The organism is Gammaproteobacteria bacterium, assembly GCA_017999615.1.
Lineage (GTDB): Bacteria > Pseudomonadota > Gammaproteobacteria > JAABTG01 > JAABTG01 > JAGNLM01.
This window is the reverse complement of sequence record JAGNLM010000001.1, coordinates 57111-114781: the sequence shown is the minus strand read 5'-3', so window position 1 is coordinate 114781 and position 57671 is coordinate 57111. Positions and strand designations below refer to the sequence as shown.

General features: G+C 66.6%; 46 protein-coding genes (2 of these 46 cut by a window edge). 11 read left to right on the top strand and 35 right to left on the bottom strand.

What is annotated here, in order from left to right:
• A protein-coding gene (locus KA217_00480) for a hypothetical protein (protein ID MBP7710931.1) crosses the window boundary here: on the bottom strand, positions 1–840 show its 5' portion. 645 nt of this gene lie to the left of the window's left edge; the window shows 840 of its 1485 coding nt (coding positions 1–840); the start codon lies at positions 838–840; its stop codon lies off the left edge, out of view.
• A complete protein-coding gene (locus tag KA217_00475; GenBank protein MBP7710930.1) occupies positions 833–1534 on the bottom strand; it encodes an ABC transporter ATP-binding protein in 702 nt (233 codons plus the stop codon). Before KA217_00475 ends, KA217_00480 begins: the two co-directional genes overlap by 8 nt.
• 169 nt (positions 1535–1703) lie before the next feature.
• On the opposite strand from KA217_00475, the gene KA217_00470 reads away from it, so the two are divergent.
• Positions 1704–2516, top strand: a complete 813-nt coding sequence (locus KA217_00470; protein MBP7710929.1) for an outer membrane lipoprotein-sorting protein — start codon at positions 1704–1706, stop codon at positions 2514–2516.
• A gap of 16 nt (positions 2517–2532) precedes the next feature.
• Here the strand turns inward: KA217_00470 and KA217_00465 are convergent, their stop codons facing one another.
• Positions 2533–3744 (bottom strand): ABC transporter permease, encoded by a 1212-nt coding sequence (locus KA217_00465; GenBank protein ID MBP7710928.1) that lies wholly within the window; start codon positions 3742–3744, stop codon positions 2533–2535.
• 16 nt (positions 3745–3760) lie between these two features.
• Positions 3761–5197 (bottom strand): ABC transporter permease, encoded by a 1437-nt coding sequence (locus KA217_00460; GenBank protein MBP7710927.1) that lies wholly within the window; start codon positions 5195–5197, stop codon positions 3761–3763.
• A 202-nt stretch (positions 5198–5399) separates the two neighbouring features.
• Here KA217_00460 and KA217_00455 point away from each other — a divergent pair, with 202 nt between their 5' ends.
• Entirely contained in the window at positions 5400–6257 is an 858-nt protein-coding gene (locus KA217_00455; protein ID MBP7710926.1) for a ThiF family adenylyltransferase, read from the top strand.
• Between the two features lie 39 nt (positions 6258–6296).
• Here the strand turns inward: KA217_00455 and KA217_00450 are convergent, their stop codons facing one another.
• From KA217_00450 to prsT, 4 genes are all read right to left on the bottom strand, one after another.
• A complete protein-coding gene (locus KA217_00450; GenBank protein ID MBP7710925.1) occupies positions 6297–7178 on the bottom strand; it encodes a class I SAM-dependent methyltransferase in 882 nt (293 codons plus the stop codon).
• A gap of 285 nt (positions 7179–7463) precedes the next feature.
• A complete protein-coding gene (locus KA217_00445) occupies positions 7464–7781 on the bottom strand; it encodes a PEP-CTERM sorting domain-containing protein (protein MBP7710924.1) in 318 nt (105 codons plus the stop codon).
• A 1033-nt stretch (positions 7782–8814) separates the two neighbouring features.
• Complete coding sequence (locus KA217_00440) at positions 8815–9930, bottom strand: nitroreductase (GenBank protein ID MBP7710923.1); 1116 nt, start codon at positions 9928–9930, stop codon at positions 8815–8817.
• Positions 9931–9942: 12 nt separating this feature from the next.
• On the bottom strand, positions 9943–12801 hold the full coding sequence (gene prsT, locus KA217_00435) for a PEP-CTERM system TPR-repeat protein PrsT (protein MBP7710922.1): 2859 nt from the start codon (positions 12799–12801) through the stop codon (positions 9943–9945).
• A 106-nt stretch (positions 12802–12907) separates the two neighbouring features.
• Here prsT and KA217_00430 point away from each other — a divergent pair, with 106 nt between their 5' ends.
• Positions 12908–13867, top strand: coding sequence for a transposase (locus KA217_00430; protein ID MBP7710921.1), 960 nt, complete (start codon positions 12908–12910; stop codon positions 13865–13867).
• Between the two features lie 179 nt (positions 13868–14046).
• On the top strand, positions 14047–15300 hold the full coding sequence (locus tag KA217_00425; GenBank protein ID MBP7710920.1) for a strictosidine synthase family protein: 1254 nt from the start codon (positions 14047–14049) through the stop codon (positions 15298–15300).
• Positions 15301–15440: 140 nt separating this feature from the next.
• Here the strand turns inward: KA217_00425 and KA217_00420 are convergent, their stop codons facing one another.
• A complete protein-coding gene (locus KA217_00420) occupies positions 15441–16106 on the bottom strand; it encodes a transposase (GenBank protein ID MBP7710919.1) in 666 nt (221 codons plus the stop codon).
• 293 nt (positions 16107–16399) lie between these two features.
• On the opposite strand from KA217_00420, the gene KA217_00415 reads away from it, so the two are divergent.
• From KA217_00415 to KA217_00395, 5 genes are all read left to right on the top strand, one after another.
• The gene (locus tag KA217_00415; GenBank protein ID MBP7710918.1) at positions 16400–16990 is read left to right on the top strand and encodes a hypothetical protein; all 591 of its coding nucleotides are present in this window, start codon (positions 16400–16402) and stop codon (positions 16988–16990) included.
• A gap of 134 nt (positions 16991–17124) precedes the next feature.
• Positions 17125–20388, top strand: coding sequence for a hypothetical protein (locus tag KA217_00410; GenBank protein MBP7710917.1), 3264 nt, complete (start codon positions 17125–17127; stop codon positions 20386–20388).
• Positions 20389–21410: 1022 nt separating this feature from the next.
• Positions 21411–22724: a glycosyltransferase family 2 protein gene (locus tag KA217_00405; GenBank protein ID MBP7710916.1), complete on the top strand. Its 1314-nt coding sequence runs from the start codon at positions 21411–21413 to the stop codon at positions 22722–22724.
• A 3-nt stretch (positions 22725–22727) separates the two neighbouring features.
• On the top strand, positions 22728–23666 hold the full coding sequence (locus KA217_00400) for a WxcM-like domain-containing protein (protein MBP7710915.1): 939 nt from the start codon (positions 22728–22730) through the stop codon (positions 23664–23666).
• A gap of 10 nt (positions 23667–23676) precedes the next feature.
• A complete protein-coding gene (locus KA217_00395) occupies positions 23677–24096 on the top strand; it encodes a GtrA family protein (GenBank protein ID MBP7710914.1) in 420 nt (139 codons plus the stop codon).
• Positions 24097–24583: 487 nt separating this feature from the next.
• Here KA217_00395 and KA217_00390 read toward each other — a convergent pair whose 3' ends face one another.
• From KA217_00390 to KA217_00325, 14 genes are all read right to left on the bottom strand, one after another.
• Positions 24584–25624, bottom strand: coding sequence for an acyltransferase (locus KA217_00390; GenBank protein MBP7710913.1), 1041 nt, complete (start codon positions 25622–25624; stop codon positions 24584–24586).
• A gap of 297 nt (positions 25625–25921) precedes the next feature.
• Positions 25922–27490 carry a hypothetical protein gene (locus tag KA217_00385; protein MBP7710912.1) on the bottom strand — a complete coding sequence of 523 codons (1569 nt, stop codon included), beginning with the start codon at positions 27488–27490 and terminating at the stop codon, positions 25922–25924.
• Positions 27491–27517: 27 nt separating this feature from the next.
• The gene (locus KA217_00380; GenBank protein ID MBP7710911.1) at positions 27518–28462 is read right to left on the bottom strand and encodes a hydrolase 1, exosortase A system-associated; all 945 of its coding nucleotides are present in this window, start codon (positions 28460–28462) and stop codon (positions 27518–27520) included.
• A complete protein-coding gene (locus tag KA217_00375) occupies positions 28459–29277 on the bottom strand; it encodes a hydrolase 2, exosortase A system-associated (GenBank protein MBP7710910.1) in 819 nt (272 codons plus the stop codon). The genes KA217_00380 and KA217_00375 overlap by 4 nt, the downstream gene beginning before the upstream one ends.
• Positions 29278–29397: 120 nt before the next feature.
• A complete protein-coding gene (locus KA217_00370; protein MBP7710909.1) occupies positions 29398–29655 on the bottom strand; it encodes an acyl carrier protein in 258 nt (85 codons plus the stop codon).
• Positions 29656–29674: 19 nt separating this feature from the next.
• Complete coding sequence (locus tag KA217_00365) at positions 29675–30595, bottom strand: GNAT family N-acetyltransferase (protein MBP7710908.1); 921 nt, start codon at positions 30593–30595, stop codon at positions 29675–29677.
• Between the two features lie 229 nt (positions 30596–30824).
• Positions 30825–31907 (bottom strand): GNAT family N-acetyltransferase, encoded by a 1083-nt coding sequence (locus KA217_00360; protein MBP7710907.1) that lies wholly within the window; start codon positions 31905–31907, stop codon positions 30825–30827.
• A 22-nt stretch (positions 31908–31929) separates the two neighbouring features.
• A complete protein-coding gene (locus KA217_00355; protein ID MBP7710906.1) occupies positions 31930–33117 on the bottom strand; it encodes a DegT/DnrJ/EryC1/StrS family aminotransferase in 1188 nt (395 codons plus the stop codon).
• 49 nt (positions 33118–33166) lie between these two features.
• Entirely contained in the window at positions 33167–34630 is a 1464-nt protein-coding gene (locus KA217_00350) for a lipopolysaccharide biosynthesis protein (GenBank protein MBP7710905.1), read from the bottom strand.
• A 19-nt stretch (positions 34631–34649) separates the two neighbouring features.
• The gene (locus tag KA217_00345) at positions 34650–35591 is read right to left on the bottom strand and encodes a glycosyltransferase (GenBank protein MBP7710904.1); all 942 of its coding nucleotides are present in this window, start codon (positions 35589–35591) and stop codon (positions 34650–34652) included.
• An 89-nt stretch (positions 35592–35680) separates the two neighbouring features.
• Positions 35681–36706 carry a transglutaminase domain-containing protein gene (locus tag KA217_00340; protein MBP7710903.1) on the bottom strand — a complete coding sequence of 342 codons (1026 nt, stop codon included), beginning with the start codon at positions 36704–36706 and terminating at the stop codon, positions 35681–35683.
• Between the two features lie 57 nt (positions 36707–36763).
• Positions 36764–38122, bottom strand: a complete 1359-nt coding sequence (locus tag KA217_00335; protein MBP7710902.1) for an O-antigen ligase family protein — start codon at positions 38120–38122, stop codon at positions 36764–36766.
• Between the two features lie 90 nt (positions 38123–38212).
• A complete protein-coding gene (locus tag KA217_00330; GenBank protein ID MBP7710901.1) occupies positions 38213–38650 on the bottom strand; it encodes a tetratricopeptide repeat protein in 438 nt (145 codons plus the stop codon).
• 535 nt (positions 38651–39185) lie between these two features.
• The gene (locus tag KA217_00325) at positions 39186–40301 is read right to left on the bottom strand and encodes a glycosyltransferase (GenBank protein MBP7710900.1); all 1116 of its coding nucleotides are present in this window, start codon (positions 40299–40301) and stop codon (positions 39186–39188) included.
• Between the two features lie 299 nt (positions 40302–40600).
• Between KA217_00325 and KA217_00320 the strand changes: the two genes are divergently transcribed.
• Both KA217_00320 and asnB read left to right on the top strand, forming a co-directional pair.
• A complete protein-coding gene (locus KA217_00320; protein ID MBP7710899.1) occupies positions 40601–41779 on the top strand; it encodes a glycosyltransferase family 2 protein in 1179 nt (392 codons plus the stop codon).
• Positions 41780–41797: 18 nt separating this feature from the next.
• Positions 41798–43678, top strand: coding sequence for an asparagine synthase (glutamine-hydrolyzing) (gene asnB / locus KA217_00315; GenBank protein MBP7710898.1), 1881 nt, complete (start codon positions 41798–41800; stop codon positions 43676–43678).
• An 87-nt stretch (positions 43679–43765) separates the two neighbouring features.
• On the opposite strand, the gene KA217_00310 is transcribed toward asnB, so the two are convergent.
• From KA217_00310 to KA217_00255, 12 genes are all read right to left on the bottom strand, one after another.
• Positions 43766–44995 carry a glycosyltransferase, exosortase A system-associated gene (locus KA217_00310; protein ID MBP7710897.1) on the bottom strand — a complete coding sequence of 410 codons (1230 nt, stop codon included), beginning with the start codon at positions 44993–44995 and terminating at the stop codon, positions 43766–43768.
• Positions 44992–45954: a polysaccharide deacetylase family protein gene (locus tag KA217_00305; protein MBP7710896.1), complete on the bottom strand. Its 963-nt coding sequence runs from the start codon at positions 45952–45954 to the stop codon at positions 44992–44994. The genes KA217_00310 and KA217_00305 overlap by 4 nt, the downstream gene beginning before the upstream one ends.
• 86 nt (positions 45955–46040) lie before the next feature.
• Complete coding sequence (locus KA217_00300; protein MBP7710895.1) at positions 46041–47936, bottom strand: amidotransferase 1, exosortase A system-associated; 1896 nt, start codon at positions 47934–47936, stop codon at positions 46041–46043.
• A gap of 42 nt (positions 47937–47978) precedes the next feature.
• Positions 47979–48392, bottom strand: a complete 414-nt coding sequence (locus KA217_00295; protein MBP7710894.1) for a GxxExxY protein — start codon at positions 48390–48392, stop codon at positions 47979–47981.
• The gene (locus KA217_00290; protein ID MBP7710893.1) at positions 48340–49539 is read right to left on the bottom strand and encodes a TIGR03088 family PEP-CTERM/XrtA system glycosyltransferase; all 1200 of its coding nucleotides are present in this window, start codon (positions 49537–49539) and stop codon (positions 48340–48342) included. The genes KA217_00295 and KA217_00290 overlap by 53 nt, the downstream gene beginning before the upstream one ends.
• A gap of 120 nt (positions 49540–49659) precedes the next feature.
• A complete protein-coding gene (locus KA217_00285) occupies positions 49660–50727 on the bottom strand; it encodes a FemAB family PEP-CTERM system-associated protein (GenBank protein ID MBP7710892.1) in 1068 nt (355 codons plus the stop codon).
• A 96-nt stretch (positions 50728–50823) separates the two neighbouring features.
• Positions 50824–52584: an exosortase A gene (gene xrtA, locus KA217_00280; protein ID MBP7710891.1), complete on the bottom strand. Its 1761-nt coding sequence runs from the start codon at positions 52582–52584 to the stop codon at positions 50824–50826.
• Between the two features lie 62 nt (positions 52585–52646).
• A complete protein-coding gene (locus KA217_00275) occupies positions 52647–53513 on the bottom strand; it encodes a DUF3473 domain-containing protein (protein MBP7710890.1) in 867 nt (288 codons plus the stop codon).
• A gap of 87 nt (positions 53514–53600) precedes the next feature.
• Positions 53601–54692 carry an XrtA-associated ATPase gene (locus tag KA217_00270; protein MBP7710889.1) on the bottom strand — a complete coding sequence of 364 codons (1092 nt, stop codon included), beginning with the start codon at positions 54690–54692 and terminating at the stop codon, positions 53601–53603.
• A 30-nt stretch (positions 54693–54722) separates the two neighbouring features.
• Entirely contained in the window at positions 54723–56228 is a 1506-nt protein-coding gene (locus KA217_00265) for a TIGR03016 family PEP-CTERM system-associated outer membrane protein (GenBank protein ID MBP7710888.1), read from the bottom strand.
• A gap of 43 nt (positions 56229–56271) precedes the next feature.
• A complete protein-coding gene (locus KA217_00260; protein ID MBP7710887.1) occupies positions 56272–57288 on the bottom strand; it encodes an XrtA-associated tyrosine autokinase in 1017 nt (338 codons plus the stop codon).
• A gap of 132 nt (positions 57289–57420) precedes the next feature.
• Positions 57421–57671: the 3' end of a chain length-determining protein gene (locus KA217_00255; protein ID MBP7710886.1), read on the bottom strand. Its footprint extends 1321 nt past the window's final position; only the last 251 of its 1572 coding nucleotides appear in the window; its start codon lies off the right edge, out of view — the gene reads right to left on this strand; its stop codon occupies positions 57421–57423.

Sequence of the window (57671 nt, the reverse complement as noted above, 5' to 3'; positions counted from 1 at the left end):
GCCCAGGTCCTCGTCCGGAAAGCGCTCATCGCGGATCGTGGTGGTGAATCCAGGCGTTTCACCCGGCTGGAACGGGTAGAAATCCGCCCCCGGCTTGCCGATCTCGTCATAGGTCATCACCGGAACCCACACGGCCTCGGCGTGGAAATCCCCCTGGAACCACTCGGCGCGCGCGGCCCACTGCGGCAGCCGGCTCAGCTCGAAGTCGGGCAGGATGAACTGGCGCTGGTCGAAGGACGAGACCACGTCGGCGAAGTAGAAGGCGACGACCTCGCCCCACACGATGTGCTGGCGCCCCACCCTCCACTCGACGGGGCCGGTGGCGAAGTCCAGGTAGCTCTCCCAGACCCAGGCATCATGCTTCTGGTTGTCGCGGACCTCGCCGGGAAAGTAGTCGTTGCCCGCGTAGACCGGGTCGACCTGGGCCCGCGCCCCCACCTTCCAGCCTATCCCCCCATCGGTCCGACCGCTTGCGGAGACCTGAGCCATGTTCTGGAAGAGGGACCAGTGCCCCGTGCCGCCGTAGGTGTAGGCGAGCTGACTGTGGAGGAAACCGGAGACCTTCGGGCCACCGGACCCGCCAGGTCCGGCGAGTCCGCCAGGTTCAGCAGTCACGGGGCTCTCGTCTCCACCCGGCGGGGTGAGGGCGGGAGCACCGGCAACGGGCGCGGGTGCGGGCGCGGGCGCGGAAGCGGGTGCAGGTGCGGGTGCAGGCGCCGCCGTGCCGGCCGGCGGCAGGCCAAACAGGGCCTCGCGGGACAACGGGCCCTCGGCCCGGGCGGGGCCGGCGGCGAGGCACAGGAGCGCGAGCGGCAGCAGCGTGTGTTGCGTTCTACTCATGCCCCGAATCCTCCGTCCCAGTCCCCACCAACCGACCGTCGCTGATGTTCACCACACGGTCCGCCATTTCCATGACCCGGAAGTCATGCGTCGAAAAGATGAAGGTCGTCCCCTCGGACTCGTTGATCTTCTTCATCAGCCGGAGCACCCCTTCGCCGGTCTTCGAGTCCAGATTCGCCGTGGGCTCGTCGGCCAGCACGATGGCTGGGCTCCCCGCGAGCGCCCGGGCGATCGCGACCCGCTGGCGTTGGCCTCCGGAGAGCTCGTTCGGCCGGTGGTGAGCGTAGCGCGAGAGCCCCACCACCCCGAGATAGTGCTCGACCCGCTCCCGGCGCTCCTTGCGTGAGATCTCCTTGCGGTGCAGCAGCGGGTACTCGACGTTCTCCCGCGCGGAGAGCACGGGCAGGAGGTTGAAGGTCTGGAAGATGAACCCGAGGGCGCTGGCCCGCAGATCGGCGAGCTCGTCGGGGGTCTTACGGCTCACCTCTTCCTTGCCGATATAGACTTGGCCTTCCGTGGGCGTATCGATGCAACCGATCAGGTTGAGCAGGGTGGACTTCCCGCTCCCCGACGGGCCGGCGATCGCGAGGAACCGGCCCTTGGCGACGGCCAGGGAGACATCGTGCAGCGCACGGAACGTCTGCCGGCCGAGGCGGTAGTCCTTGGAGACGTGGTCGACACGGACGACGCTCATGGGGGCGTCAAAATGTCCCTCGAGTCGATCTCGCAAAACCTCGATAACTCCTTGTGCGCGTCGGGGAAGTATAGGTACATAGGCCTTCGAATGCCACGCAGCGCCAGCACGGACAGTCCCGAGCGGCACCCTGCCCCGGACGGCGGCACACATCCCCCAGGAGCACGCCATGCGAACCGGATTTAGCGCGTCACTCACATACCGACTCCCTCTCCGCCTGTGCCTCCTGGGGGCAGTCGCCGTTCTCACCGTGCCAGCGGCCACGGCGGCCACAGCGGGCGCGGCGGCCACGGCGGGCGCGGCGGACCCGGACCCCGGCCACATCGTCGAGATGGCCGACCGCATCCGTTTCCCGGCGGACGGCTTCCAGGTCGACGTGCACGTCTCGACGACGAGTCCGGGCGACAGCACGACCGACGTCCACGAGTACCGCGTCCTCTCCAAGGGGAAGGAGAGCACGGTCGTGCTCACCACCGCGCCGGCCTCGGAAAAGGGTCAGATGATGCTGATGCGCCAGCGCGACCTCTGGGTCTTCCTGCCCAGCGTCTCGCAGCCCGTGAGACTCCCCCTGTCACAGAAGTTGACCGGCCAGGTCGCGAACGGCGACCTCGCCCGCGCGAACTTCTCCGGCGACTACGACGCCACGCTGCTCCGCACCGAGACCCTGGAGCGCAAGGAACTCTTCGTCCTCGAGCTCAAGGCCTCGCAGCGCGGCGTGACCTACCCCAAGGTCACCTACTGGGTCGAAAAAGGCTCCTTCCGGCCCTTCAAGGCCGAGTTCTACACACTCTCGAACCGGCTCCTCAAGACCTGCCGCTACGAGGACTTCCGCGCCATGGAGGGCGAGTCCCGGCCGGCGCGCCTCGTGATGGAGGACGCCCTGCGCAAGGGCAGCCGCTCGGTGATGGAGTACCGGAACATGCAGCGCCGCAACCTGCCGGACGAGGTCTTCACCAAGGACTACCTGAAGAAGCTTCAGTAGCCCGCCGCCCGAACGCTCACACGTTCCAGCGCAGTCCGTCCACCACCGGCACACGGGCGGCCCGGAAGGCCGCCAGCAGGGCGGAGAGCACGGTCGCGCCGAAACCGATGGCGAGGGCGAGCAGCACGCTCTGGGGCTCGATGCGGATGAGTGCGGTGTAACCCAGGTCGGAGTTCGGTGGGGGGGGCATGGGGATGCCCACGAGCGAGATGGCCCAGGCGAGAAGGAGCCCCAGGGCCGCTCCGAGCAACGCCCCCGCCAGTCCGAGCATCACGTTCTCCGTCACGATCAGGCGCACGACGCCGCTCGAGCGCTCCCCGAGGGCCCGCAGGGTGCCGAACTCCCCCGTGCGCTCGTAGGCACTCATGTTCACGCTGTTTGCCACGCTCAGCAGGACCATGAGCAGGATGACCACCTGGAAGAACCCGAACTGCCGCCGGTACAGGGCGACCGTCTTGCGGTAGAAGTCGTCGAGCTCCTCCCACGACTTCACCTCGTAGGTCCCGGCGGGCAGCACCGCGGACAGGGCGGAGCGGACCGCTTCCGTGGCGAGGGTGTCGTCGAGCGAGACGACCAGGGCGTGCACGGCGTCGGTGTCCAGGAGCTCGCGCGCCGCATCGAGGGGGATGCGCACGGCGCGAGCGTCGTAGTCCTTCGAGACGGACGCGAAAGACCCGACGACCTCGAGCTCCAGGCTGTTCATGGAGCCGGCCGCGGTCGTCGCGACCAGCGTCACGTAGTCCCCGGGCTGCAGCTGCAGCGACGAGGCGACCCCCTGCCCGACCAGGACCCCCAGCCGGTCCGACGCCGCCAGCTGGCGGCCGCTCACGATCCGCAGGGCACTGCCGAGCCGGGCCTCCTTGTCGGGCTCCACCCCCTCCCCCATCACCGGAAGGTCCCCGCGCCCGTTGTTGACCAGGGCGTCGAAGTTGACGCGCCGGAGCACGTCGACCACGTGCGGCACCCCCGCGATGCCCTCTGCGACCCTGTCCGGCTCCGCGACCATGTACTGGTAGGGCTGCCGGCGGCCGTAGTGGAAGTGGCCCTCGGCATAGACCTGCAGGTGTCCGAGGCGGGAGTGGATGGTCCACTCCCGGAGCTGCACGTAGATGTCCTGCACGAAGCCGCCGCTCAGGATGAGCCCCACGACGCCGAGCAGGATGGCCCCCAGGGTCAGGGCGGTGCGCCCTTTGTGGCGGAGGAGGTTGCGGAAGGCGAGCTTCAGCATCGCGCGGCCCCGGCGCTCACCGGGCCTGGCGGAGCGCGTCGACGATGACCATGCGGGAGGCCCTCCAGGCGGGGTACAGGCTCGCGAGCGCGGTGCTGGCCACGGCCACGGCCAGGGTCCCGGCCATGAGGTCCGGCGTCAGCAGGATCTCCCCGGAGAAGCCCACGTCCATTCCGGGGGGAGGCGGCATGGGGATGCCGACCGCCGAAAGGAGCCTGGCAAGACCGGCGCCCACCGCAAGTCCCAACAGCCCCCCGACGATGCCGAGCAGCAGCCCCTCGAGCAGGAAGAGCTGCATCACGTACCGGCGGCTGTGGCCGATGGCCATCACCGTTCCGATCTCGGAGGTGCGCTCCAGCACGCTCATCACCTGGGTGTTGGAGATGCTGATCAGGACGATGAGCGCGATCACCACCCGCACGACGTTCACCTGCCGGGAGAAGAGCTCCACGGTCTTGTGGTAGAAGTCGGTCATGGCGTGCCAGGGCCGCAGCGTGAGGCCCGAGGCACCCGTCTCCTCGATGCGCCGCGCAAGGTCCGCCGCCACCCGGTCGGTGTGCTCCGTGCGGTCCAGGAGCAGCACCCAGGTGTGCGCCCCCGAGACCTGCAGGAGCCGGCGCGCGAGCTCGATGGGGGCGCGCAGCACGCTGTCGTCGAAGGCCTTGGTCGAGGTCCGGAAGAGGCCCCGGACGCGCGCCTCCACGCCGGAGACGCCACCGGTTCGGGTCGTGGCGAGCAACACCAGAGCGTCGCCGGGCTTCACCCCGAGGTTCTCCGCGAGGCCGGCCCCCAGGATGACTCCGTCGGCGGCGGATTCGGCGAGATTCTCGCCCTCCTCGATGGTGAGCTGGCGCGAGACCGCCTGTTCCCGGTCGGGCTCCACGCCCTCGCCGAGGAACGCGATGGTGGTCTCCCCGTGGCTCGCGAGCCCTCCGAAGGCGAGCCGCGAGGCGACGGCCTGCACGTGGGGAGCGCGGGACACGGCACCGAGCGCCGGCGAGTCCCCGGGGAGCAGGTAGGCGAAGGGCTCGGCGACGCCGCCCTCGAAGTACCCCTCGCGGGCGACCTGGATGTGGCCCAGACGGGACTGGATGTAGCTCTCCCGCATCGCCCAGAAGATCCACTCCATGAAGCCGCCCGCGAGCAGCAGGGCGACCACGCCGAAGGCGACCGCCGCGAGGCCGAGCGCGGTCCGCCCGCGGTTGCGCGAGAGGCTGCGCAGGGCGAGGGTGAGGATGCCGGGCAGGAACTGGCCAAGCCCCCCGGCGGCCCGCTGGGCGAGGGACGCCGGCTCCGCGGGGGCGCCGCCGACACGGGTCTCCCGCTGCCGCTCCGCCCGGGCGCGAGCCGGCGCGGGCCGCGGCGCAGACTGCGCCCCGCCCCCGGGCTCGTCGCACAGGGCCGAGAGGCCGTCGAACACGGTGTGGCACCGCCCGCAGCGGACCTTGCCCATCGCGAGTTGCAGGTCCGCGGCCCGGACCCGGTGGACGGCGTGGCAGTGAGGGCACTCAGCGTACATGGGCAAGGCAGCGGCCCGGGGCGGCCCGGGGGGCGCCGCCTCCGCGCGTGCTACAGTAACACGCCCCGGCGGCCGATTTCAGGGAACAGGGAAGAGCGCCGGCGGGGCGCACCGACAGGGAGCGGAGCGAGAAGCGATGGGCGACTTCGACTACGAGACGGCCTTCGACCGCAACATCGGCTGGGTCACGAGGGAGGAGCTGGCGCTCCTGCGCGGCAAGCGCATCGCCATCGCCGGCCTCGGCGGCGTCGGCGGCAGCCACCTCCTGACCCTGACACGCCTCGGCATCGGCGCGTTCAACCTGGCCGAGCTCGACACCTTCGAGCTCGTGAACTTCAACCGCCAGGCCGGCGCCACGCTGCGCAGCCTCGGCCGGCCGAAGCTCGACGTCCTCGCGGAGCTCGCCCTCGACGTCAACCCGGAGCTTCAGTTGCGCCGATTCCCCCAGGGGCTGACGACCGAGAACGTGCGGGAGTTCCTCGAGGGGGCCGACGTCTACCTGGACGCACTCGACTTCTTCGCCATCGACATGCGCCGGCGGGTCTTCTCCGCCGCGCTGGCGGAGGGCATCCCGGTCGTCACCGCCGCCCCCCTGGGGATGGGCGTCGCGCTCCTCACCTTCCTCCCGGGCCACATGACACCCGACGATTACTTCGGCTGGGCCGGCGTGCCCGAGCGCGAGCAGCTGCTGCGCTTCCTGCTGGGCCTCTCCCCCGCGATGCTCCAGGTGGGCTATCTCGCGGACCCCTCCGCGGTCGATCTGGCCCGGCACCGCGGGCCGTCCACCCCGATGGCCTGCGATCTGTGCGCCGGGGTGGCGGCGACCCACGTCCTGAAGCTCCTGCTGGGACGCGGTGAGCTCGTGGCCGCGCCGCGAGGGCTGCACTTCGACGCCTACCGCAACCGCATGGTGCAGACCTGGCGCCCGTGGGGCAGCCGGAACCCGCTGCAGCGCGTCGCCCTGGCCGTCGCCCGACGCAAGCTCGCCCGCTGAGCACCGCACGGGCACCCCGCCCCGGCCGCGGGGCTCGCCTCAGGCCAGCAGGGGACTTCCGAGCCCGCCCAGACGGAAGAAGGTCCGCAGGTCCTTCAGGTCCGTCCGGTGGTAGGAGGGTAACGCCTCGCGCAGCGCGGCCAGCCCGGCACGAACCCCCGGCGGCACCTCGCCGGCCCGCGGCGGGCTCTTCACCACGACCATGAACGGCATCAGGAAGGTGGAATACACCCGGGCCCGGCCCGCCAGGTAACGGTCTGCCAGACGCTGGAAGTCCGCGAGCGGGAACGCCGCCCGCAGGGAGTAGAGGTAGTCGAGCGTGAACAGCTCGGGCTGCCGGTCGCTGTACTGGTAAGCGAAGTACTCGATCGACTTCTCGGACTTCAGGTGCCCGAAGTCCACCAGGTACAGCCCACCGCCCGGCCGCAGGACTCGGGCGACCTCCGCGAAGGTCCGTTCCAGGTGGCCCACGTCGGGCAGGTGGTGCAGGGCGACCGTCGAGAAGACCGCGTCCACGCTGGCGTCGCCGAGGAACCCGAGATCGGTGACGTCGGCCTGCTGGAAGGCGACATTGCCGAGACCCTGCTCGGTCACATAGGCCCGGGCCCGCTCCAGCATCTCCTCCGAGAGGTCCACCCCGACGAAGCGCACGTCCGGGCTCAGGCGCGCGACCATCGCCAGCTGGGTCGCCGGCCCGCACCCCAGGTCCACGACCGTGTCCCCGGGCCGGATCACCTCACACACCTGGGCGCAGTGGAACAGGTAGACCGGGGCCATGACCCCGTCCTCCCGGCCGGCCCGGGTGTAGGCGGCCACCTTCTCGGGGTCGTCCATCACCAGGTCCGGCTCGGTGCGGCGAGGACTGCGCTCACGGCTCACGAGCTCACGAGCCAGGGTCTTCAGGACGGGCAGGCTGGGCATGGCACACCTCACTCGAGACTGGGAGAGACCGGGACGGACGCGGGGGCGGGGCCCGACGCGGTCAGGGCCGGGGAAAGGCACCGGTGTCCGGCTGGAGGTTGATCGGCACCTGAAGTCGTTTCCTTGACTCACCGCTCCCGGGGTGCCGCCCTCTCCGGGCGCTCGACGTGCCCCGGGGCGTCAGACCGCTCCTCGCGCCGCGGGGCACCGCGCACACGCAGGAAGGGGGCCAGTTGGCCCCCTTCCTTTGCACTGCTATCCGACTTCAGAGACTGCGGGTCGTCGTCAGGCCTTGCGGCTCCGGCGGGCGGCCCCGAGACCGATCAGGCCGACCCCCAGCAGACCGAGTATCGCAGGCTCCGGAACACGGGCTGCGTCTGCATTCGTCTGAATACGCGCAGAAAGCTGATAGAGCGTTCCCGCCGCCAGTACCGGGGTCGCTACGCTGGCAAACGACACGTTACCGGCAGTCTGCTCTATGCTCTGCACGTCGGCCGGCAGGGGGGCATTCAGGCTCAGCGTGTGAACACCGTTGCCGAACAGGTCTGGTGCATACGTCCACACGAGCGTGTTGGTCCCCAGATCGCGGATGCTGAAGTCCATCTGGTAACTGGCCGTCGCGAAGGCCGGATAGGTCTCGGTGGGAGCCGCGCTGATTGCCACCTGCAGGTACGCGTCAACGTCAAAGGTGAACGTCAGAGCCTGTGAGTTGTTGACGGCGAAAACAAAACTCGAGTTCAAATTGTTGTTCGAGTTGGCAGAGCCGGCAACCTCTAACCCGGTGTCGAGTCCGACATACGAGCCGCTCGCAACGGTCGCTCCCACCGGAAAATTGGGAAGGCTGTCGATCGGGGCCCCGAATTCCTGCTGATCAGCGGCCACATAGTTTCCGGTGGCGGGAGGCGCCAAGGGGTGCGGGAACGAGTTGTTCGGCAAAATGGGATTACACGCCGCCCCAAGGCAAATGGGGGCGAAATCGATCGGCGCGGAGATGCTGGAAATGCTGACGGGCTCGTAACCCGTCAGATCAACGGACTGGTCCGCTGAACTGGTAAAGGTCAGGAACGTGAAATCGGTCGCGTGATCCAGCACTGCACCAGCGCTGTCCTTGATCTGGAAGTTCGTCATCTCGACGACGGAACTGCCCATCACATAGGCCTGGGCGGGTGCGCTCATCACGCCGGCGACGAGGGCAGTCACGGCCACCGTCAGCGCCCTTTTCCGGAAAGTCTTCATTGGGTTGCCTCCGTTGAGGTGCTGTCGATCACGTAAGCGTAAGGGGTAACTGTTCGGCACCGGACATACAACTCTCGCTTTTCGTCTCTCGGTGCGGAGTGTTGCCCACGTTCCGTGCCCTAAGCGTTAGCACACCCCATGCCACGGAAGACATTTTCCTTTCAGAACAGCCGGTTCGAGATGACTTCTCGGCCCGAAGAACGCCGCCCGGACCCCGATTGTAAAGCTTCCCGACACCTTGCCCGACTCCCCCGCCCGCCTGCCGGTCCTCCCGGCCAGCCGAAGCACGGCCGAAGTCCAACGACCTCCACGACTTAGCGCGCAAGGTGCCCTGTGAACCGGCCCGACACCGCGCTGCCCCAGCACCCGCAGACACGGACAGGCCCGGCTCGCCGCTCTTCTAGGAAACGTCGACCACCCTCTCCAGAGGGAAGCGCGCCGAAAGCCGGCCCGGCTTTACGGGGGGACCGAGACGAAACGCCATCGCCGGGGTTCTGTTGCCCAGCCCGAAGGCCTCCGACACGGCCGGCCGAAGCTCCCGGAGGCGCTCCACGTGCCCCGCGGGTATCCCATCGAGCTCGCCGGCCGCCACCCGCTCCATCAGGCAGATGATCCCGGTGACGGGCTGGAAGGCCAGCCCGAGCCGGGTGGCCTCGAGCCACACACGCTCCATGGCCCGCCCGGCCACCACGAAATCGCGGTCCTCACCGCCGCCGGCCGACACTAGCCCCAGCGCGGACGAGGCACGCAGCTTCCGCAACGACTCGAGAGCCACCACCGCCGACAACCCGACGTGATTGAGCGCCCGAACCACACCCCAGCGCGATAGCGCGGGGAAACCGAGCCTCTGAGGGGGATTCAGGCCCAGCGTGTCGATCGGGATCCCGTCCCCGGTGCGCTCCTCCTCTTCCCGGGTCCAGCGCACGTGGTCAAAGAGAAAGCGATGAAGGTTCGGGTTCTCGAACACGACTCGTTCGTTCCAGCGCAGCAGATGGGCGAGCGCCGCCCTTTCCTCGGACCCGGTCACGAGGTGGAGCACGGCCCCCGGGACGGCAGCACCTGCGACCTTCAGGGATTCGGCTTGGGCAGGGGTCAGCGGCGTTCCGGTGTACGGCCCACGGTGGGTGATCCGGGCGGGAATGGCCGAGAAGAGAGGGTCCTCAACCGGTTTCGAAGGCGTGAAGGCGAAGCGGCAGACCCAGTCCGGCTGGCCGGTGTCGGGAAACAGCTCGACCGACACGCCGAGCCCGAGTGCCCTCCCAGCGATGGTGACATTCTCCACGAGCGCCCCATGACCGAGCAGCGAGGCGCGCTGGCGGTGGTTGTAGAGGGAGGTGTCCCGGCTCGGGACGTTGAAGAGGTCGACCTCCGCTCCCCGCATCACGAACCGCCAGGGCTGGCTGTTGTCCCCGGACGGGGCCAGTGTGCCGAGCCGGAGCACTTCACGGATCCTGCCTTGCATCTCGTCCATCTCGTGCACCTCCTGCGCCTCGTGCGTGTTGCGCATCTCGCGCATCAGCCTATCCCCTCAGGGCGAGGCCGCGGGAATCGACCCGAGGAGCGCCCTCGCCTCCGTCTCCACTCCCGCCTCCGGCACCTTCGCGAGCAATGCCTCCAGCACGGCGCGGGCTTCGGCGTGCTTCTTCTGCTGGACGAGGATGCGGCCCAGGTTCAGCTGGATCTGCGGGTGGTCCGGGGCCAGCTCCACCGCTCGGCGGACCAACTGCGCTCCGCCCGAGAGGTCGCCGCCCTTCGCCCGGAGCGTGCCGAGGGTGTCGAGGACAGCCGGGTTGTTTGGCTGCAGGCGATGGGCGCGCTCTGCCAGCGTCAGCGCCTGCTTGAGGTCCTGGTCCTGAAGCACCCAGGCAAGGTCGTTCAGGGCCGGCACGTGGTCCGGATACGATTCGAGCACTTTGCGGAAGGTAGAGATGCCCTCGGGCCGGCGGTCCATCGCCACATAGCTCGCCGCCAGCTGCATGAGCACCGGGAGGTCGGCTGCCTGGACCTGCAACCGAGCCCGCAGGACCTCCAGGGCCTTCTCCTGCTCCCGTTGCGCCCATAGCGACCTGGCCAGACCGAGCGTCAACTCCGAGTCCGACTTGCTGCCGGCGACGGCGGTGAAACGCTCCGTGGCGGTCGCGTAGTCTCCCGACCGGAAGGCGACCCAGCCTTCGACCTCCAGGAACTCGGGCCGCTCACCGAACTCCTGCCTCAGCCCCGCCAGCATCTCCCGGGCCTTGCCCGCCTGGCCACGATGGACCAGCAGGTTGACCTCGCCCACCCGGGCCGGGAGGTAGGAGCGGTCGATCTCGATGGCACGCTTGAGCTCCGCCTCGGCTTTCGCCGCCTCCCCGCCACGCGCCAGGCTCTCCCCGTAGAGGAATCGTGCCTCGGCCGAGCGGGGCGTGACCTCGGTCAGCCGCTGGAACGAACGCTGGGCCGCGACGACGTCTCCGGTGGCCATCTGGGACTTGGCGTGGACCAGAAGGAGGTCGGGCCGGCCCGCCAGCTGATCCTCGCTCAGCTCCCGGGTGACCGTCAGGGCCGAGGCGGGGTGTCCGGCACCGAGGTATGCCTGAGCCAGCGCGGCGCGCACGGCAAGGGAAGACGGGAGACGAGCCAGCGCCGCCTTAAGGACTTCGACTCCTGCCTCCCGCCCGGTGCGGCGGGCTTCGACCTCCGCCAGGAGCAGGGCCGCCTGCTCGTCACGGGGATGCGCCTTCGTTACGGATACCAGAAGGGTCCGGGCGCGTTCCAGATTCCCGGCCTGCGCCTCCAGGAGGGCCAGATTACGGGCGGCGGAGGGCTCGTTCGGCTTGATCTTCAGTGCCTCCTCCAGCTCGCCCTTCGCCAGGTCTCCCTTGCCGGAGAGCATGTGACCCAACGCGAGGAGCTTGAGAACCTCCACGTCCCGGGGGCGGCGCTCCTGCATCTTCTTTGCGGCCTCCAGGGCCTCGGCCACCTTGCCCGCGCGCAGAGCCGACAGGGCCTCCAGGAACTCCCGCTTGTCCGGGTCGTCGGTTCCCCCGCCTCCCAGCCCGCCGCCAGCCACCGTCGCAGGCTCGTCGAGCTTCTCCCCCGCCATCAGCTTGGCGACGCGCAGCAGATCGGCCGCCACCCGGGACCCGGGCTCCGCAGCAGCGAGCCGCCGGGCGTACTCCAGTCCCCTGGCCGCGTCCCCCTTGAACAGCGACGCCGTGGCCAGCATGCGCAGCAGGACAGGGTCGTCGGGCGCATCGCGCAGGGCGGCGTCGAGCACCTCCGCCGCGCTCCCGTAGTCCGAGCGGCTCATCTGGACGGCCCCCAGAACCCTCCGCGCCGCGCCCGACTTCGGCGCCTGGGCATAGAGGCTCTCCGAGGCGGCGAGCGCCTGCTCCCGGTTGCCGAGCGCCAAGTGCGTGACCCCCAGGTAAAACTGGACCGCCGGGTCCGACGGGGCCGCTGCGGAAGCAGCCTGGAGCGCCAGAAGCGCCTCCTTGTGCTTGCCCTGAGCGGAGTACGCCACCCCTTCCACGAAGGCCACGTAGGGGTGGTCCTTCAGCCCCGCCGCCTTCAGCGACTTGATGTCGGCCTCCGCCTCGGCGAACTTCTTGAGCTGCACCCGCGCGAGCGCGCGCTTCGCCTGAACCAGACTGACGTAACGCTGCCGCTCGATGGCCTTGCCGAAGGCCTCTTCGGCCAGAGCTGGATTACCCTGCACCAACTCGACCTCCCCCAGCACAGCCCACGCCTCCGCGGAGGAAGGCTGGGCGTCCAGCGCCCGCTTCAGGGCCTCGCGCGCTTCGTCATACTCCTGCTTCACCGCGTGCAGAACCGCCGTGCCGACAAGAGCATCGATTTGCCCCGGCTGGCGCGCCAGAGCGGCATCGAAGAGGCGCCGCGCCTGCTCGATGTTCCCCAGGCCCGCGTACGCCGCACCGCGAAGGGCGTCGAGCGTGGCCGCGTCCTCGGCAGAGAGGTCATCCGACCCCGTCTTACCCCGGGCCGCATCCTCGATGGCCGCCTGGACGATGTCCTGGTAGCGCCCCTGCAGGAGCGCCGCCCGCGTCAGCGGCACTCGGCGGGCGGCCTCGGGAACGCCCAGCCGCTCCGCGCTCTTCAGTTCCTTCTCCGCCGCCGGGCCGTCCCCGACCTCGAGATAGAGGAGCCCCGCCAGTTGCCGGGCCTCCGCATTGTTCGGGGCCTTCTGCAAGGCGTTCTTCAACTCGATGAGCGCCGCCTGGGTCTCACCCTTCTCGTGCTGCGATCGGGCTCGCCGTACGTGCTCCTCGGCGCTCGGCCCACTACAGCCCAGCAGAGTGAGCGTCACGGCAAGGGCCGTCACGGTGAGCGTCGTGCGAAGGGGAAAGTTCGGGCGCGGATGGCGCAGGTCGTGGATGCGGGGCATAGTCGAAACCTCGAAGGGCCGCAGGACTCTGGAATTAGCGACTCGCCCACCCCGGGGTTGATGGGGTCAGGTCTTGGTTCATCACATCTTAGACTAGACTCTCTGCATGGCCCGGCCTCTCCGCCTCGAGTACCCCGGTGCACTCTATCACGCCACCAGCCGCGGCAACGCGCGCGAGGCGGTCTACGCAGACGACCAAGACCGAGTGGTTTTCCTCGATGTCCTCGCCTCGACCGTCGGCCAGTTCCGTTGGCGCATGTACGCCTACTGCCTGATGGGCAATCACTATCACCTGCTCCTCGAGACCCCGGAGCCCAACCTCTCTCGCGGTATGCGACAGTTGAACGGGGTCTACACACAACGATTCAACCGGCGCCACGACCGCGTGGGGCACCTCTTCCAGGGACGATTCAAGGCCATCGTGGTCGATCGCGACTCGTACCTGCTCGAACTCTGCCGCTACGTCGTGCTGAACCCCGTGCGCGCCGGATTGCTCGCCTCCCCCGAGCGGCACCCCTGGAGCAGTTTCCGCGCCACCATGGGCCTCGAGCGGGCGCCGGCGTGGCTGGACGTCGAGACCGTTCTGAGGCAGTTCGGCCCGACGCCCGAGCGCGCGCGACGGCGTTACAGCACATTCGTTTATCGTGGCATCGGCGAGACGGGTCCTTGGGAGCACCTGCGCGGGCAGGTCCTGCTCGGGGACGAGAGCTTCGCGGAGCGCCTGCGACAGGAAATGCCTGCTGAGAACCTCAGCCCGGAAGTCCCACGGGCGCAACGGCACGCCGTTCGACCATCCCTCGAAACCCTGCTCGGGCAGGTTGCGACAGCCAACCGGGCGGAGCGAGACCAGGCGTTCACAACCGCGCACGTCGAGCACGGCTACACGCTGGTCGAGATCGCCCGTGCGGCCGGTGTGCACTACACGACCGTCAGCAAGGCGGTCAAGGGGGTCCATGAGGCGCGCACCAAACAGGGGGGGCACACCAAGCAGGGGGGTCACCAACAGGGGGGTCAGGTCTTTCCCCATCAGTCTTTCGAGCGGATACAGGAAAAGGAAGGCGGGTGACCCTCTGTCGGACCTCCTCGGACAAGCTGGTTTGACCCTCGATGTCTCCACGCCCCCACAGCCCTCTGTCCCCCCTCGCGCGTCGCGCCTTCGCACTCCTCACGCGCAGCGCCTTCGCAGCGGTCACGACGCTCGTAACCCTCGCGGCTTTCGTAACGCTGGCTCTGGCAGTTCTCGTGATGCCCGAAGTGCTCATGATGCCGGCAGGTCTCGTGATGCCGGCAGGTCTCGTGATGCCGGCAGGTCTCGAAACCCTCGCCACTGCTGCAGCCGCCCCAGCGGCCGACCCAGTGGTCGGACTGGGCGACAACCAGGTCGGCGAACGGGATGGTCGGGCCGAAACCACCGACTCGGGCAGCCATCGGCTCTTCATCGAGCGGTACGTCGCTGAGTCGGTGGTTGGCCCCGAGGATTTCGCCATTGAGCCCTCGGGTGACCTCCTCTGCGGCACCGCCGACGGCCGCATCCTCCGCGTCCGGGTGGCGGACGGGCGGGTCGAGGAACTCGCGCGGACCGGCGGGTATCCCCTCGGTCTGGCCCTCGACCGGCAAGGCAACTTGCTGATCGCCGACGCGCGCCGGGGGCTTCTGGGCCTGGACGCGCGGCAGGGGCGTGAGGCCGTGCACCAGCGCCAGGGGCTTCCGGCCTCGGACGAGCACCGAGAGCAGTTGGCCCTGGACGAGCGCCGCGGGCCTGAGGCCCTGGACGAGCGTCGAGAGCGTCACGCCCTGGCGCCCGGGGGCGAGGTCCGACAACTCGTCACGGAAGAAGGTGGGGCGGCGCTCCGTTTCACGAACGGCGTGGCCGTCGGTGCGAGCGGAGCCGTCTACTTTTCCGACAGTTCCCGGCGCCACAGGCCCGAGGCGGTCCACCGGGAGGCCCTGGAAGCCCGGCCGAGTGGCCGACTCCTGCGCTATGACCCCGTCACGGGGGCGGTGGACCGCCTGCTCGACGGCCTCTTCTTCGCCAACGGGGTCGCGGTGGACCCCGAGGAGCGGTTCGTACTGGTCGCCGAGACCTTCGCCTACCGGGTCACGCGGTACTGGCTCCGCGGGCCCCAGGCCGGCCGGGCCGAGCCGTTCATCGAGGACCTGCCGGGATTGCCGGACGGGGTCTCTTACAGCGGCGAGGGCATCTTCAACGGTGAGGGCATCTACTGGCTCGCCCTCTTCGCCCCGCGCAGCCGACTGCTGGACGCGCTCGCCGACTGGCCCTCATTGCGCCGGTTGCTGGCCTGGCTGCCCGCCGCCCTACTCCCGGCGCCCGAGCGCTACGGCCGGGTGCTGGGCCTGGACAGCGAGGGGCGGGTCGTCCACGACCTCCGCGACCCCGCGGGCACCTACGCCCCCATTTCCAGCGCCCGCCAGGCCGGGCGCTGGCTGTATCTGGGGAGTCTCACCGAGCGCGGCATCGGGCGTGCGGCCCTGAGATAAAGGGGAGATAAAGGGGACATTCTGCTTTTCCGGAAAGCCAGACAGGGCGCGGCTTTCCGGAGCCCTGAGCGAGGCGCGGGAGAACCGCGCCGCGCCTCGTTCTCCGGTAAAGCACAATGTCCCCATTTCCGTTTCCGTTATCAGCCGGTGTGCTGTGGCCGGCCCAGCGGCCGGAGGGAGGACCCGAGGCCCAGGCGCGCGGCGGTCTCCTGGACCCAGTCGCCGTCCCCGTAGGGAGCCCCTCGGTTGACGCACTCGCGCAGCCGGCTGAGGAATTCGGGGGTCTCGACGCCTTCGTTCACGCGCCGGAGCCAGTCGGCCGGGCGCGGGACTGGCCACTCATCGAGTCGAACGCCGCTTTTCGCAGGCCGGTGGGCTGCCCCGCTCGACCAGGCCCACTCCTCGGCCCGCTGCACCAGGCCCGCCCGCAGCGGGTTGGCTTCGACGTAGCGCAGGACCGCGAGGAGGTGGGCGTCCCCCTGAATGGGGAAGGCCTTGAACCGCCCCTGCCAGACGCGGCCGCTGGTACCGCGCACCCGGTGGTAGCGGCGCACGTGCGCAGTCAGGAGCCACTGCATCCACCGGCTCAGGTCGCCGTCTTCGTGCGGCCAGAGCACCAGGTGAAAGTGGTTCGGCATCAGGCAGTACGCGAGCAGGCGCATCGGAATGCGCTCGTCGGCACGCGCGACGAGACGGAGGAACGCGGTGTAGTCCGGGGGGCCGTGGTAGACCGTCGCCCTCCGGTTGCCGCGATTGATGACGTGATAGATGACGCCGCCGACCGACGCCCGTGCCGTCCTTGGCATGCTCCGAAGCGTAGGCGCCCCCGCGCACGCCGTCCATGGGAAAACCGGGACATTCTGGAAAGAAAACGGGAAAGAAAACGGGGACATTCTGCTTTTCCGGAGAACGAGGCGCGGCGCGGTCTCCAGGACCTACCCTGCCGGCCCGCGGAAAGCCGCGCCCTGCTTGGCTTTCCGGAAAAGCAGAATGTCCCCGTTTCCCCCCGTTTCCCGACGTCATCTGGCGCGCTCGCAGCACCGACGGCTGGCTCTACGTCTACCTCCTGATCGAGTTCCAATCCACCGTCGACCGCTGGATGGCAGCCCGCGAGCTCGCCGAACTGGTCTCCCCGGGGCAGGCCGGGCTCGAGCACTACCGCCCGCAGCTCCGCTATCTGTTGTTGGACGAGAGCCGCTACACCGAGGAGGAGCTCGCACCGCTGCGCAGTCTGGTGGCTGCGGTATTCCGGCTGGAGGGGAGCTCCGGGAGCGACGGCCTGGTCCGGGCGATGGCGCTCGCCCTGCGCACGCTGCACGAGCCGCGTTACGCCGAGGCTCGGGAGGGATTTCTCACCTGGCTGCGCCGGGTGCTCCTGCCGGGGCGCTTCCCCGGCCTACAATGGTCTGAAAGACTGGATTTGCCGGAGGACGAAGCGATGCTTGCCGAGCGTGTTCGCGACTGGACCCGGGTGTGGCGCCAGGAAGGCCTGGAGCAGGGGCTGAGCGCCGGGCGCCACATGTTACTGCGCCAAGTGGACCGCCGCTTCGGCGCGGCCACGGCCGACGCCGCCGAGCCGCTGCTGGCGGGCATCGACAGCCCCGAGCGACTCGGGCAGGTCGGCGAATGGGTCATCGACTGCGAGGCCCCTGAGGACCTTCTCGCACGGCTCCGGGGCATCGCCGCGTAGGGCGTTCGTGGAAAGCCGCGCCCTGCTTGGCTTTCCGGAAAAGCACAATGTCCCCATTTCCCCATTTCCCCATTTCCCCATTTCCAATGTCCCCGTTTCCGTTTCCCTGACGCTATGCTGGAGAGCGGGTTTTCTTGCTCGACCTCAGACCGATGGCCGTGATCACGGGGTCTGTAAGCAACAAAGGGGATGAGGCGGGTCGGCAACCAGCCAATCCGCCTCATCCCCTTCTTCTGGTGCGCCGGGCACTCGCGCTCGGCCTTCTGGCCGCCGCCCTCTGCGCCGGCCACACCTTCCCGGTCGCGCCGGGCTGGCTGGTCGGGGGACTCGCTGCCTACGCGCTCCTGCTGGCCTGGGCGCCCTCGGCCTGGCTCGTAGTCGTACCCGCGCTCATCCCGGTGCTGGACCTGACCCCTTGGTCAGGACGCCTCTACGTAAACGAGCTGGACTTCTTCCTGCTGGTCACAGTGGCCTCTGCGCTCTGGCACCCGCAACCCTGGTTTCGCACCCTGCGCCTGAGCCGCCCTCCGGTCCTGGTCCTGGCGCTCGTGGTCGTCTGGCAGACGCTCACCACCCTGCGCGGACTCCTGCCGATCCAGCCCCTCGACGCCAATGCCCTCGCCGGGTACTACAGCCATTGGAACAGTCTGCGCCTGGCCCGCGGGTTCCTCTGGGCCGTCCTGCTCCTGCCCCTGCTCGGTCAGGCACGCGCCCGGGATGACTCGGCCGAGCGCCGGCTCTCCGCGGGCATGCTGCTCGGGCTCGCTGGCGCGACCCTATCTGTCCTCTGGGAGCGGGCCGTGTTTACCGGCCTCCTGGACTTCGATCAGGAGTACCGCGTCACCGGTATGTTTTCCGGCATGCACACTGGCGGGGCGCCGGTGGACGCGTACCTGGTGACCACTATCGCCTTTACGGCCAGTGCGTTCTTGCTTTGGAGACGGGTGCCCGTACGCGCCGCCGGGCTGGTCCTCTTCGCAGGTGGCATCTACGCGCTCCTCGTGACCTTCACCCGCACCAATTACCTGGCACTGGCTGCGATGGCCACCACCCTCGTTGCGGGCGCCCTGCTGCTCGCGCGCGCTTCCGGCTCTCCGGCACGCCGTTGGGCGTGGTCAGCAGGGCTCGCGAGCCTACTCGCCCTGGCGCTGGCCGTGCCGGTCCTCGGCGGCGCCTTCATCCAGTCCCGCTTGGCCGACGCGCTACCAGACCTCAAGGGCCGACTGGCACACTGGTCGCGCCTGGTGCAGCAGATCACCTCCGACCCGGCCGCCCGAGCTCTCGGCATGGGCAAGGGTGCCTATCCACGCACCTTTGTCTGGATAGCGACGGACCAGGATCGACCCTCGACTTACGGGCTGGTGACCGAGGGCGAGAATACAGTCTTGCGCTTCGGCAAGAGTGGGGCAGGAAACCTCGTCCTACGGCAACGGTTCACGGTCACCGAGCCGGGCCCCTACCGACTCACGGTCAATCTCCGACCCGTCAGCGCCGCGCCCACCAGCTTCCTGGTGGAGATCTGCGAGCGAAACATCCTTAGCCCCTACCGGGAATGTTTCTGGACCAGCTTCCGAACCGCTGCCGAGCCCGGTGCCTGGGAGCAATTCGAGTGGTCCTTCGACGTCTCGCACCTCGGCGGGGACTCCTGGCTCGGCGCGAGGCCCGTAGAGGTCGCACTCCTGCACCGCGGCCTCGCGGTCGGCGTGGACATCGACGCCGTGCGCGTGCTCACCCCTGCCGGACGGGACCTGATAGTGAACGGCGACTTCAGCTCAGGGCTAGACCGGTGGCACCTGTGGTCCGGCGAGCACCGGCTCTGGCATGCCCTGAACCTCTGGGTCGATGCCTTCTTCGAGGGTGGCTGGCTTGGCCTCGCTGCCCTCCTCATCCTTCAGGTTTTCTGGGTGGTACGGCTCGCCACCCGCGTGAGTCACGGTGACCCCATGGCCCTGGTACTCGCGATTGCCTTCGCGGGCCTCCTGGCCGTCGGCCTGTTTGACAGCAGCTTTGATGACCCGCGGATATCCTTGCTCTTCTTCCTCCTGACGTGGTTCGTCATGCTGCCCACCCAGCGCCCACCGGTTCATGAACCGCCCACCGGAGCACCGGCACGCGTCGACACGCGGACTGGCTTGTCAGCTCAGCCTGCCTCGACGCAGCCACACCGCAGGCAGCTCGCAGGACTGCTGCTCCTGCCTGTTCTCGCGCTAGGACCACTCCCTTTCCCGCTGGAGGCACTGGCCGCGCCCGCCCCCGAAACGGCTGCACACCCCGCCCCCGCACGGGCCGGCTTCGTCGCCGCCAACGTCACAACCGCGAGCCCACCCCAAGGCGAGCGCGGCACCCGGCCCATCCGCCACGCGCGCACGTTCGCCGAATTGTGCGAGGAACCGGGGGTACTCGCCTGCTTTGATTTCGACGGCGAGCGCCCGTTAGCCAGCCGTGTCGGCACCCTCACGGCATCCCTTGGTGCCACCCGCGACCGCCCGGCAAAGGCCTACCTCTATCGTGGCCCAGAGACCCGCGGCGGGGGCGCCGTGCGCATGGACTTTCTCCCCAGCGACGGGCCCGACCACGGCGGTCTCACCTTCACGCTCAATGAGTTTCGCGAAGGCGACACCATCGTCGTCCAGTGGCGCCAGTGGTTCTCCCCGGAGCTCGTTACGACATTCGATTCCGAGCGCCGCCCTATAAAGTCCGCCGTCGGAGGCGATGGTGCGAAGCAACTCATCATCAACGAAATCGGCGACCCCGCCGGCTGCTCCTTTGGCCAGATCGTTGCTAATACCAGCTGGAATGGGCCTGTCGGCCTCTACCACGGCTGCGGACTGTGGGCCACGCCCAACGTCCCCGACCCCACCGGCACCGACCCCTACGATTACGACATCCAGCCCGGGGGCGACAACGCCTGTCGTTACCGCTATGTGTCACACGACCGCAATCTGCCCAACGTCGCCTATCTGTTTCCGACAGACCCACCGGACCTTCTCACCGTGCCGGGGTTCCACAAACCCGTCGTACCGGGCCGCTACCACGGCTGCATCGGATGGAAGCCAGCCCAGTGGATGACCTTCCGACTGGAGGTCACCCTCGTCTTCTGCCCCGAGCCCTGGACGGGGCGGATCCCTCCCGCCTGTCAGAACCTCACGCACGGAGACTCCGCGGCCCGCATTCGTTACTGGGTCAAGTATCAGGAAGACCCTCGACCCTGGCTCGTCTACGATTTTCCGATGCCCATGCGCTGGCGCGAGGGCCACAACGGGCGCTACGGCCGCTTTGGCTTCACACCCTACAACACCAACGAGACACCCTCCAACAACAAGCCGTCCGCGTTCGTCCTCTACGACGACATCTTCGTCGCGAAGAATCCCAGAACCCCTCCCTGGCCTATTGACTGACAACGCGCCCGCTCAAGGCCGCTCCATCCCCATCGCACACTTGCCAGCGCACCTGCTCCCTTAAGGTATATGGCCTTGAATCCTGTCCAGCGGTCGGGGTCCACCTCACTCTTACCCCAGGCCTCCGTCGTGGATAATGGCCACGGGGCAATCCGTTAGCCCGCACCCACGTGAAATTCAAGAGAGCCCCTTGTTACCTATGAGCGAACGCTCATCAAGAGCCCTTCGTTACGGTCGATACAGGTGCAACCACCAAGGCCTTGCAGCCTCAATAGGACGATCATGCTGCTGATCAACGACTTGGGCCGCCACTCTGCGTCCTTTGCCAACGACATCCACGCAGCCATGCGGCGCGTGGTGGACAGTGGTTGGTATGTGCTCGGGCCCGAGGTACGGGCCTTTGAGCAAGAGCTTGCCGCCTACTGCCGCATGCCCTATTGCGTCGGCGTGGGGAACGGTACCGACGCGCTGGAACTCGGTCTTCGAGCCCTCGGTGTTGCGCCAGGCGACATAGTCGCCACCGTAGCGAATGCTGGGATGTACTCGTCGACCGCTATCGTCGCGACCGGGGCAATCCCACACTACGTCGACGTGGACGAAAGGCTGACGATGTCGCCATCGGCACTCGAGAAGGTCCTCGGTCGTGGTGTCAGGGCGGTCATTGTGACGCATCTCTACGGTCGGATGGCCAGCATGCCCGCTATCCTCCACCTCTGTCGGGCGGCTGGGGTCCCGCTCGTCGAAGACTGCGCCCAAGCGATTGGCGCCGAGATTGACGGCACGCCGGCGGGTGCCTGGGGCGACGTCGGGTGTTTCAGCTTCTATCCCACGAAGAACCTTGGGGCCATTGGCGACGGCGGGGCGATGCTCGCCCGCGATGAGCGTGTCGCCGAACGCATGCGGGCCCTTCGCCAGTATGGCTGGACCCGCAAGTACGAGGCGACAATCCCCGCGGGCCGAAACAGCCGCCTCGACGAGCTGCAGTCCGCCGTGCTGCGAGCGAAGCTCCCCTACCTCGCCGGATGGAACGTGCGACGCAGGGCGATCGCGGACCGTTATCACGGGGCCATCCGGAATGCTGCCCTGGAACTCCCACCCCCCTCGGACCCGGCCTACGTCGCGCACCTCTATGTCGTACGCACGGCCGAGCGCGATGCGCTGCGGAGCCACCTCTCCGCGGCCGGAATCGCCTCCGAGGTGCATTACCCGGTGCCAGACTACCGCCAGCCGGCCCTCGCCGGACGCGCACCCTCCGAAGCGCTTCCCGCGACCGAGGCGGCCTGCCGGGAGGTCCTCTCCCTGCCCTGCTTCCCGGAGATGTCCGACGAGGAGGTAGACACCGTGGCCGAGGCTGTCAACCGCTGGGAGCCCCCGTGTACTCCCTGATCATCCCGGTCTACAAGAACGAGGGTTCCATCCCGGAGCTCCTCGACGCCGTCGCCCGACTGAATGCCCGCCTCACCTATAAGTTGGAGGTTGTCTTCGTCGTTGATGGGAGTCCGGACCGGAGCTACGCGCTCCTCGAGGCCGCCCTGAAGGAGTCTGGCGTCCGCGCCCAACTCCTCGCGCTCTCCAGAAACTTCGGCTCCTTCCCTGCCATTCGCGCCGGGCTCGCGGCGGCGGAAGGGCCATTCTTCGCGGTCATGGCCGCCGATCTGCAGGAGCCGCCTGAGCTTGCCGAGGAGTTCTTTCGGATCCTCTCAAAGGGGGAGGCGGACGTTGTTATCGGGACGCGCGAGGGCCGCGACGACCCATTTTTGAGCCGCATCGCGGCCGGCACGTTCTGGGGACTCTACCGCAAGCTCGTGCTTCCGGACATGCCCCCCGGCGGCGTCGACGTGTTCGGCTGCAACCTCGCGTTCCGCAATGAGCTACTGCGCCTCGAGGAGACCCACACCTCGCTCGTCGGCCTCCTTTTCTGGCTCGGCTTCCGGCGCACCGTGGTCCCCTACCGGCGGCTGGCGCGCCGGCACGGAAGCTCGGCGTGGACGTTCCGGCGCAAGTTCCGATACCTGCTGGACAGTGTCTTCGCGTTCACTGACCTCCCGCTTCGGGTGCTGACCGGCATCGGTGCGCTCGGGGTGGGTCTAAGCATGGTGCTGGGCCTCCTGGTGGTGGCGGCGCGCCTGACGGGTGGCATCGGGGTACCCGGTTACGCAGCCACGGCCATCCTGGTCCTTTTCTTCGGGGCACTGGGGCTCCTCGCCAACGGGCTTGTCGGGTCCTACGTCTGGCGGACGTACGAGAACTCGAAGGGGCGTCCCAACGCCATCGTGATGAGGACGACCACCTATGCGCCGGAAGCGGGCGATGCCCGCACGGTCAGAGGAGATTGAGGCATGAGCCATTTTGTGCATGCGCAAGGCATATGCGAGTCCGAGCATGTTGGGAAAGGGACGCGGATCTGGGCCTTTGCCCACGTGCTTCCAGGCGCTCGCATCGGCACCGACTGCAACCTGTGCGATCACGTCTTCGTCGAGAACGACGTGGTCGTAGGCGACCGCGTCACGATCAAATCCGGCGTCCAACTCTGGGACGGCGTAACGCTTGAAGACGACGTCTTCGTGGGCCCGAACGCCACCTTCACCAACGACCCCTTCCCTCGGAGCAAACGGTACCCCGAGCGCTTTGGAGAGTCGCGCGTCTGCAAGGGTGCGTCCATCGGAGCCAATGCCACGATCCTGCCGGGCGTGACCATCGGCCGGCGGGCGATGGTCGGCGCTGGCGCCGTGGTCACCCACGACGTACCGCCGAACGCCATCGTCGTGGGCAACCCTGCCCGGATCATCGGCTACGTCGACGGGGATAAGTACCGGGACGCGGAGCCCCAGCCCTCGCAACCTGCCGGTCTGGCAACGATCCCAACCGCCGTGCGCGGAGTTACGCTGCACCGGCTCAAAGCCGTCACCGATCTCCGCGGCAGCATCACGGTCGGGGAGATCGATCGCGACCTTCCCTTTCAGCCGCATCGCTGGTTCATCGTCTACGACGTCCCGAGCACCAAGACCCGCGGCGCGCACGCCCACCGCACCTGCCACCAGTTTCTCATCTCGGTCCGGGGATCGTGCGCGGTCGTCGCCGACGATGGCCAGCACCGCCAAGAGTTCCAACTGGACGCGCCCGAGCTCGGACTCTACCTGCCGCCGATGGTGTGGGGCATCCAGTACAAGTACACGCCGGACGCCGCGTTGCTCGTGTACGCCTCGCACCCCTACGACTCTGCGGACTACATCCGCGACTACGACACCTGGCTGGCAGAGCTCGGGGCCGCGCGCTGAGCCGCCGACGATGCCGGCGCAATTCGCGCGATTCCTGCTCGGGGGTATTGGCAACACCCTGGCCACGTACGCACTCTACCTTGCCCTTCTGACCATCCTCGACTACCGGCTCGCGTATACCGCAGCCTATGCGTCGGGAGTCCTGCTCGCCTACTGGATCGGGCTGCGGTTCGTCTTCCGGGAGCGCGGATCGTGGTCCAAGCTTAGCCGATTCCCATTGGTGTACGGAGTCCAGTACATCCTGGGCGTCGCCGTCGTGGTCGCCGTCGTAGACGGCCTCGGCGTCCCCGCGTCGCTCGGCCCGATTGCCGCCGTCGCAGTGTCGATCCCCGTCACGTTCCTCTTGAGCCGGAGGATACTGACTGGCGCACCGGCTGAACGTCATGCAGCAGAGGCAGCACCGCCCGACCCGTCTCGGCCCCAGGACTGAGCTGCCAACCAGGGGCGTCGAAAAAGCCCGACCGATACGCAACCCACGGCACGCCTCAGCGGAACTCGCCACTCAGACTGTGTTCGACTACCTGCTGCGCCATACCCCTTGCTGGCGGCCGCATCGGAGAAAGTAACAAAATGGTCCAACCAGGCCCCTCACTACCTCACAGACGATGACTCAGGGGCAGCCATTCGTTACTGACTCAAGCATCAGAACCACCTCGACTCTCGCTCATCTACGATTCTCCGGTGCGCATGGGCTGGCGCGAGCGCCAGCGACATCCCCACCGTCGGGCTTGGTTTCACGCCCTATAACACCAATGAGACACCCTCGCACACCAAGCCATTCGCGTTTGCCCTCCACGACAAGATCCTCGTCGCGACGAATGCAGAGACCCCTGCTCGGCCTATCGACTGACAACTCGCACGGTCACGATAGCTCCATCCCCAGCGCACACGTGCCGACCAACCCCTGGGTAAAGCCCCTACCCCCTCTCTCTCGAAGACCCGGGCGCAAGGGACAATGGACGCTCGACAGCCAGAAAGAGCAGCCCTGTGGGAAACAAAGTAACAGCAAACATCACCGGCAACACCGCCCAGAAGAACCAACCCTCATAGCGACCGGCAGGGGCGAGTGTACCAAGCCCGAGAAAGCCAACCTGAAGAACCAGATTATGAAGCAGGTAATACGAATAGCTCATATTACCAAGCCAGCGTAGAGGCGTCCGCGAGAAGACACGCGCCAGCCAACTATCGGCATTCCGAAAACACACCCAACAAAGTATGCCGAAAGACCAAAACATCAACCCAACCTTGAATGCATAACCCCCCGTGCCATGGAAAGGCAACAACACCGACACCAGTCCAACAGCCAACGCCAGAAGACCAACTCCTGAGCCGGGCCCCGGAAGCTTGCTGCATTTCACCGCCTCCCACACAACGATCCCAGCAATAAACATAACCAGCCTGAGGTGCCCTCCATAGGCAGCACCATACCCTGTAATCAAGGCGGCAAGAGCGAGAAAGAACCCGAACCGAAATCCCCTCTCGCGGTCCCGTAGCCCAAACACCGTAATAACAAGGGGGATTGTGAAGTAATAGAACATCTCATAACTGAGAGACCAGGCTACCGCAACCAACGGCTCGATCGGAAAGAGCCCCGGAAGGAGGAGGACATTCGAGACAATATAAACCACCCCCGCTCCCGCACCGTCTGGAATCTTGCTTTCCCTCCCGGCCAAAAGCGACAAGACAACATAACCCGAGAGTACCACGATAAATGCCGGATAAATTCGTCTGACGCGCCTCAGAACAAAGCGCCCAAGAGGTTGCGCCCGAGAAATCAAGGACCCATATATTACGTAACCGCTCAGAACGAAAAACAGATCAACTCCACTGCTTCCCACAAGCCGCAATGCCTTTGCGAACTCGAGAAGCGACGACTCCGGCAAAAGCCACGGCCTGATCAAGTTTGAATAATGAACAAGAAACACGAGAAAGACTGCAAAACCGCGCAACCCCTCCATCGGGCGAATATTCTGCCCCGCACCCCCACGCGACAACTCAAACCTTGCCCTCAGCCATTCCACCGCCGTCACCCAAAGAGCCAAAGGCGCACGCGCATGTCGCTTGTCAGAAACTTCCTTCACGCGCCGACCTGCGCCTACGCGTTAGTATGCGGCTTTACCAACGACGGTGTTACTGTGCACCAACCAATTGGGACAACTTTGGAAATGGCATCCTAGCTCTCAGCCTGTATTGATACAGCGAGGCGCCCGAGGTCATTGACCGCCTGTGGAAGCGACGCGCGTTCTGGCGTTGTGTCAGTCATTTGTCCTGCCCCTGTCCTTCATTTTGTTCTCGCGCTCTGTTGTCTTGTGATCTAAAGGCTTTCCGCTCGTCAGCCGTGCAATGACCATTAGCGCGTCGCCCATGGTGTCGTATGGCCGCACGTCTGGGAGGGACTGTCCTGTCATCACCTGCGCCGTCTCGCTCAACATTTTGAGTAACGCACCCCCTCCCGCCCAGAGTCTTGCGGTCTCGGCTGGTCTCCAGATGGTGGCACGGGCGTGTACCACAGCACCGGCTCGCCTTGCCTCGCTCGCAACGTACAGAAACCCACCCCACGTCAGTTCCGGCAGGGCATACACATCGGCAGAGAGTCGCCCGATATTTGGGATGTAGACGTCTCTCGACATCGCAATGAGAACTGCGCGCTGCCCGTCGCTCATTTGTGCCCAGGCCTCTCCGAGCTGCGCTGCGAAATGCTCGCTGTAATAACGGATCGATAGAGCGTGCAGCTTGGCTGAGAAATCAAAATCCCGGGATAGTCGGTATAGGAGAGCCCTGGCGAAAGATATTAGGTCTTCCCGGTACTTCCTGTAATACTCCTCTGCCCGAGGCGTCGCGGAGTATGGGTCGTGAAGGGGCGTTCCCGGGAGGGCATCTTTCAGTGCGAGGAATGTATGAATTAGTGGGTCAGTTTCGGATTCCGTGATGCCAAGCTCAGGAAACTCATTTGGATACTGATTGAGGACGACAAGTGCGTCGGTGTAGGTATTTGCTGAGAACGGATCCTGCGAGAGATCGTACGTAGCCTTGTGTAAGGCATAGCGCAGCTTATGTCCACGGGTTGCACCTGCCAGTCTTTCAAGAGCGTCGGTTTCGACAAGCCAACGACGAAGCCGACTTTCCACGAACCACCACGGCAGGTGGGCCTGGATGATATCGCGCAGGGTCTCGCTCGTGACCGCTTTGAAAAACGGCATTCTGCCTGAGACGGCCTCTCCATAGAAGCTCGTGACATATGCCCAGTATGTGAGGAGGATTGGGCTTACGTCATACTTCTTCGCATACTTTGCGATCGTGATGCCGATGGGGTACTTCTCATATACGCTCGGCGCGTTGAGACGAATGCGTTGGAGGATGATGGCAGTGCGGCGACGGTCGGCGTGCTCCTGGGCCCCCAAAAGCGCCGCGAGGTCCCCCGAGGCCTCGAGGCTTTGGAGGGCGTCCTGGGCTGCAGCAGCCTTGTCGTCCTCCGAGAGGAATAATTCATGGAGTCGTACCGTTAGCGGTCGTTCCATGAAGGTCCACTCAAGCATCCAGAGCGCGGCTATTGCCCATGAGGTGAGGAACAGCTTGCGGAGGATGCCGACGGGGTCGACGCCGTTGCTTCCCTGGGTTAAGAGCGTGAGGCACGTATACAGGGCGACAGTTAGCCCGAGGTTCAGGAACAGAATGAACGCGATCCCGTTCCAGCCGAATAGGTCAAGTAACGGCTCGTACTCGAAGGCACGCAGGTCATACAGTACATAGCCTTCGAGAGCCAGCAGTGTCAGGCCGGCAGCTGAGAATGCCGCCAGAGCGACCTGTCTGATGTAGTGCCACATGAGTTGGCTACGGGGCCTCTGGCAAATTTACGCGCAGCGAATAGCCTCCGCGCTTATCGTCCATTGTAGCGTCCATGCGTCAACCTGTGACCGCCACATGGCGGAAGAGAACGTGTGGTCAGCCTCCGCGAGCTCATGGGTCGACACCCGCGGCTCCTTCATCAGCCGCCGCCAGCCGGGAGAGGTGCGGATCGTGTCCCGGAACTCGTCGGCCGTCAGGTCGCGGCCGCTCAGGATGATCAGCACTGGGCCGCGGAAGCGCGCAAAGCTACTCGCCATGCGCTCGGGGAGCGGTGCCCCGCCGTCGTCCGCAGCGGCAGATTGAGCTCGGACTGTTGTTGCCTCTTGTCCGGCGGAGCGGGGCGTCACGTGAAAGGCTGCCGCGAGGTTCTCCCACAGGGAGCGCAATGACCCGCGGTAGTCGAACGTTCCTGTCAGGAGTTTTCGCCACAGGTCCCGGTTGAAGAGCCGAGCCAGGTAGTAGTGCTTCACATAGGCCCGGGCCGCGCCGGCCTCGGTGCGAACCCAGGGATTCAGCAGGACCAGCCCTCGCACTCGGGCGTCCGTGTGAGCGTAGAACAGGGCCGCCGAGGCCGCGTCACAAAGACCCCAGATCACCACCTCCTGCAACTCCGGCAACTCGTGCTGGAATGCATCGATAGCCGCCCGCAGGTCGTCTCCGACCGCCTCAAACGTGCGAGGTGCCCCTTCGCTGTCCCCCATGCCGCGGTAGTCGAACCGCAAGACGGGGATACCGGACGCCGCGAGCGCACGGGCGAGAAGGACGAACTGGCGGTGGCTCCCCACCCGATACTGGGGACCGCCGACCACGATCAGGACACCGCGTGGGCTTGGCTCGGAGCTGGGGTGCAGGATGCCCAGGAGGAGATCAGCGCCGCACGCGAATTGCACCGGCCGCTCGCCAGAGGGGCCCTGGACAGGGGCCTGCGCTGGTGAGCCCGCCGTGTTCATCGTGGCGGTGTCCGAAGGAGTGCCACGGTAGCACCAACCAGCTCCGGCGCCACCGCGATCTCCTGTGTGGACCAGAACGGCTCGCCTGCCACAACCGAGGTGGTGATGGGAACGCCCCCTTCCGCCAGGCCGGTGGTTACCCGGGCCGGGCCGGGCGGGAGCTCCCGGACTTCACCGCCCGAGACCTCGAGCCAGGCCACTGGCCGGCCAGCGGCCAACAGGTCCTCGGCTAGCGAGCAGCCGAGGAGTCCCCTGGCGAGTCCGGGCGCGATCCGGTAGCCCGCCACCTCCAGGGTCTCCCCGGCAAGGAGACGGGTCTGCAGGTCCCTGACGGTCTCCTTTTCCCCGCCCCGGAACAGGGCGCCTGCCGTCCGGAGCCGAAGGAACTGAGTGAGCCAGACCTCCCCCTTCGGGACCGGCTGCCAGAGCAGGAGTCGTTCCACGACCGCCCCCGCCTCGCGCGCGGCGGCTCCCGCCAGCAGCGCCCCGCCCCGCAAGCCCCAAAGGGTCACCCGATCGCAGTGTGACCCTGCCCAGGCAAGAGCCACGCGAACGTCCGCCAGCCACGCGTCCCAGGTAGCGTCCCCGAAATCCCCCGCGCTGTCGCCCGTGCCGAAGAGGTCGAACACCAGGGTCCCGAAACCGTCTCTCGCAAGAGCCCGGGTCTGGAGTGCGACCATGCGCCGACTCTTGTTCATCTCCTCGGCGAAAGCAGGGCAATGGACCACGATCGCGCGCGGATCTGCACCCGTGGCCGGCGGAACGTACACCGCAAAGAGCGGCCCGAACTCCCCTGCCAGATAGAAAGGCCTCATCAGGCGGAGACCCCCCGACGGAGTTTCGTCGCGGTCAGCACGATGGTCCCCAGAAAACCGCCGAAGACCGCCAGGGCAGGCCCCCTCGCCGCATCTTCAGCCCCCTCTTCCCTCGCCCGCTCAGGCAAGCTTCCGCTCCACGAAATCGGCCAGACTTCCGACCGTCTGGAACACCTCCGCATCGATCTCGTCGTCATCCACGGCAAACCCGAATCGCTCCTCCAGACTGGTAACCACCACCACCACCGCCATGGAATCGAACTCGGGAATGGAGCCAAGCAACCGCGATTCCGAAGTCAACGATCGAGCGCGCTCGCCCAGTTGAAGGCTCGACGCGATGATGTCGATGACCGCGACCACCGTATCTGTTGCGTTCATACCGGCTGACTCCTTGCGCTCATATCTCCCCCGACTCGGGCGAGGCCTGGGACCGCACACCGCGGATCGCCCGCATGAACCGCTTGGTCGCCCCGAGCAAGAGCCCCCTCGGCGAACGGCGGAACACGATATGCGTGACGTGCTTCCGCACGCTGCTTGTCCAGTCGCTCTTGTGCCGCATCCTGTCCCCGAGAAAGTCGTACTCCGCGAAACCCTCCTCCACCGCCCTGCGGACCGACGCAGCGATACTGACAAACCCGGGCCTCTCCTTGGCGAGCGCTTCGTCAAAAGAGGTCTTCATCTGCCCTACCTGCCCCCCAGCGGCGTAACAGAGGCTGTACGCAATAGGCCTGCCCTCCCGGACGAGCACGTTCGCGAACAGAATACCTGCCTGGGCCAGGACGGGGAGGAGAAGCTCGTAGTAGCGCAACTCCTCCGGCCGCGCCGAGATGTTCATTCCCTCCTGGGCTTTCCAGCTCCGGTCCTCAATCGCGACCATCTGCTCCAGGAGGGTCCGCCAGTCATCCAGACCCCGATACCATCGCATCTCGTCCCCGTCATGGTCGTCGAGATGGCGCTCCGCCCTTCGCAGACCGTAGCGGAAACTCTTCTTTCGAGCCACGACGAAAGGCTCCCACTCCAACGGTAAACTCAGAAAAGGGGACAGCTCTCCAGGGTGCATCAGCCTGACGCCCACTGCCGGCGAAGTCAGTGCCCGCAGGTCCCTGTCCGTGCGACCTCCAACGACGACGTTGTCCACCACCAGCGCGTCCCAAACATATCTCCCTGCGTGCCGCAGAAAAGCATCCAGATACTCAGCCCCCGCATTCAGGGCGAGGACCTCCTGATGGTAGGAGACCAGGTTGCCGACAAGCTCGAGGGTCCGAACGGGGAGCCCGCCCATCTGCCTGCGGCGCAGCAGGAAAGGCACGACCGCCACCAGCGCATCGTTTCGGGTGAACAAGCACACCCGAACCTGCTCCAGAACCCCCCAAGCCTCTGCCGCACACTCCAGCCAATCGGGGCGCAACGACGGATTGTTACCTCCCCCCTCGACCAGAGCCGTCCACTGTTTCCGCGAGGAACTACCGACATCGCGCCAAGCCAGATCGACCAGGCGGGCGCCGGAACTCCGAGCGCCGGAAAGATCGCCGCCCCGCATACTCCCTTCAGTCCTCCGTCCCATCGGATGCTTCTCCAGGTTCAGACACGGCCCAGACATTCCGACGAATTCCCCTCACGACTTCCGCCACCCGTCTCAGAGCCGCCCACCTGTACAGCCCGGCGTGGAAGACTGTGCGTTGCTCCGTAGCCCAGGCCAACTGTTCCCTCGTTGCCTTGGTGTAGAACTCCACCCGCTTGGGTCCCGGTAACCCAGCCAGGTGCTTCAGCATCTCATACAAAAGAAGGCGGCCGGGCGCGTACTCGGACATCTCCTCGTCGTAGGTGGTCTTCAAAACGATTCGGAAGCCCTCGTTGCCGATCAGAAGCCTCGATGCAGCCAAGCGACCACCTATCCACAGCTCGAACACATCAGCCCTTCCGCCCGCCCCGAACAACTCCATCACCGCCGCATAGAATTTTCCCTGGGCATTATTCTCATTCAGCGCGGTTCCCTGCTGCCCCTTCCAGCCCCGGCTTTCGATCTCCCCATACCGCGCCACCGCCTCGCGCAACTCGGTGACCGCAGAGACCCGACGAAGCTCCGGAGACCCTCCCAGAGCTTCTGCTCGGCGACGATACTTCCCGATGTTCTTCCGCAAATTTCGTGAACGCCCCTCGGAATACTCCTGGAAGCCTCCGTCCAGGTTCATCGCCATCGTCACGGCGTACGGAACCCCAAGCATTTCTTTTCTGTCTTCGCCGGGGGCAAACGGGCTGTATCGAGGATCCTGACAGAGGAAATCAATCGCCACCGCAGGATCCTGAATCGCGGCCAGCATCTCCCTCGCCACCGCATACTCCCCCACCAGAACGGGCGCCATCTGCGTCTGAGCCGGCAAGAACGTTTGCCAGAACCCAGGGCGCCGGCGCACGAGGATCGCGGCAGCCACTAGTCCCTCCCCGCCTCGGCACGCGACTATCTGTTCGTCGCCGGTGCCCCAATAATCCAGAAGAGGCTCTACGAATCTCCGGTCGAGAAACGGGTGTCCAGCCCAGAGCCGTCGGTTCAGCTCGTCCCATTCTCCCCAGAACGCACCCGTTGCCTCCCGCGCGGGGAAAAAGGACCAGTCACCAGACGCCCCCCTCATGGACAAGCCCCTGCGGATCGCGTCATGCCAGAACCGCTGCCAAAGTCTCCGCCATCCACTCCCTGTCCGCCGGGCGAAGATCCTCGTGACACGGCAACTGCAGAAGGGAGTGACGATACGACTGACTGACCGCGCAGTCGGACGCCGCGAGCTCGTCCCATCGCCAGATCGGCATTCCCCGGTACTTCAGCCTTCGGAAGTCCTCTGCCGGATGATGGAGCAGCACTGGGAACGCGTACGGCACCACCCCCTCGGCCAGGTCCCCGTAGAGCGGCCTGGCGCGCCCGAGCGCCGAACAGCGTTCCAGCAGTAGTCGGTAATTCTCCCTCCGGACAGCCGCCATCCGCCGAAAATCCACCAGCCGAAATGCGGCCTTCGCGACCCACGTCATGTCCGCGCGCGCATCCGCCGCATCGAACCACCGCAGGGAGCGGCCCACACCAGCCTGAGACTCCCCGCTATCCCTCGCCATCGGCGGAGTCTCCACGCCCTCCACCCTCATGACGTCGGGGGTCTCCCCCCCGGGGTCCCCAGAGCCTCGATACACGTGCCGCACGGCTCTCTCGACGACGCGGTACAGCGCCCGTGCTTGCCGCCCCAGTCCGGGCCGCGCCATGGCTGGCCAATTCACGGGCCCCGCGTTGCTGCACACCACCCCACCGTCGGGCCCGGGACAGAACTTCCAGGTGCTGCCAACCGCGAAATGCCCCACGCATCCGGGCGGGTCATCGTTGCCATCACCCGCCAGTGCATGGGCACAGTCCTCGATGAGGACCGCCCCATGCTCATCACAAAGCGGCCGGACCCCGGAAAGCCCTTCCGGAAAACCGAAAAAACGCGTCGCCAGCACAGCCTTTGCTCCCTTCCTCAGGCGCGCCGTCAAGTCCCCCAGGTCCACCTGAAGGTCGTCCCGCAGGTGATAGAACTCCACTTCCGCCCCGAGCCATAACGCTGGCTCGACCATCGAGCCGCAATGGTAGGCTGGGAGCAGAACCCGATCGCCCGGCCCAACACCGGCGCCCCTCATCGCGAGCCCGATCGCATATCGGCCTGCCGCAACGCTCCTGCACCGTGGACCGAGAAACCTGCTGTACCTCCCCCTGCCCCGGTCACCCGCTCCGCGTCCAAACCAAACCGGCGTCATCTCGAAGCGCGACCGCGGAAAAAGCCCCGCCTCCGCATCCAACTCCTGAAAGGAAACCTCACGCACGACCTACCGCCCCATTTCCCCGTTCCTCAGCCTCAATCACCGCCAGCCCTCACCTTGCACCACTCACACCGAACAAACGCCCCCTGAGCCCCCCTACCAGCCCCGTCACCTCATCCCAGAGAGCATGCCTCCTCATCTTCAGCCCCAGCAACCAACACACACCCGTCAGAACGCCCCCGAAGAGCCCAAACCCCACATAATTCTCCTCTCCCAAGGGCGCCACCATGGACCAACCCCAGACGGGCAGCACCGCAAAGAAAGCCACCTCCGCGCTCGGCCGAACCGCCCGAACGACGTCCCCGAACAGAAGATTGACGCCTGTCCCGAGATACCACTGCGCCAACCCTGCACCCACCAACGCCGCGCCGAGCAAACCCCAACCCGCCCCGGCGAGCCCAAAGGGAATCGCCCCGAGCAACCCCACTACCCGGGCAAGCTGCGTCCAGACCTGCAGCGAGCTACTCTCCCGCGCCTTACCGACCGCGAGCAGCGCCTCCTTCGCTGGAAAATACAACAACTCCACCGCAGCGGCAGCACAAAGAATCCTGGCAAGCCCCACCGCCTCCAACCACTGCGGCCCATAAACCAGCCGAATCACTGAGAATGACGCGACGGCCATAAACAAAAGGAACGCCCACCCCACCCCCGTCAGGTAGGACATCGTCCTGAGCAGCCCCCTTACCGGAGTTCCCTCCACCCTCACCCCGGAGGCGAAGTACGGAAGACACACCCGCATAATCGACCGCAGCACCAACCGATGAAAGATTTCCACGACCCCATAAGCCCGACCGAACATCCCGACCGCGGCGGCCCCCTCCGCCCTACCAATAATCAACTCCGGAGCGCCCCTTCCAATTTCACCCACGATATAAATTCCGCTCACAAACCTTCCAAACTGAAACACCCTCCGTATCCCCTTCAGGCCAGGCCAGCGCGGAAGCTTCTCTGGCCGGAGATAAACCGTGATCGCGACCGCTACCGCGACACCGGCAACCGACGACCACGCGAGGCTCATGTGCCCATGGCCCCGAAGCGCCAAGCCCACGGAAACAACGAATGACAACACGCTCGCAAAAACATTCGCAATGAAAATCGGGAGGAAATTCAGTTCCCTTCGAAACCACGCCATGGTCACCGCGCCGAAGGGTATGAGCACGAAGCTCAGCGACTGAACCCTCATCACATCCGCAACGCCCTCCTGCCTGTAGAACTCCGCCGCCGAAGACGCGCTGAAGAACAGAGCGCCCGCCATCAGCCACGAAATCCCGATATTTACCGTCAATGCCGCCCGAAATGACTCCTCTCCAAGCTCGCTCTCCTGTATCAAATACTCCGCAACCCCGAAATCCCGGACGGTGCTAGCAAGCGACGCGAACACCGCCGCCACCGCAAACACCCCCATTTGCTCCGGAGTCAACAACCGGGCAATCACCACCGTCCCGGCTAATTGAAAGAAGATCGCGACCCAACCCTCCAGGGCCGAGTACACAAGCGACCGCCGGACGGCGCTCATCGCTCGCCCATCCGAACACTTACCAACTCGGCCTCCAGCCCAGCACGACCGCCCCGATATACGCGAGCGTCCTGATGTTCCACGGCTCCAGAGCACCAGCCCTGAGCAGCGCCCCTAATGCCGTGGCCTTGTCTCCAACACGCGCATGGCTGAAGGCAAAGTCCACGTGATACTTCGCGAGCTGCCCATAAAACGCCCTACGCGTGAGACACTTTCCATCGGGGCTGCATAGGCCCCACCTGTTTGCCGCCCTCCGTAGAATATCCGTTCTATAGTCGAAGTCTCTGACCTTTCTGTTGCCCTGTCCCGGATGTTGTCGGTAGAGAGTGCTAGCACTCGAAAGCTTGACGAACCTGTATTCGCGTGACAGCCTGAGCCACAAATCCCAGTCCTCCCCATATGGGAGAGATGGGTCGAACGTCCCGCACTTCTCGAACGCCTCCTTCCGAAACACGGCCGTGCTAGTCAGCATCCAGCAGTCCAGAAGAAACTGGTGATAAATCCATCCGGAAAACGCCTGCTCGATACCCTCTCCGAAGCGTGAGCGGTCCATGCTCAGGGGCGCCGGATACACCCCTTCGGCATCAACCTCCCAAGGCATAAAACTCGTATACGCAACCCCAAAGCCTGCCTCTCTTTCGAGCAGCCCAACTTGCTGCTCCAACTTTTCCGGAAACCAATAGTCGTCTTGATCCAGTAGCGCGATGTACAACCCCGTTGCCTCGCCAATCCCCCGATTCCGGGCGACGCATACACCCGCATTATCCTGGGTCACCACTCGAACGGGCTTACCGAATCTCAACGCCAAGCGTCCCGTCCCATCCACGGAGCCATCGTCGACTACAATGACCTCCAGGTCGTTGAGCGACTGCCCCAATACACTCTCTATCGTCTGCCCGATGAACCGCTCGCAGTTGTGCGCCGGAATCACTACGGATACGAGTGGCCTCTTGGCACTCATGCGACCAGAATCTCCAGGACGTTCATTCCCATGGATATCCACGCCCGCACCTAATTACACCCGTCTACCATCCTCGCACCCCCCCTCGGCTAGACGGCTCCCCTTCGAACGCCCTGTCTGCGCAGCGCTCGCACACCCACCAACCCAAGACCAGCCGTCGTAGACAAAAACACCAGGAACGAAAGGAAGAATCCGGCCGCCGTGAGTCTCAGGGCCCAAATGGCGTCACCATTGGTTTCAGTCTTCATAATAAGGAGTCGCGGCGCCATTCCACACAGCATTGCGGCAACCTGCTCAGCCGACCGCCCGAACTGCGCCGCCCACCTCACCACGGGATGTCTGTCGTACTCGAGCACATTATTCGCCAGACCCAAAAACAGCCGGTCTGCGCCTCTCCGGTAGTAGTTCAGCGCCGTATCCCGGTCCGGAAACGAGAATGCCTCCTCGTCGATGACCTCGACCCTTACGCGCTCCCTTCCTGAGCCACCTCGAAGCGTCTCTACGAGCTCCAGGACTGAAAGCGGGATCCCGGTATTTGCGTCTAACACGTAAAAGGAAAAGAACGAATCCAGAAACATCCATTTCCCGCGCGCGGTGTCGTAGATTTCGTTGAATGCATGACCGTCCCCGCTGAAGTCTCCGAAGGACATACCCCACTCACGCACGGCGATCCCTGCCGCGTACGCGAGGCCATTCAGCACCTGCGAGTAGTCAGAGCAGTATCCGCCGCCCGTCCGGCGAATCGCTAGGTAAGCGCTCACCGTGTCCGTCTGAATGGCACCTCCCTTGACCTTCGTTCCATCGCTGAGGTGCCTGGCGAGCCTAAGCGCCTTGTCCCACTCATTCAGATGGGCGCCACCATTACCCAACAGCTCATTCACTACCTCGCTGAACGCCGCAGGGCCTGGCCCAGCCTCCTGTTGGAAGCTTCTGGGCGCATTCTCTGGGGTCCAGAGAAACTCCGACTTCGGCGCCACCCTCGCGAGGAGTGCATTCCGGACCTGAAGAAGCTTCTGCGGGTCGGCTGAAAACGAAACCAGCCACGAGAGCGATCCGGCCCACGCGAGCAAAAGCACCAGTATCGCGGCAACACGGCTCCGACGGCTCGGGTCCAACCTGCGCTCTCCGCCAGCCTGCCGGCCCAATACGCCGGACCCCCTACGCATCCCCACCTAGATCGCCCTCTCGCCACTCCGTGGCTCAGGTAAGTGCGCCGTGCTTTCCCATCCCCCTTCGGCGCTTTCTCGGCCCTCGTTATCTGTCTGTAGCCAGAGGTCGCTTGCGATCATCAGGATCGCAATGAACCAAACTCGCACTTCAAGTTTCAGGTAGTCTACGAACATGTCTCCTGTGAAGACCGCCACAATGACGGCAGCAACACCTGCGAGAAGAATCTCTCCGAAGGAGTCCGATCCTTTCAATGCCCTCCGGAGCCGAACAATCCTCTTTGCGGTCCACGTCACGAGTGCGGCATAGAAAACTGCGCCTGGCACACCCTGCTCCGAAACGAGGCTCATAAAGGTGTTGTGCGAGGACGCCCCAGACTCGGCCAGGCCTTCCGTGGGCCGCCAGTAAAGGTCAGGAAGGTAGCTCGGGAGGAGATACGGCGTCGCCCGGTGTCCGTGTCCCAGAGGGTTGTCTCGAAACATGCCCGCTTGGGCCAGGATGATTCGCAGCCGGCCCGACCCTGTGTCTGTCTCTTCCACCTCGGCGCCGAGGTATTTTATGGTGCCTATCCGCCCCCAGAACTGCGGGTTCGCCAGCATAAGAAAAACGACCACGGCAAGTGCCCCGAGACCGTAGATCATCTTCCGATGGCGGGCAGGCGCGAAGAGTGCGAAGGCGGCGCTCCCCAAGGTGAGGGCTAGAAACCCTCCCCGGCTGGCCGTCCGCACCAATCCGTCGAGAAGGAACGGGGCCACGCCGGCCAATCCCACACGCGATCGCCACTTGCTGGCCAGGAATAGGACACCGATCGCGAAGAAGCCTGTTGCCAACGTGAGGGCCCCGGCGTTTGCTTCCGAGATGTCGGGGCCCCTGAAGCCTTCAAACCGACCCCCCGTGTACGCCGTGAAGGCTGTCCACCCCATATAGAAGCATCCCGCCACATGGCTCCATAGGAACACCCGCAGGCTGTACTCGGTCCGGAGTATGCGATACATGACATAGAGGAGAACCAAGTATTTCACATACAAGATCAGAAGTACCCACTGCTTCTCCGGGATCAACGCCCAGGCAAATTGGATTCCCAGCCAGACGACCAGCAACACATACAGCCAGGGTATCCCCTGTTTCCAGAAGCCGTTCACGGCTGGAAGTCTTCTGCCATGAATCCACACGCTTGCGAGGGTGATTGCAGCGGCGATGAGCGACCACCTCACTCCCCCAAAGACTGCGCCCCACCACGCAGAGGGCGGGTGGAGGTAAAAGACTCCTATGTATGTGACAAGCCCGTAGATGGGCTGACGCACCAGGGACAGGATGCAGCCGCCCAGAAACGCGATGAGAAAGGCAACGCTCGTCAGGGTCAAGGGATCCGCACTCCAACGCCGCGCGAACGCCAGCGAGGGGAAGGTGGCTGGCCGTCAGGGATAGGCACGCTCAGAGCCCGACAGAGGGCCTCAGTCCTTTTCGTTCTTTCGGGTTGCTTCCAGCCGGGCGAGTTTGTTCCTCAGACCCGGCAGGGGATATCCCAGCTTGTAGGCCTGGTTTGCGTATTTGCGGGCAGAAGGAAGGTCTCCGGCATCGATGTAAGCAAGCCCCAGAAAATAGTTCAACTCCGCCGACTTGCCTTTCGTAGTTTCGTTTCCGCGGAGCAATGCGTCCCGTGCCTCGTCGTTGCGCCCGAGTTCGCGCAGAACCAGGTACATCGCCGTGTAGGACGCCTCATGCGTGGGTTCTTCCTTGATGGCTCGCTCTAGAAACTCCTTGGCTCTTTCGTAGTCTTTCAGGCCACGGTATGCAAGGCCCAGCGTAGTCCCCATCTCTCCGCGCAGGGGATGGTTCGATGGCGTGGGGGCGTAGCAAAAAGTAGTTTCGTCGATTGCTTTACTGTACATATACGCGGCCCGGTCCTGGTGCGGCTCTGCACGAGCACGTGCCAGCCACGTTATTCCTGCGCAGTAATGCCAGAATCCGTTAATCTGCGGATTTGTCCGGGCCCGAGTCATGGCCTCATGGGATATTCTCGTAGCGAATGGACTTCTACGGCCCACGTCCGTCGTCACGTAGAGTTCCTGACACCATCTCGGCCACGCTGTAAATTCTGTCTCTGAGAGTGTGAAGTCGTATGGGAAGACACTGTCCGGAACGGACATGAGCAATCCCAGGGCAACGAAGAACTTCACGATCATCCCGCGCAAGGGCGTTCTCTGTTCATAACCGTTCATTCGTGATGCCGCTGGCAAGGGCCCGCGCTCCGTACTCGCACCCCAGGTCGCTCGAATCATGGTCTCCTCCGCATCCCGTATCGTCGTTAACGCCCATTTTCGGCAGGAGAGGTCTTGCGCCGTCGGTAGATGTTTCCAGTCTCCGACAGGCGCTTACGGTTGTCGGGCCGACTCTCCGTTGTTGCGCTTACAGCATCGGCTCCTGTCAGGCTGGCGAAAGGCTCCAGAACTCCTCTACAAGGCGATCGATTCTTGGGGGCCAGCCATTCTGTCGGGCGTAGGCGAGTATGGCGGCGCGATCCCAGGGTCGGGATAGTGCGTCCCGCAGGGCATTCTCGAGTGCAGCCTGGTCTCCGAGGGGCACAAGAGTACCCACGTTCTTCGAGCTCACTACTTCAGGATTGCCGCCAACCCGCGTGGTCACCACGGGAAGTCCGCATGCCATGGCCTCGAGCAGGACATTCGCCCAGCCTTCGCGCGCGGTGGCGAGCACGAAGACATCGGCTGCCGATAGCACCCACTTGAGCCTCGGTGGCGGGACGGCCCCGAGGAAGCGTACCACGCCGTCGAGACCGAGGTCCCTCGCCTGGCGCTCCAGGCGGGGCCGCCAGTCTCCGACGGGTGTTGCGCCTCCTGCGATGAGGTAGACGAGGTTCGGCATCGTGTCCCGCAGGCGGGGCAGGAGTTCGATGACCCGGTGGAAACCCTTACCTTCTACGAGACCCCCAACCGACACCAGCACCGGAGACTGTAGTTGTAGTCCCAGTGCTTGGCGTGCTTCGACCCGATCAACTGGTTGAAAAGTCTCGAGGGCAACGCCGTTGCTGACGGTGACGGCCCTCCCTTGGTCGACGCCGAGTTCGACGGCCAGGGTACGCAGGGATTCGGAGACCGCGAACACCCGCTGTGCGTGCCGGAGCGCCCTTGCCAGCAGGGGGCGTAGAGACGGGTTCCGGGCCTGCACTTCTTCGTTGCCGCGAATGGTGATGGTTACCGGGAGATTGAGCCATTTCCCGAGCAGGCTCGCACCATAGCCGTCGGGATAGCCAAAGTGGGCGTCAATGACGGTAACGTCGTGGCGCTTCACCAGTCGGCGGACCCGGGGCAGGGTGGATGCTGCGAGGAGGAATCCGTCGGCCCGCTTGAGGATACCCGGCACACTCAGGAAACGGGGGTGGTGCACTGCATGCCTGCCCTGTTGCTCCACCCGTTTCGGCGTTGGCCGGAAGTAGGGGCGAGAGCGCCTGATGAAGCCTTGGAGGGGAAACCAAGGGACAGGGGCAACGAAGCAGACGGGGATTCGTTCCGCCACTCGGAACATCCGCTCCCTGACGAAGAGGCCGAGTTGAGGCTGCTTCTCGTTCGGAAAGGTCTGCGTGAAGACCAGCACCGAGGGTCCACGTCGCTCGCTCAAGGGTCGAGGATCCCCATGGGAATCGATGGCCGGGGACGCCTGCCGAGGCGCACGCGGGGACAGCTCCCGGCTATACTCTGCCGGGCCATTAAGCGGCTTGCGGGGTGTCGTGGCCTCGTCAGGGCGCTGGTAGACGCCAGTGCATTCACTGGCGCGGCGCGGCCAGGCGACGCCCCGAGCCTGCCGGCTGCAATTGGAGAAAACCTATGGGCTTGCTCTTCGAAGTGGTGTTCTGGTCCGCCATCTTCCTGTTGGTCTACCCGTACGTGGTCTACCCGCCCCTGCTTGGGCTCCTGGCCCGGCTGAATGCCCGCCGCGCCGGGGAAGCCGCCCGATTGGACGGCGTTCCGAGCATCACCCTCGTGGTGTCCGCCTACAACGAGGCAGACGTTATCGACCGCAAGATCGCGAACAGCCTTGCCATCGACTACCCCCGCGACCGCCTCGAGGTGCTGGTCGTCTCTGACGCGAGCGACGATGGCACCGATGACATCGTGCAGGCGTGGCAGGGCCGAGACGCTCGGATCCGGCTCGTGCGCCAGGAGGAGCGTCTCGGCAAGACCTCGGGCCTGAATCTCGCCATCGGCAATGCCCACGGGGAGGTCGTCGTGTTCTCCGACGCCAACGCGATGTACCGGACGGACGCACTCCGCAAGCTGGTCCGGCACTTCGCGGACCCCGAGGTCGGCTACGTCGTCGGTGCCCAGCTCTACAATCCTGGCGGCAACAGCGAGGCGACGGCGAGCGAGGGCCTCTACTGGCGCCTGGAACTGATGCTGAAGAGGCTCGAGTCCCGCTTCGATTCCGTGGTGGGGGGGGACGGCGCGATCTACGCCATCCGCCGCCGGCTCTTCTGGCCGCTCAAGCCCGACGACATCAACGACTTCGTGAACCCCCTGCAGATCGTAGCCGAGGGTTACCGCGGCCTCTTCGACCCCGAGGCCGTCTGCACGGAGGACGCGGCGGAGGGTTTCGCCAAGGAGTTTCGGCGCAAGCGCCGGATCGTCAATCGCAGCTGGCGCGCGGTGCGCCGCTACGGCCACTTGCTGAGCCCCAAGCGGCACACCCGGTTCCTGTTCCTGCTGGTCTCCCACAAGGTGATCCGCTGGTTCAGCCTGCCCATCTTTGCCGTGGCGCTGACCGCGAACCTCGCCCTGGTGCTGTCGGCCCCTAAGCCCCTCTACCTGCTCACCCTCACTGGTTTGGTGGTAGTCCTTGCCCTCGCCCTGCTGGGCCACGCCCTGGATCGCCGAGGCATTCGGATGCCAAGGCTCGTCTATCTGCCCTACTACTACTTCCTCGTCAACCTGGCGGCACTCCTCGGGATCTGGGACGAGGCCCGCGGCGTGCACCACGCGGTGTGGACCCACGTGCGCAGCGGTTGACTCCGGAGGGATTCTCACGTGTGCGGAATCGTCGGCATCTACTATTTCGACCCCTCGCGGACGGTCCAGGCCGAGGAGGTCAAGGCCATGGCGGACCGCATCGTACATCGCGGGCCCGACGACGAGGGCTTCTTCCTGCGCCGCAATGTCGGCCTCGGCATGCGGCGCCTGAGCATCATCGACCTTGCCGGGGGCCACCAACCCATCTTTACCCCGGACGGCAGCAAGGTCATCGTCTTCAATGGCGAAGTCTACAACTTCCTCGACCACCGCCCGGAGCTTGAACGCCGGGGACACCGATTTTCGACCCGGACCGACACGGAGGTCGTTCTCCACCTCTACGACGAGTACGGGCTCGACTTCCTCGAGCAGGCGAACGGGATGTTCGGACTCGCGATCTGGGACGAGCCAGCCAGGCGGCTCGTCATCGCCCGCGACCGAATCGGGATCAAGCCCCTCTATTACTACCGCGACGAGGAGAAGCTCGTCTTTGCGTCCGAGATCAAGGCGATCCTCGCCCTCCCCTCGGTCCGCGCCGGGCTCGAGCCCGACTCGCTGGGCATCTACCTGAAGTACGGCTTCACACCGGCCCCCTACACCCTCTTTCGCAGCATCTCCAAGCTCCCTCCTGGGCATCGGATGCGAGTCGAGGGGACGAAGGTTCACATCGAGCCCTACTGGCGCCTGTCTTACCTGCCGAAGGCCACGGCAACCGAGCCCGAGCTCCGGGAGGAGCTGTTCGAGTTGCTGAAGGACGCGGTGCGCTATCAACTGGTCTCGGACGTTCCTCTCGGAGCTTTCCTCAGCAGCGGCATCGACTCGAGCGGCATCGTCCACCTGATGAAGGACCTCGGTGTCGACCGAATCAACACCTACACCATCGGCTTCGGCAAGGGCTACGCGGCGTACAACGAGATGGCCGCGGCCCATCGCTTTGCCGAGGACTATGGGACGAGCCACCACGAGATCCTGGTGGAGCCAGACGTGGCGGACCTGTTTCCCCGGCTCATCGCGATGCTGGATGAACCGGTCGCAGATTCGTCTTTCCTGGTCACCTACCTGGTGTCCCGCCTCGCGCGGGAGACCGTGAAGGTGATCCTGTCCGGGGTCGGGGGCGACGAGCTCTTCGGGGGCTACCGCCGCTACCTCAACGTCCAGCTGGGCCGGTACGCACACGGCATCCCTGCATGGATCCGCCAGCAGGTCCTCGGGCGGCTGCTCCAAGCTCTGCCCGCCGACCGTAACAGTGCACTGTTCAATTACGTCCGGCTCGCCCGGGCGTATGTCACGACCGCCGACCTGCCCCTCGACCGGCAATACGCCGCCTACACCTCCGTCGTCTCGGACGAGGTGCGGCGGGACCTCCTGGGCAGGGATTCGGCCCTGGAGGACTTCCACCAGCGCTACTTCGACGAGTGCGACTCGCCGGAGCCGCTGGACCGGCTCATGTACTTCGACGTCAAGACGTCGCTTCCCGAGCAGCTCCTGATGCTGACGGACAAGATGGCCATGGCGGTGTCCCTCGAGGGCCGGGTGCCGTACCTCGACCACCGGGTGGTGGAGTTCGCCGCGCGGCTACCGGCCGCACTGAAGCTCAAGGGCTTGCGCCTTCGATACCTGCAGAAGGAGGTGTTCCGGAACCGCTTCCCGCCGTACGTTTTTGAGCAGAAGAAGCGGGGATTCGGCGCCCCGATCGGGACCTGGATCCGCAATGAGCTGAAGGAGCTCACGTTCGATCTCCTGAGCGAGTCGCGGCTGCGCGAACAGGGCCTGTTCCACTACCCGACTGTCCAGCGGATGCTGGATGCGCACTTCCGGATGCGGGAAGACCACACCGACGCGCTGTTGGCCCTGATTGCCTTCCAGATCTGGCACCGGACCTACCTGGGTCCTGCCTGAGCGGCACGGCGTCCAACGCACGTCCTAGCCGCCCCGGGGTGCCCCACCGCTGGGCCTACCCCCCGACCCGCATCCGGGGCTGAGCCCTCACGCGTGCGCCGGGTAGGCTGCGGCCCGCGCACCCACGAGTGCTTCGTAGATCGGCTCGTAGCGCGCCACGCTCGCCTTCCAGGTGCGCTCGGACTCGACGAACCGGCGTGCAGCCTCGACGACCGGCCCCAGCGCGTCGCGTCGGGCTGCAAGGCTCGCGGCCATCCGAGCCAGCTCTCCATCGTCGCCCGCGCGGTGAAGGAAGCCAGTTTCCCCGGGCCGGATCAGCTCACGATGCCCTCCCACGTCGGAGGCGAGACAGAGCCGTCTGCGCGCCATCGCTTCGAGCGGTTTGAGTGGTGTAACCAGCTCAGTCAGGCGGATCGCCTTGCGGGGAAAACATGCCAAGTCCATCAGGGCGTAGTACTGGTCTACCGCATCGTGGGGCACCCGGCCCGTGAACCGCACGTGGCTCTCGATGCCGAGATCGCGTGCCAGAGCGCGCAGCGCAGAGTCCTCCTGGCCACCACCGACGAGCAGGATTTCGGCTTCCGGCACCTCGTGCGCAAGCAGCGGGTACGCGCGCAGCAGGACGTCCAACCCCTCCCACGCATAGAAGGAGCCGATGAAGCCGACTACAAACTTGCCGCCGAGCCCCAGCTCCTGCCGCAGGCGCTCCACCGCGGCGGGGTCCGGTGTCGGCACCTCGGTCTCGACGCCGTTGCCGACCACCGTCACCCGCCCTGCTGGCACACCGCGTTTCACGATCTCTCGGCGCAACCCGTCCGCGATGGTCGTGACCGCATCCGCCCGGTGCAGGACGTAGCTCTCCGAGGCCGCCGTTAGCCGGTAGCGCAACCCACCCTCCCGCGCCGTGCCATGGTCCACTGCGGCGTCCTCCCAGAACGCCCGCACCTCGTATGCCAAGGGAATGTGGGCACGCCGAGCGACCGACAAAGCCGCTAGCCCGTCGAGCGACGGCGAATGGGCGTGGATCAGGTCCGGCCGCTCCTGGTGGACGAGATCGCGCACCCGGCGGCGCAGGCGCGTGACCACTTGGAGCTGACCCAGGAGCGGGAACCGAGCCGCCACGCCGCTGACGGGGGCCGTGCGGTAGAAGCGCAAGCCGGCCACATCCTCCCACTCCGCGATCGCCTCGTGCTTGGAGCCGGTGACCTGCACCGTCTCCCAACCGAGCGCCCGCTGGTTCACCAGGATCGCGCGGCTGCGGTAGGAGTAGCCGTCCTGGATCGGCAGCGAGTGGTCGAAGACGTGGAGGACTTTCATGGGCGGACCATGCCCAAACCGTTGGCGACCAGGCGAGCGAGGAACCGCCCCGGCGTCACGTCCCACGGCGTAAACCGGGGAAGCTGATAGGGGTCGGAGTCCCGCGTTGCCGGTGCCCAGCGAGTGGAGACGGCGGCGCGGAAGCCCGCCTGCTGGACCATCGCCACGTGCCGACCGGCATAGTCGCGTCCGGGACGGCCGTTGGGGTAGGCAAACAGGGTCACGGGGCTGCCTGCCATCTCCTCCAGCACCCGCTTGCTGGCGGAGATCTCCTCCGCCGCAACGTCATCGGCCGTCTCGCTCAGGATCGGGTGCGTCAGGGTGTGGGCGCCAATGGTGACACCCCGCGCCGCGAGCGCCCGGACACCGTCCGGGTCCAGCATCAGGGGAGCACTCGGGCGGTAACCCGCGCGCTCGGCAATCCCCCTCGCCTTCCGGTCCCGCTCCGCCTCCGGCAGGTACTTCAGCGCCGGCAGCAACTCGCCGATCGCCGCCCGGCGCTCTTCGGTCGTGCGCATCGGGAAGGTGCCGAGGCCCAGCTCCCTCAGGTCCAGCTCGGGACCAGTCGCCGCGCGCACCCCCTCGATCACCCGGTCGTTGAACATCATCCCGTCGCCGAGGAAGCCCGGGGCAACGAAGACCGTCGCGGGGATCCCGAGCTCCTCCAGCACCGGCACCGCGCACTCCAGGTTGTCCCGGTAGCCGTCGTCGAAGGTGACGCAGACCGAACGGGGCGGCAGGTCGCCCGCCTGGAGCCGGGCCGCGGCCTCGGCGAGCGGCAGCGGCTGGAAGTAGTCCGCCAGGACCCGCATCTGCCAGCGGAAGCGCGCGACGTCGGGGAGATCCGGGAGCAGCAGGTCGGGCTCCGGGAGGACGCGGTGGAAGATCAGAATCGCCATCCGCGCACGGGCACCGCCGGGGTAGGCGGCAGAGACGGCGGCACGGGTCAGTGCTTTCATCATGTCAATCCATTAACCACAGAGGCACGGAGACACAGAGGAAAAAATTAATTTCAAAAATCTCTGTGTCTCCGTGTCTCTGTGGTTTATCCCGAAGCGAGTTGGCGCTGGAAGGACTCGAACATGAACAGCGTCCAGATCGGGGCGCTGTAGTCCCGCAGCCCTGCCTGGTGCTGGGTGACCAGGTGCTCCAGGAACTTCGGCTCGAAGTAGCCGCTGGCGGCCAGCCCGTCGCCGAGGAGGGTGTCCCGGACCTTCTCTCTCAGCGGCCCCCGGAACCAGGCCGCGAGCGGCACCGCGAAGCCCATCTTCTGCCGGTACAGGATGTCGTGCGGCAGGAGCGGCTCGAGCGCCTTCTTCAGGATGTACTTCCCTTCCTGGTTGCGGAGCTTCAGCGAGGCCGGCAGGCCCGAGATCCACTCGATCAGCTCGGTGTCGAGGAAGGGACCGCGGACCTCCAGGGCGTGGGCCATGCTGGCCCGGTCCACCTTGGTCAGGATGTCGCCCGGGAGGTAGGTCTTGTAGTCCAGGTACTGCACGAGCGAGAGCGGGTCGTCGGTGGGACTGCGCGCGGCGTGCCCGCGCATCACCTCGACCGCCCGGTAGCCCTGGAGCTCCTGGCGAAACTTCGGGGTGAAGAGCCGTTCCCGGAAGTCGTCGCGCAGGATGGAAATGGTGTGGAAGTAGGCGTTGACCGAATCCCGGGCGATGCCCTGGAAGGTGGTCTTGGCCCGGAAGATCCGCGGCGCCCAGTCGAGCTTGGGGTAGAGCTCGCCAAGGGTTCCGAAGACGATCCGGCGGAAGGCGTCCGGGAAGAGCCGGCGCACCCGCTCCTCGTTCATGTGCCACTTGTAGCGCCGGTAGCCCGCGAGGTCCTCGTCGCCCGCGTCCCCCGAGAGGGCCACGGTGACGCGCTTGCGCGCGAGCTCGCAGACCCGGTAGGTGGGGATCGCCGAGCTGTCCGCGTAGGGCTCGTCGTAGAGCGCGGCCAGCCGGTCGATGAGGCCGAAATCGTCGGGGTCCACCTGCTCCACGTAGTGGTCGGTCTTCAGCAGGTCCGAGACCTGCTTCGCATAGACCGCCTCGTCGAACTTCGGGTCGGTGAAGGCGATGGAGCAGGTCTGCACCGGCCGCTCGGAGAGCTGGGCCATCATGGCGACCACCGCGCTCGAGTCCACCCCACCCGAGAGGAAGGCACCCAGCGGTACCTCGGAGATGAGGCGCACGCGGGTGGCTTCGCGCAGGCGCTCGATCAGCTCGTGGCCCGCCTCGGCGTCGGTGAGCGGGCCGTGGGGCTTGAAGGGCACGTCCCAGTACTCGCGCGGCTCGGGCACCCCGCCGCCGCGCTCGAGGAGCACGGTGTGGCCGGGCGGGAGCTTGCGCGCGCCCTGGAAGATGGTCTTGGGCTCGGGGACGTACCCGAAGGCGAAGTAGTCCTCGATGGCCCGCGGGTCGACGGCGCGGGGCAGCCCGGGGTGCGTCGTGAGCGCCTTCAGCTCCGAGCCGAAGACGAGGTGCCCGTCGGGCAGGAGCGCGTAGTAGAGCGGCTTCACCCCCAGCCGGTCCCGGGCTAGGAAGAGCTGGCGGCGGTTCCTGTCCCAGATCGCGAACGCGAACATCCCCCGCAGGCGCTCGACGCACTTCTCGCCCCAGGCCTCCCAGGCGTGGACGATGACCTCGGTGTCCGAGCGCGTGCGGAAGGTGTGGCCGAGGGCCTGGAGCTCCGGGACCAGGGACTGGAAGTTGTACGCCTCGCCGTTGAACACGATGACGACCGAGCCGTCCTCGTTGTAGAGCGGCTGCTGGCCGGTGGCGAGATCGATGATCGAGAGCCGCCGGTGGCCGAGGCCCACCCCCGGCTCCACGTGCAGACCGCCCTCGTCCGGCCCCCGGTGGTGCTGGGACTCGTTCATGCGGTGGAGCAGGTCCCGGTCGATGGGACGCTCACCCAGGGTGTCGAAGATGCCAACTATCCCGCACATAGGGGGAAACCACAGAGGCACAGAGACACAGAGGGGATTAGATCATCCATTGATGAGGCGCCGGATCCCGTAGTGAAGAACAGAAACATGGAAGTTCATCAGGAGACCGAGACGGATCTTGGTGAGCTTCAGGTACGTGAGCAACTGGGCCTGGTGGACCGGCATGAGGCGCTCGACGGTCTTGAGCTCGACGATGACGCGCCGTTCCACCACAACGCCCATGCGATACCCGCATTCCAGACGTACGCCCTTGTAGACGACTGGAAGCGGCACTTGCCGCCGAAAGGCCAACCCCCGATGCGCCAGCTCGTAGCAGAGGCACTCCTCATAGGCCGACTCGAGAAGCCCCGGTCCGAGCGCCTGATGAACCTCGATGGCAGACCCGATGATCGCATCCGTGATCTCATTGAGGGTCTGTGTCTCCGTGTCTCTGTGGTTCGACTCGTTGCTGTTCATGTCTCCTCCCTGAGACGGTGTCGTAGACGTCCATATATTGCTGGACCATGCGGTCGAGGGTGTAGCGCTCTTCGACGAGCTGGCGGGCGCGGGCGCCCTGGCGCTGGCGCAGGGCCGGGTCGGCGGCGTAGGTGAGGATGGCGTCCGCGAGGGCCTCGGGGTTCTCCGCGGGGACCAGGGTGCCGGTCTCGCCTTCGACGACGAGGTCGGGATTGCCCCCGACGCGGGTCGCGATGACGGGAAGGCCGGTCGCCATCGCTTCGAGGACCGTGTTGGAGATCCCTTCGGCGCGCGAGGGAAGCACGAAGAGATCGAGCGCCCGGAGGACCTCGGGGGTGTCGTCCCGGTGCCCGGGGAGCCAGGCGAGCGGCTCGGCTCCGGCGTCGCGGAGGTAGGCGCGCACGTCCTCGTGGAGGCGGCCGCTGCCGACCATCGCGAGGCGCAGCCGGGGCCGCAGATCGGGCCGTCGCTTCAGGGCCGCGACGAAGGCTCGCGCCAGGTTCATGGGGTCCTTGACGGTCTCCATGCGCAGGACGGTGCCGACGACGAGGGCGTCCGGGGGGAAACCGGCATCGGGGAGCGGGGCCGTCCGCGGGCTTGTTGTGTCTCCGGGAAGTGCGTGACCAGCGGGGTGGAAGCGCTCCGCGTCAACACCGTTCACGATGCGGGTGATCTTGCCCGCGGGCACGCCCACCTGCTCGAGGAGGTAACGCTCGGAGTGGGCGGAGAGCGGGATGAAGCGCTGGACGATGGGGCCGACCACGCGGCGCAGCCAGAGGTGGCGGCGGTTCGAGCCGTCGAGATCCTGGACGTCCCAGCCGTGCTCGCCGTGCACTCGGCCCCGGACGCCCGCCGCGAGCGCGGGGAGCTGGGCCTCGAGGGCCACGAGGTTCCGGGTGTGGACGATCGCCGGGCGCAGGTGCCGAAAGGCCGCCCACAGGCGGCCGTAGAGTGGCAGGTCGTGGCCGTCCTTCTTGTGCAGGTCGAGGATGGGGACGTCGTCCCGCTCGATGCGGTCGGCGAAGCCGTCGTGGTCCGTGAGGCACACCACCGCGTGCCGGTAGCGCTCGGGCGGCATGCGGTTGATGAGATTCACCAGGCCGTTTTCGAGACCTCCGGCGCGCAGCGCGAAGATCACGTGGGCGATGAGGGGCGGGGTGCCGTGGCTCGTCTTCACGGGTGTCGGGGAGAACCACGGAGACACAGAGCCACAGAGGTGATCCGATTCAACAAGTCTCTGTGCCTCCGTGCCTCTGTGGTTGCCTTTTCAGGGCAGGTTCTTGACCAGGTGGGGCCCCAGGGTGTTGGCGACGGCGAGGGGCAGCCGCTGCCAGACCTTGATCGCCAGGGCGTATCTGGGGTTGTGGGGATTGAGCTGGGGCAGCGGCACGCCGGACCGCAGCCAGTAGTGCCAGTACAGGGGCCGTTCCTCGGCGCCCCACTGGCGCTTGAAGCGGTAGGTGCCGCCCTCGCGGGTGGACCGGCCGAAGTCGAAGGCGGAGAAGCCCTTCGCGACCGCCCCCTCGAGGGCCGACCAGTAGAGCAGCATGTTCACGCCGATGGGGTTGTGGCGGCGGAGCGAGGAGGCCCAGGGGATCTCGAGGGTGTTGCCGTTCGCGAGCAGGAACCCGGCGGCGGCCGGCTCGCCCTTCACCCGCACGACGACCACCTCGACCGCGTCGGCGAAGGTCATGGCGATGGCCTGGAAGAACTCGATCGGGTAGACCGGCGTGCCGAGGTCCCGCATGTTCTCGGCGAAGACGCGGTAGAAGTCCGGGAGCAGGCCCGCCCCGCCCCGCTCCACCGTGGCGCCCTCCCGCTGGGGGCGCTTCACCTGGGCGCGGAGCTTGCCGCCGAGGGCCTTCCAGAGCTCCTCGGCGCTGCCGGGCAGGGCCCGCACCATCGTCACCTTGTCGGTGCGCACGGGCCAGTCGCCCTCGAGGGGTGCGGTGTGGCGCAGCTCCAGGTGCGAGACCCCGAGGAGGTCCGCGATCCGGCAGGCCTCGTCCAGCAACTCGCCGGCGATCGCCGGGGTGTCGGCGACGACACCGCCGTAATTCACGTAGGGGGCCGAGACCAGGTAGTCGCCGAAGAGCCGGCTCCGCAGACGCACGAGCGGCAGCACACCTCGCACTTCCCCCGCCGGGTCCGCGGCGTAGAGGTGGTAGGTCTCGTGCCCGAAGAGATCCCGCACCAGCCCCGCCCAGGCTGCGCGGTGGTAGACGGTCGCCGCCGGGTGACGGGCGACGAAGGCGTCCCAGCGCGACTCGTCGCCGGGCGCGAGGGCGCGGACCTGCACGAGGGGAGAGAGGAGCTCGGCTACGGCGGCGTGCATTCGGTTCGGGTCAACCACGGAGACACGGAGACACGGAGACACGGAGACACAGAGGGTATCGGGATAAGAAACCTCTGTGTCTCCGTGCCTCTGTGGTTATTTCCTCTCGAGAGGATTCGCCAGGGCGGGCGTAGAGGCCAGGAGGTCGGTGAGGACCGCCCGGGCATTCTCGGGCTTGCCGTTGTGGTCCACCGCGAGCGCGACCAGGGCGTAGCCGCTGCGGTCGCCGGTCAGGCGGGCCCAGGCGCCGAGGAGCTTGGCGATCTCGGGCCGCGCGGTGCGCCGCCCGGCGATGTCGTACCACTGCCAGACGAGGCGCTGAGCCCGGCCCGAGGTGTAGCCGATCTCCTGGACGCTCGCCGGGCCCGCTCCGGGAAGGGGTACGGAAACCCGCCGGGGAGAGTGCAGCGCCTTCCAGTCCTTCGGATCGAGGAGCGCGTTACCCCACCCGATCAACTCCTCCCCCTGGCGCTCGCGCAGATAGAGCACCGCGTAGGCCTGCACGGCCTTGCCTTCGCGCTGGTAGACCCGGTGCAGGTGCTGGGCCGAGCCGGGGAAGGTGGGGGACCACGCCTCGGTGGGGGCAGCGGGCCCCTTCCAGGGCGCGGTGGCCACAGGCAGGGCGACCTCCACCCCGCCGGCACGGGCCTCCCACTCGGAGACCAGGCCGGCGGCGAGCGGACCGGCCGCAGCCACGAGGGCGACCGCCATGCCGGCCAGAACGAACAGGAGCGGAGAGGTCGAGGCCCCTCCATCGAAGCCCGGGCGATGGGTTTGCCCGCCCGCGGACAGACTGCCAGGCAAGTCCGGGAGTCCCGCCAACCCCATGGGGGCAACAACGCGAGACGGCTCGTCCGCGTCCTCGCGCCAGAAGGAGCCGACCCAGAACAGGAACAGCATCACCAGCCCGAAGAAGAACCAGCCATAGATGATGTGGTCCACGCCCGTCGCGATGCGCATGTCGCTCAGGTGGCCGAGCATCACGATGCCGTAGGCACGCACCCAGTTGGCGACGATCGGGGCGGCGATGGCGAGTCCAATGAACAGCGCGCGCCGCCAGAAAGAACGGTAGGTCAGGTAAGCGTAGAGCGCGCCGAGGGCCACCGAGGCGATCAGATAGCGGATCCCGCTGCAGGCCTCGGCCACCTCCCAGTTTCCGCTCGGGATGGTGATGTAACGCCCCTCCGAGAAGACCGGGATGCCGGTCAGCTGGAGCGCCCACACCGTGAACTTCGCGGTGTGGTCCATCAGCGGCTCGGTGAGCGCCTCTCCGACCGGAACCGAGAAGAAGAGGTACGCGAGCGGGAACGCCAGCGCCCACGCAACGCGCCCGCCGAGCACCACCCACACCGCGAGCGGAAACATCGCGACGAACGCGAACTGGCGGGCCGCCTGCACCCCCACGAGCTCCGCGGCCAGCCACGCGAAAGCAGCTGCGGCAACCAGCACCAGCGCACCCCAGGCCGGGCGCGGGGCGATGCGCGCAAGCCCCGCCCGGCGCGTCCACGCCATGTAGAGGACGATGGGTGCGATGACGAAGCCGTGGGCGTAGGTCTCGAGGGTGTACCACGTGTGGGCCATGGACCGACCCGTCTCCCAGAACAGCCACACGAGGGCGGCGAGCGTCGCGGCAAGCACCACGAGCGCCGGGGGCCAACCCTTTGCGGTGGCAGGGGCGGTGGCAGGGGCGGTGGCGGGGGCGGTGGCCGTTGCAGTGCCGGTGGCGGAGGCCGCCGCCGGCTCCCGGGCGGACTGGAGGATCTCGTCCACGCGGGCAGGCGACAACGCACCCGAAGGAGACTCGGCGGTCGGTTCGTTCATGAGGGGGCGGAGGCGTTGGGCTGGAAGTGCGCTCATGGGGGGTCCACCACAGAGGCACAGAGACACGGAGGGGAGAAAAATCAGAACTCAATAAAAAGTTACTTCTCTGTGCCTCTGTGTCTCTGTGGTTCACTCAAAAAGACCTCGTCCATCCGGCCCCAGGAAAAGTCCCCGAGGAGCCGGCGCAGGCGGCCTTCCATGCGCCCGAGGTTGGTGTAGTGCCGGAAGCGCGTCTTCCAGCTCACCCCCCGCTGGCGCGGCTGGTCGGGGTCGATCTCCCAGGGGTGGCAGTAGAAGACGCCGGGCTGGCCGTCCACGCGGTTCACGCGGCGCAGGCCCCAGCGGTAGACGGCGTAGGGCAGGAGCCGGAAGTAGCCGCCACCGCCCGTGGGGAGGTTCTGGCCGAAGAGGCGCGTGGTGGTGATGGGGACTTCGAGCAGGCGCTCGTCCCGCGGGTAGAACGGGAAGCGCGGGGCCTCGGGCATGCCGTAGAGGTCGTGGTGCACCGGGTAGATGCTGGAGCTGTAGCGGTAGCCCGCGTCGGCGAGGACATCGAGCGCCCAGAGGTTGCCGGCGCCGATGGAGAAGCTCGCGGCGCGAAAGCCGACGACCGGCTGGCCGCTCGTGTCCTGCAGGAGCTTGCGGGTGCCGGAGACGTCCGAGTGGAACTGCTCCCGGTTCTGCTGGGTCGCGCGGATGTGCCCCCAGCCGTGGCTCGCGACCTCGTGGCCGGAGTCCGCGATGCGCTGCACGAGGCGCGGGTAGCGCTTGGCGATCCAGCCGAGCACGAAGAAGGTGGCCCGGGCGTCGTGCTCGGCGAAGAGGGCCAGCAGGCGATCGGTGTTGCGCTCCACGCGGGCCGGGATGCGGTCCCAGTCCGCGCGGGCGATGTGGCCCTCGAACGCGGAGACCTGGAAATAGTCCTCCACGTCCACCGTGAGGGCGTTGGTGATCGGCTCGGGCATGTCTTCAGGAATCAACCACGGAGGCACGGAGACACAGAGATCTTTTGATCCGATCGACTCTGTGTCTCTGCGTCTCTGCGGTTTCTTTTACGAGCCGCCCTTGCCCCCGACCTGTGCGGCGAGGATCGCGCGGCGCAGTTGCGTCATCTCCTTGTCGAAGGCCTCCTTCATGGCCTTCATCTCCCCTTCCACCTCCCGGACCCGGTCCTGGGCGGTCCCGCCGGGGCCGGGCAACCCGACGACCTGGCCGGACTCCGGGGCGGGGGCATAGCCCGAGCCGGCAGGGCCCGGGGCGGGGCCGGCGTTGAAGCGGTTGGCCCAGGGGTCGAAGGCGGGGGCGTTGCTGATCTCGGCGCCGGAGAAGCCGCCCTGCTCCTCCGTGATGTCGCGGGTGACGACCTCGACCACGTCCCGGGTGATGTGGTGGAGCTCGTCCAGCGAGGCGTGGAGGAAGAGTCGGTCGCAGAGGGTGTTGACCCGGCGCGGCACGCCGCCGCTGAACTGGTGGATCTCGGCGTAGGCCTCGTCGTCGATGACCGGGTCGTTCTCCCAGCCCACGAGCTTCAGGCGGTGCTCGATGTAGGCCTGGGTCTCCTCCGGGTCGAGCGGCTGCAGGTGGTAGGCGGCGATGACCCGCTGGCGCAGCTGCTCGAAGCTCGGCGAGCGCATGATGGTTCGGAATTCCTTCTGGCCGAGCAGGAAGCTCTGCACCAGCATCCGCCCGCCCAACTGGAAGTTCGAGAGCATGCGCAGCTCTTCGATGGCCCGGGGCGGCAGGTTCTGGGACTCGTCCACCACCAGCAGCACGCGCTTCTTCTCCTGGTGGCAGGCGCGGAAGAAGCCCTCGAGGCTCTTCAGGAGCCCTGCCTTGCTCACCCCCTCGAAGGGCAGGCCGAAGGAGGAGGCGACCAGGCGCAGGAGGTCGTCCTCCTGGATCTGGGTGGAGACGATCTGGGCGGCGACCACGCGCTCCTGCTGGATGGAGCGGAAGAGCGCCTGCGCGAGCGTGGTCTTGCCGGTGCCCACGTCGCCGGTGATGACGACGAAGCCCTCGCCCTGGCGCACGCCGTACAGCAGGTAGGCGAGCGCCCGCTTGTGGCTCGCGCTCTTGAAGAAGAAGCGCGGGTCGGGGCTCAGCTGGAAGGGGCGTCCCCGGAGCTTGTAGAAGGTGTCGTACATGAATGGAGGGCCAGGAAGTGGGAGCGTGGGCTAGAAGGCGACGGTCACGCCGGCGGTGATGCGGTTCTCCTGGTAGTCCTCGCCCGCTCGGTCGGAGTGGTTCTGGGTGTGGCGGACGTCCAGGATGCCCTGGACGTCTTCGCTGAACCGGTGGCGCAACCCGGCGCCCACGTACCAGAGGGTCTCGTTGTCGTCGTCCTCGAGCTCACTGTACTGGACCGTGCCGAACAGGTTACCACTGGTCTCCCGGGAAAGCTGGTGGCTCACGCCCAGGTTCGTGCCGTAGACGGTCTCGTTCTCCCAGGTTCCGGACTCGGCCTCGCGGCGGTCCCGGTAGAGGTTGAGGGAGGTGGTCGTGCGCCGGCCCTGGAGCGCCACGCCCGCGTCGAAGCGCTTGCGCAGGATGGTGTCGCTCGTCGGCGACGGGATGTCGATGGGCACGAGCAGCGGGTCCCGGGTGAGCGGGTCGACGATGGGGTTGCCGAACGGGTCGGTCAGGCTGATCAGTTGGCGCTCGCGGAGCACGTCGCGGCTCGTGGTCACGTCCTCGCTGTAGCGCGCGGTCCAGGCCGTGCGCCGGCTCTGGTGGCGCAGATCGAGGTTCCAGAAGTGGCCGAAGTAGCGGTCGCCGCCGCCGAGGGTCAGCTCGCTCTTCTCCCGCGGGCGCCAGGTGCCGCCCGCCTCCCAGGACCAGCCCTTGCCGTCGCCGTCGCCCTGGTTGCGGTCGTAGTCGTTGTCGTCGTAGCCCGTGCCCACGTAGACGTCGAAGAGCCGGTGCAGCGGATAGGTGATCCGCCCGTGGGTGCGCCGGAAGTTGGGGTCTTCGACGCCGCTCTCGTCGTAGTCCACCTTGCGGTCGCTGTGCTGGAGCGACCAGCCGAACGCGGAGAAGCGGCGCCCGCTCTCGAGCCCCGCCTCGAAGCCGTGGGAGTTGCTGTTGCTGCCGTAGCCCGCGTAGCGGTCGTAGTAGGGGCTCGAGGCGTAACTCTCCTCGATCCGGTCCTGGTTGGTGTAGATGACCCGGTCGAAGCTGTAGCGCAGGAGGCCGTCGGCGTAGCCGCCGAAGTGCTGGCGCCAGGTGGGGCTCGCGCCGAGGTAGTAGCTCTGGGTCAGGTCGCCGGAGATCCCATCCCCCGCGTAGCGGCCCGTGGGACTCGCGTTCACGCGGGTCGCACCCGCCCGGAGATCCAGGAACAGGTGGTCCTCGAGGAGCTCGAGCGCCGAGGTCGCGGCGAGGCGGTGGTTGACGGCCGTGTCCCCGTCGTTCGTGTACCACAGGAACTGGGGCGCGTAGTCGAGATCGAGCTTCACCCGCGCGCCCGCGCCGTGCACCGAGAGGGCGGGGCTCACCTGGAAGACGAGCGAGGCCTCCCGGTCCCCCGAGGGCGCGAGGTCGATGTTGTCGCTGAAGGTGACGAGCCCGGAGACGCTGGTGTCGACCCGCCAGCCGTCACCGCCAGTCTCCTGCGCGGAGGCGGAGGCGGCCAGGACGAGGCCGGCGAGCAGCACCCCGCCCGCACCGGCGCCAGAGCGCACGCCGCGGCGCCGGGGCCCCGGGGCCGCCTTCGCCGCGGGACCCTCACCCCTGCCGCGCATCGGCCTGGGCCTGTTTGTCGGAGCCGTACCCGTACCGGTACCCGTAGCGGTAGCCGTACCGGTACCCGTAGCCCGTGCCGTAGCCGAACCGCGACCACCAGGGCTCCCGGGCCTTGTTCAGCATGACACCCGCGACGGGAAACCCCTTCAGGAGGCGGAGCGACTCCTTCACGGCGCTATGGGCGGTGCGCTCGGCCTCCACCACCAGCACGATCTGGCCGACGACCCGCGCCAGCACCGTGGCGCCCGAGGCGGCCAGGAGCGGCGGGGAGTCGAAGAGCACGATGCGGTCGGCGTAGCGGTGGGAGAGGTCGTCGGCGAGCCGGTACATCGACTCGCTCGCGAGGAGCTCGGTGGACTGGGGGTGCGGCTTGCCGGCGGGGAGCACCACGAGCTTCGGGATGTCCGTGCGCACCAGCACGTCGCCCGCGTCGGCCACCTCGCCCGTCATCAGCTCGGTGAGACCCGGCGCCCCCGAGAGGCCGAGGAGCTCGGTGAGGCTCCCGCGGACCACGTCGCCGTCCACCAGCAGCACGGTGCGGTCGAGCTCGGAGGCCATGCTCATGGCGAGCGAGAGCGTGACGAAGGTCTTGCCCTCGCCCGGCAGGGAGCTCGTCACCATCACCAGGTTGCGCCGGGGCGCGGGGCTCGGGGTGTCGCCGAAGGCGTTGACCAGGAGCGGGCGCTTGACGAGCCGGCACTCCTCGGCCAGCTGGCCGTTGGTGTCCGCGGGGGTGAGGATGCCGGCGCTCTGCAGACGCGTCAGGTCGAGGGTGATCTCGCGCGAGCGCCGTGCCGCCTCGACCGTGGGCGGCAGCTCGATGGAGCGCACGGCGGCCGAGGCCCCGGCCCGGGCGGCGTAGGCGGCCTCGCGCCCGAGCTCGGCCTCCACGGCCTCGATGGGCGGGGGCTCACGGACCGGGGGCGGGGTCGGCGCGGCGGCCCGCGGGCGGGTGTCGCCGGGGTTCAGCTTGTCGACCGCCTTCTCGATGATGCTCATAGTCAGTAGCCCTCGGGGCTCGTCGTTCTTTCACCACAGAGACACAGAGGCACGGAGATCGATCGGGTCATTTCATTCACTCTGCGCCTCTGTGTCTCTGCGGTTCATCACTCCTGACTCCTGGCGACGCGCTCAGCGCAGGTGCGCCAGAATGGACACGATGCGCTCCTCCGACATCAGCACCGCCCCGTACGCGAGGAGGAGCCCGACGAAGCCGCCGAGGAAGAGCAGGATGCGCATGCGGTGCTGGTGGTCCTCCTCTGCGGTGGACACACGGGTGACGGAGCCGAGCACCGGGAGCTCGGTGAGCCCCCGGAAGCCGTCGCGACTGTAGATGGCCGGGCGGATCATGCCGACGAGCCAGGCGAGGCCGCCGCCGCTGC

Bases quoted from the DNA above. Each gene is read 5' to 3' on its own strand.
- KA217_00460 (MBP7710927.1), bottom strand. From the start codon at position 5,197: ATGGGCAAGGTCCGCTGCGGGCGGTGCCACACCGTGTTCGACGGCCTC.
- KA217_00405 (MBP7710916.1), top strand. From the start codon at position 21,411: ATGGAACGTGCGACGCAGGGCGATCGCGGACCGTTATCACGGGGCCAT.
- KA217_00310 (MBP7710897.1), bottom strand. From the start codon at position 44,995: ATGAAAGTCCTCCACGTCTTCGACCACTCGCTGCCGATCCAGGACGGC.
- KA217_00440 (MBP7710923.1), bottom strand. From the start codon at position 9,930: ATGCGCGAGATGCGCAACACGCACGAGGCGCAGGAGGTGCACGAGATG.
- KA217_00420 (MBP7710919.1), bottom strand. From the start codon at position 16,106: ATGCCAAGGACGGCACGGGCGTCGGTCGGCGGCGTCATCTATCACGTC.
- KA217_00360 (MBP7710907.1), bottom strand. From the start codon at position 31,907: ATGAGGGGGGCGTCTGGTGACTGGTCCTTTTTCCCCGCGCGGGAGGCA.
- KA217_00370 (MBP7710909.1), bottom strand. From the start codon at position 29,655: ATGAACGCAACAGATACGGTGGTCGCGGTCATCGACATCATCGCGTCG.
- KA217_00470 (MBP7710929.1), top strand. From the start codon at position 1,704: ATGCGAACCGGATTTAGCGCGTCACTCACATACCGACTCCCTCTCCGC.
- KA217_00425 (MBP7710920.1), top strand. From the start codon at position 14,047: ATGCCCGAAGTGCTCATGATGCCGGCAGGTCTCGTGATGCCGGCAGGT.
- KA217_00380 (MBP7710911.1), bottom strand. From the start codon at position 28,462: ATGAACACGGCGGGCTCACCAGCGCAGGCCCCTGTCCAGGGCCCCTCT.
- KA217_00300 (MBP7710895.1), bottom strand. From the start codon at position 47,936: ATGTGCGGGATAGTTGGCATCTTCGACACCCTGGGTGAGCGTCCCATC.
- KA217_00450 (MBP7710925.1), bottom strand. From the start codon at position 7,178: ATGCCCAGCCTGCCCGTCCTGAAGACCCTGGCTCGTGAGCTCGTGAGC.
- KA217_00285 (MBP7710892.1), bottom strand. From the start codon at position 50,727: ATGCACGCCGCCGTAGCCGAGCTCCTCTCTCCCCTCGTGCAGGTCCGC.
- KA217_00305 (MBP7710896.1), bottom strand. From the start codon at position 45,954: ATGAAAGCACTGACCCGTGCCGCCGTCTCTGCCGCCTACCCCGGCGGT.
- KA217_00400 (MBP7710915.1), top strand. From the start codon at position 22,728: ATGAGCCATTTTGTGCATGCGCAAGGCATATGCGAGTCCGAGCATGTT.
- KA217_00455 (MBP7710926.1), top strand. From the start codon at position 5,400: ATGGGCGACTTCGACTACGAGACGGCCTTCGACCGCAACATCGGCTGG.
- KA217_00350 (MBP7710905.1), bottom strand. From the start codon at position 34,630: ATGAGCGCCGTCCGGCGGTCGCTTGTGTACTCGGCCCTGGAGGGTTGG.
- KA217_00270 (MBP7710889.1), bottom strand. From the start codon at position 54,692: ATGTACGACACCTTCTACAAGCTCCGGGGACGCCCCTTCCAGCTGAGC.
- KA217_00390 (MBP7710913.1), bottom strand. From the start codon at position 25,624: ATGGAGGGGTTGCGCGGTTTTGCAGTCTTTCTCGTGTTTCTTGTTCAT.
- KA217_00275 (MBP7710890.1), bottom strand. From the start codon at position 53,513: ATGCCCGAGCCGATCACCAACGCCCTCACGGTGGACGTGGAGGACTAT.
- KA217_00465 (MBP7710928.1), bottom strand. From the start codon at position 3,744: ATGCTGAAGCTCGCCTTCCGCAACCTCCTCCGCCACAAAGGGCGCACC.
- KA217_00295 (MBP7710894.1), bottom strand. From the start codon at position 48,392: ATGAACAGCAACGAGTCGAACCACAGAGACACGGAGACACAGACCCTC.
- KA217_00320 (MBP7710899.1), top strand. From the start codon at position 40,601: ATGGGCTTGCTCTTCGAAGTGGTGTTCTGGTCCGCCATCTTCCTGTTG.
- KA217_00415 (MBP7710918.1), top strand. From the start codon at position 16,400: ATGGCAGCCCGCGAGCTCGCCGAACTGGTCTCCCCGGGGCAGGCCGGG.
- KA217_00475 (MBP7710930.1), bottom strand. From the start codon at position 1,534: ATGAGCGTCGTCCGTGTCGACCACGTCTCCAAGGACTACCGCCTCGGC.
- KA217_00260 (MBP7710887.1), bottom strand. From the start codon at position 57,288: ATGAGCATCATCGAGAAGGCGGTCGACAAGCTGAACCCCGGCGACACC.
- KA217_00395 (MBP7710914.1), top strand. From the start codon at position 23,677: ATGCCGGCGCAATTCGCGCGATTCCTGCTCGGGGGTATTGGCAACACC.
- KA217_00430 (MBP7710921.1), top strand. From the start codon at position 12,908: ATGGCCCGGCCTCTCCGCCTCGAGTACCCCGGTGCACTCTATCACGCC.
- KA217_00445 (MBP7710924.1), bottom strand. From the start codon at position 7,781: ATGGACTTCAGCATCCGCGATCTGGGGACCAACACGCTCGTGTGGACG.
- KA217_00345 (MBP7710904.1), bottom strand. From the start codon at position 35,591: ATGAGTGCCAAGAGGCCACTCGTATCCGTAGTGATTCCGGCGCACAAC.
- KA217_00330 (MBP7710901.1), bottom strand. From the start codon at position 38,650: ATGTACAGTAAAGCAATCGACGAAACTACTTTTTGCTACGCCCCCACG.
- prsT (MBP7710922.1), bottom strand. From the start codon at position 12,801: ATGCCCCGCATCCACGACCTGCGCCATCCGCGCCCGAACTTTCCCCTT.
- KA217_00375 (MBP7710910.1), bottom strand. From the start codon at position 29,277: ATGAGGCCTTTCTATCTGGCAGGGGAGTTCGGGCCGCTCTTTGCGGTG.
- xrtA (MBP7710891.1), bottom strand. From the start codon at position 52,584: ATGAGCGCACTTCCAGCCCAACGCCTCCGCCCCCTCATGAACGAACCG.
- KA217_00385 (MBP7710912.1), bottom strand. From the start codon at position 27,490: ATGTGGCACTACATCAGACAGGTCGCTCTGGCGGCATTCTCAGCTGCC.
- KA217_00325 (MBP7710900.1), bottom strand. From the start codon at position 40,301: ATGTTCCGAGTGGCGGAACGAATCCCCGTCTGCTTCGTTGCCCCTGTC.